Below are 55,489 nucleotides of genomic sequence, written 5' to 3'. Positions count from 1 at the left end.
TTGGCCGGGCCTCCTCTGGGGGGGTGGTGGCGGGGCCCCCCCCCCTAACCCCCCTAGATTTTTTGACCCCCCCCCCCCCCCCCCCCGCCCCCCCCGCGGGGGCGCCCCCCCCCCCCCCGGGGGGGGGGGGGGGCCCGCCACGCCTGTCCGTCGTGGTTCGGGTTGTGAGGAAGTGAGAACGATGGCTGTGCATTCGGAGCGGGTGCAGACGCAGTCCCCGGATTCAGGGAAGGCTGCCGTGGCCGGAATTGAGACGAGTGCCGCCGGTGGTGGCGCCAACGGCACCCCCCGCAAGGGCGCCAGACCCGCGGGCGGGCCGAGCCTCGGCGCACGCCTGGCACCGTACCTGCTGCTGCTGCCCGCCACTGTGGCGACCGTCGCCCTGCTCGGCTGGCCGCTGGTGAAGACGGTCCTGCTGTCGTTCCAGAACCTCAACAAGCGCCAGTTCGTCCAGCACCTGACCGAGTGGAACGGCTTCGACAACTACAAGGATCAGCTGACCGACCCGGACTTCTGGGCGGTCACCGGGCGCACCGTCGTCTTCACCCTGGTCAACGTCGTGCTGATCATGGTCGGCGGCACCCTGATCGGCCTGCTGCTCAACCGCCTCGGCAAGCGGATGCGGCTGCTCCTCTCGGTCGGGCTGCTGATGGCCTGGGCGATGCCCGTGGTCGCCGCGACCACCGTCTACACCTGGCTGTTCGACCAGCAGTGGGGTGTCGTCAACTGGTTCCTGGACAAGCTGGGTTGGCACGCGATGGCCGACTACAACTGGATGAGCGACCAGTACTCGACCTTCTTCGTGGTGATCCTGCTGATCGTCTGGCAGTCGGTCCCCTTCGTGGCGTTCAACATGTACGCCGGACTGACCACCATCCCCAAGGAGCTCTACGAGGCCGCCCGGATGGACGGCGCCGGCGCGTCCAAGATCTTCGGCTCGGTGATCTTCCCCAACCTGAAGCCGTTCTTCCTGGCCACGACGTTCCTGGAGATCATCTGGGTCTTCAAGGCCTTCACCCAGGTGTACGCGATCAACGGCGGCGGCCCCGAGAACCTGACCCGCACCCTGCCCGTGCACGCCTTCCTGGAGGGTTCGTCCGGGCAGCACTACGGCATCGGCTCCGCGATCGCGGTGCTCACCATCCTGATGCTGGGCGCGATGATGGCGTACTACTTCCGCATCATGATCAAGCAGGAGGACGAGCTGTGAGGCGCTCGCTCATCGGACGTACCTGGCCGAACGTGATCGCGGTCGTCCTCTTCGTCTTCTTCATCTTCCCCGTCTACTGGATGATCGCGACTGCCTTCAAGCAGGACAACGACATCATCAGCAAGACGCCGGTCTTCATCCCGTTCAACGGGACCCTCGACCACTTCACCACCGCGATCAACGCGCCCAACTTCTGGACGTACGTCACCAACAGCCTCATCGCCACCATCGGCGCGGTGCTGATCTCGCTGGTGATCGCGACCCTCGCGGCCTTCGCCATCGCCCGGATGAAGTTCCGCGGCCGCAAGACCTTCGTGCTGGTCGTCATGGTCGCGCAGATGGCGCCGTGGGAGGTCATGACCATCGCGGTCTACATGATCTCGCGCGACAACGAGATGCTGAACAGCCTCGTGCCGCTGACCTTCTTCTACATGATGATGGTGCTGCCCTTCACCATCTGGACGCTGCGCAGCTTCATCGCGGCGGTGCCGAAGGAGCTGGAGGAGTCGGCCATGGTGGACGGCTGCACCCGCTCCCAGGCCTTCGTGAAGGTGATCTTCCCGCTGCTGGCCCCCGGTCTGATGTCGACCTCGCTGTTCGGCTTCATCACCGCGTGGAACGAGTTCCCGCTCGTCCTGATCCTCAACAAGGAGGAGGGCAAGACCCTCCCGCTGTGGCTGTCGTCCTTCAAGACCGCCTTCGGCAACGACTGGGGCGCCACCATGGCGGCGTCCACGATGTTCGCCATCCCCGTGCTGATCCTGTTCGTCTTCCTGCAGCGCAAGGCGGTCGGTGGACTGACCGACGGCGCCGTGAAGGGCTGAGAAACGTGAGCATCCTCGTCCCCACCGCCCCGGTCAGCGACCAGCTGCACCGCGACGCCCTGACCGTCCTGCAGCCCGGCTTCGTCGGCACCGAGCCGCCGCAGTGGCTGCGCCGCCACCTCGCCGCCGGGCTCGGCTCGGTCGCGCTGTTCGACCGCAACGTGGTCGACCTCGACCAGCTCGCCAAGCTCACCAAGGCGCTGCGCGAGGAGAACCCCGACCTCCTGATCGCCATCGACGAGGAGAGCGGCGACGTCACCCGGTTGGAGGCGGGCTCCGGCTCGTCCTGGCCCGGCAACCTCGCGCTCGGCGCGATCGACGACCCGGCGCTGACCCGGGACGTCGCCCGCGAGCTGGGCCGGGCGCTGGCCGCGGCCGGCGTCAACTACAACTGGGCGCCCACCGCGGACGTCAACTCCAACCCGCGCAACCCGGTCATCGGCGTCCGCTCCTTCGGCGCCGACCCGGAGCTGTGCGCCCGGCACACCGCCGCCTGGGTGGAGGGCCTCCAGTCGGCCGGCGTGGCCGCCTGCTCCAAGCACTTCCCCGGCCACGGCGACACCGCCGTCGACTCGCACCACGGGCTGCCGGTCATCGACGTCGACCTGGACGTGCTGCGCTCGCGCGACCTGATCCCGTTCCAGGCGGCGATCGCGGCCGGCACCAAGGCCGTGATGACCGCCCACATCATGATCCCGGCGCTCGACCCGAAGCTGCCGGCCACCCTCAGCCCGCTCGTGCTGCGCGACCTGCTGCGCGCGGCCCCGGCCGACGGCGGCCTCGGCTACCAGGGCCTGATCGTCAGCGACGCGATCGAGATGGGCGCCATCGCCGACACCTTCGGGATGGGCGACGGCACCGTGCTGGCCCTGGCGGCCGGCGCGGACGCGATCTGCGTCGGCGGCGGGCTGGCCGACGAGGAGACCGTGCTGATGCTGCGCGACGCCATCGTGGCGGGCGTGCGGGCCGGCGTGCTCTCCGAGGAGCGGCTGGCGGACGCCGCCGCCCGGGTCCGCTCGCTCGGCAGCTGGGGCCGGATCTCGGCCCAGGGCGAGCGGCCGGAGCCGGACCTCGCGGTCGGCCTGCGGGCCGCCCGCCGGGCGCTGAAGGTGGTCCGGGAGCCGGGCCACGAGCTGCAGCCGGTGTCCGAGCGCCCGTTCGTGGCCTCGTTCTCGGACGAGCCGAACATCGCCGTCGGCGACGTCACCCCGTGGGGCGTGGCCGGCATGCTGGCCGACCGCTTCCCCGGCACCCGCACCCGCGCGGTCTCGGCGGCCGAGGCCGCCCCCGAGCTGCTGGACGCCCTGGTCGCCGAGCTGGTGGCCGGTGCCGAGGGCCGCCGCCTGGTGCTGGTGGTCCGGGACGCGCACCGGCACGCCTGGATGTCCGCCGCGCTGGGCCGCCTGGTGGCGGCCCGGCCGGACGCCGCGGTGGTCGAGATGGGGCTGCCGCAGTCCGAGCCGGTCGGCGCGCTCTACATCGCCACCCACGGCGCCGCCCGGGTCTGCGGGCTGGCGGCCGTGGAGGTGCTCACCGGGCAGCCGGGAGCCATCGGCTGAGACCGAGGGGGGCGTCACCGGGAGTGTCCGGGAGGCGTCGGCCGACGGGCCCGTCATGCGCATGTCGCATGGCGGGCCCGTTCCGTTTCCCCGCCGTTGACCTGCGGATTCACCAGGTGACCGTGCTCCCTCAAGTGGGCCTTAAATCCACCTTAAGTCCCACTTAGGGTGACGGTACGGCGACTGATCGCCACGGGGTACAACAGCTCTGCAACGGCCGTGGCGACGAGGCCATTTGGCCGTTGACACCACCTATGGTCTAGGCCAGAGTCCAGTCATCCGGTTCGAAATTCAACCTCACCGGATGTGGTATCGGCCCTCCCCGAAGCTCTTCGCCCCTGCCCGGACCCTCCGTTGCGGGCGCCATCACGCTGCCGGCGGGCAACACGGCTCTAGCACCCTCGGAGGATGGCGTGAAGAAGCGTCAGCTCATGTCGACGTTCGGAATCACTGCGCTGGCGATCGGGCTGACGGCCTGTTCATCGGCCGGTACGGCGTCGAAGGACGGCAAGAGCCCCGGCGCCGACCCGAAGGCCGCGAGCGGCACCGTCACCGTCTGGCTGATGGACGACGCCCAGAAGAACTGGCCCGACCTGGTGCAGCAGGTCAACGACCAGTTCGCGGCGAAGTACCCGAACGTCACCCTCAAGCTCGCCTACCAGGGTTGGGCCGACAAGGTGACCAAGCTCGACAAGGCGATCGCCGACGGCTCCGCGCCCGACGTGGTCGAGCTCGGCAACACCGAGACCATGAAGTACGTGCTCTCCGGCGCGCTGGCCCCGGTCGACCGGACCACCTTCGACAACTCCGACAGCTGGATCAAGGCGCTCGCCAACACCTGTACGTACCAGGACAAGCTCTGGTGCGTGCCCTACTACGCCGGCGCCCGGGTCGCCATCTACAACGCCTCGACCTTCCAGCAGGCCACCGGCAGCGCCGAGTTCCCCAAGACCGAGGCCGACCTGACGGCGGCCCTGGACAAGGTCGCCGACAAGAACAAGGCCGACAAGAGCTACTCCGCGCTCTACCTGCCCGGCCCGTACTGGTACGCCGCGATGAGTTACGTGGCCGCGTACGGCGGCAGCATCGCCAAGTTCGACAGCTCCGGCAACTGGCACGGCACCCTGCACGACGCCAAGTCCCAGCAGGGCATCAGCCACTTCGTCGACCTGGTCCGCAAGTACACCAAGGGCGACCTGACGGTGAACGAGCAGAACCAGTTCGAGTCGATGGCCCGCGGGCGCGCCGGGTCCTTCTACGGCAACGGCTACGAGGCGGCCAGCGTCGTCGCGCCGGGCACCGGCGACCCGAGCCTCAAGGACACCGTCAAGATGGCCACCATGCCCGGCCCGGACGGCAAGCCGCTGCCCACCTTCATCGGCGGCTCCGACCTCGCGGTCACCGCCAAGTCCGCGCAGGTCGAGCTGGCCAGCGACTGGGTGCGGATGTTCACCAGCACCAAGTCCCAGCAGACGCTGGCCGACAAGGACATCCTGCCGAACAACCTCACCCAGCTGAACCCGCTGAAGAACAAGCCGACCACCGCCGCGGCGGCCAACGCGGTGCCGGACGCCTGGTTCACCCCGCTGGCCCCCGGCTGGGGCGCGATCGAGAAGCAGAAGATCCTGCCCGACATGCTGACCGGCATCCTCAAGGGCAAGTCGGTGGACCAGGCCACCAAGGAGGCCGACGCCGCGATCGACCAGCTGATCAACAAGGCGTCCTGACCCCGCGCCGCCGTCGAAGTCCCGTCCCGTCCGGGGCGGGCCTTCGGGTGTGCCCGCCGGGGGCGGCCCCCGTAGGATTGCGGCAGGAAACCACCGCAGCGAGTGTGCGGACTCGCCGCCGTAGAGGTCCCCGCCGGGCAACCTGCCCGGAGGGGTCGAACCATCTCATCGGAGGCACATCCTGATGTCCGACCCGCAGACTGTTTCCGTTCCCGGCCGGATCATGGCGGCGGAGATGGCCGAGCAGCCGGCCGTCCTCCAGCGCATCCTCGACGAGGGTGCCCCGAAGATCCGCCAGATCGCGGCCGAGATCGCCGCCCGCAACCCTCGCTTCGTCCTGCTGACCGCGCGCGGCACGTCCGACAACGCGGCGCTGTACGCCAAGTACCTGATCGAGATCCTGCTCGGCAAGCCGGCCGGCCTGACCTCGATGTCCACCACCACCGCGTACGGCGCCAAGCCGGACCTCACCGACGTCCTGGTCGTCACCGTCAGCCAGTCCGGCGGCTCGCCCGACCTGGTGGCCTCCACCAAGGCCGCCCGCGAGGCCGGCGCGATCACCCTCGCCGTCACCAACAACGCGTCCTCGCCGCTGGCCGAGGTCTCCGAGTTCCACATCGACGTGCTGGCCGGCCCGGAGAAGGCACTGCCCGCCACCAAGACCTACACCGCCGAGCTGCTGGCGCTCTACCTGCTGGTCGAGGGCCTGCGCGGCGGCGACGGCGCGGCGGCCAAGGACCTGCCCGGCCTGGCCGCCGGCGTCCTGGCCCGCCACGCCGAGGTGAGGGCGCTGGCCGAGCGGTACCGCTTCGCCCAGCGCCTGGTCATCACCTCGCGCGGCTACGGCTACCCGACCGCCCGCGAGGCGGCGCTGAAGCTGATGGAGACCACCTACATCCCGGCCTCCCCGTTCTCCGGCGCCGACCTGCTGCACGGCCCGCTGGCCATGGTGGACAACGTCTCGCCGGTCATCGCGATCGTCCCGGACGGCAAGGGCGGCGAGGCCCTGCAGCCGGTGCTGGACCGCCTGCGCGGTCGCGGCGCGGACCTGGTCGTGGTCGGCCAGCAGGCGCAGGTGGACGCCGCCTCGGCCGGCTTCGCGCTGCCGGCCGGCGTGCCGGAGGAGGTCCAGCCGATTCTGGAGATCCTCCCGCTGCAGCTGCTGGCCTACGAGGTCACCATCGCCCGCGGCCAGGACCCGGACGCCCCGCGCGCCCTGGCCAAGGTCACCGAGACGCACTGAGGCGCGGCGCCACGCGATCGGGCCCCCGTCCACAGCCTGTGGACGGGGGCCCGACTCGTTGAGCGGCGGAACACGGCTTCGGCGGGGGAGCGCCCGGAACGCGTCGCGCCCCCGGAACGCGTCGCACCCAGCGCTCGGCGCACCCGGAAAGCACTACGGGCCACGGCGCCGACACGGGACCCTCAACCCATGCGGCACCGCAGCCCGGAGCTGTCGTCGGTCGCCGGAGTCGATCGAGAACTGTGCGGGGTCCTCGTTCGGTGGCGTCCGACCGAGGAAAGGCCTCGCGCGGTCAGGGCAGTTGCGCGGTGGGCCTCTCCTTGGTGCCCTTTCATTGTGGACTAGACCAATCTGGGTTGTCCAGGCCGCTCCGCAAATTGGTCTGGACAACTTCGGGCAGTGGGCTCCGCCGCAGGCCCGGCGCGTGATCCGTTCCCCGGTCCGCCGCGCCCCGCCCCGACCGGCGGCGCTACCCTCGCCATGTGCCCTCGCTGAACGAACTCGTCCGCCGCCACACCACCCTGACCGGGGCCGATGTGGAATGGCTCCACATGCTGGTCTCGGAGTGGCAGCTCCTCTCCGACCTCTCCTTCGCCGACCTGGTCCTGTGGATCCCCACCTGGGACGGCATCCGCTACGTCTCGGTGGCGCAGATGCGGCCCAACACCGGCCCCACCTCGTACCAGGACGACATGGTCGGCCACCTCGTCCCGCGCGGGCGCCGACCGCTGCTGGACGCCGCCTTCGACGAGGGCCGGATCGTGCGCGAGGGCGACCCGGAGTGGCGCGAGGAGGTGCCGGTCCGGGTCGAGTCCATCCCGGTCCGGCGCGAGGGCAAGGTGCTCGGGGTGATCGCCCGCAACACCAACCTGCTGACCGTCCGCACCCCCAGCCGGCTGGAGCTCACCTACCTGCAGAGCGCCTCCGACCTGGCCCAGATGATCGCCGCCGGCAGCTTCCCCTTCCACGGCGTCGAACAGATCGACATGGACGCCGCCCCCCGGGTCGGCGACGGCCTGATCCGGCTCGACGCGGACGGCATCGTCACCTACGCCAGCCCCAACGCCCTGTCCGCCTACCACCGCCTCGGCCTCACCACCGACCTGGTCGGCAGCCACCTGGGCCGGGCCACCGCCGAACTGGTCCCGCCCTCCCGGGCGGCCGTGCACGAGGCGCTGGTGAAGCTGGCGAGCGGCTGGGCGCCGCGGCAGACCGAGGTCGAGGTGCAGGGCGGGGTGGTGACCCTGCGGGCCATCCCGCTCAAGCCCAAGGGCACGCTGACCGGTTCGCTGGTGCTCTGCCGGGACGTCACCGAACTGCGCCGCCGCGACCGCGAGCTGATGACCAAGGACGCCACCATCCGGGAGATCCACCACCGGGTGAAGAACAACCTGCAGACCGTCGCCGCCCTGCTGCGGCTGCAGTCCCGCCGGATGGAGTCGGAGGCCGGCCGGGCCGCGCTGGACGAGGCGGTGCGCCGGGTCGGCTCGATCGCGATCGTGCACGAGACGCTGTCCCAGGCGCTGGACGAGCAGGTGGCCTTCGACGAGATCGCCGACCGGGTGCTGGCGATGGTGATGGAGCTGTCCCAGGACGGCCGGGTGGCGACCCGCCGCAGCGGCAGCTTCGGCATCCTGTCCGCCGAGGTGGCCACCCCGCTGTCGATGGTGCTGACCGAACTGCTGCAGAACGCGCTGGAGCACGCCTTCGGCCCGTCCGCCTCCGGGAACCTGGAGGTCAGCGCGCTGCGCGGGCGGGCCCCGGCGACCGGGGCGGGCTGGTCGGACAGCTGGAACGGCGGTGCCCGGCCGGAGGAGTTCCTGCTGATCACGGTGCAGGACGACGGCCGCGGCATGCCCGAGGGGTTCGACCCGCAGACGGCCGGCAACCTCGGTCTGCAGATCGTCCGCACGCTGGCCACCGGGGAGTTGGGCGGCACCTTCGACATGGTGGCCGGTCCGGACGGCGGCACCAAGGTGGTCCTGGAGATCCCGGTCCGCTGATCCGCCGACCGCCCGGTCCGTGTGCGGTCCGTGGTGCGGTCCGCGGAAAGGTGCATCGAGGCGCGCGGTGGGGGCGCGTGTTCGGAGAAGGCGCCGGGTACCCACCTCGCGAGCCCGGCACGGGCCGGCCCGCGTGAGGGCGTGCCAGGGTGTGTGCGCGCCGGGGCGCGCACACAAACCGGGGCGCGAAAACAGAAACGAGGCCCTGTCGACCGGGGGGGGGTGGGTCGACAGGGCCTCTCAACCCGTTCCGGCCGTCGGGGGGAGTCGGCCGGAACGGGGGCTCTGGGTGGTGCGACACCTCGCCCGTGCGTTGCACACGGTGAGCGCCACAGCTCCACGATATTGCTCTAAGTGAACAGTATCAAGTGGCTGGACGGTCCGGTGTCGCGGGACCTCGCCAGGCAAGGCCCTTTGTGCGGAAGGCTTCACCAGGAGGTGCAGGGAAGCCTTTGATCATGTGTTGATCGGTGTTTCGGTTACTGCTGGTGTTACGGCGTGTGATCAGGCGGTGCGGGCGCGGTTGCGGGCGGCACGGCGCTTCATCGCGCGACGCTCGTCCTCGCTCATACCGCCCCAGACGCCGGCATCCTGGCCGGTCTCAAGAGCCCACTGCAGGCACTGCTCCATGACCGGACAGCGGCGGCACACGGCCTTGGCTTCCTCGATCTGCAGCAGAGCAGGACCGGTGTTCCCGATCGGGAAGAACAGCTCCGGGTCCTCTTCGCGGCAGACAGCGCGGTGGCGCCAGTCCATGGTCGTCCAACTCCTCCTGCCGGCGGGGGTCACCCGGTCGGCATAATCGATGGCTTGTGAATGTGGCTTGTGAATGTGAACGCTTTCACGAATCCCGCAACAGCAAAAGAGACCAAAGGCCCGCCGGGGCCCGGGTGGTCTGTGCTAGGGAGGGATTCGGCGATTCGAGGGACGCCCCGCGGTCGACACCCGCCAGGTTCTGAGGTTGCCGTCGCTGCGATGCGTCCCGATCGCCATGTAGAGGTTCGCAAACCTCGGGCCCGGATACAACCCCCTTCAGGGAGGAATTTTTGATTCTTCGGTGTCGCCTAGCTCACAGCCAGTACTTCTATGGAGTGAAGGGGGCTTGTGCGTTCGAGAAGAAGGGTGAAACCCCCTTCCGGTCACACAATCACACGCAGTGCCCGCCGTACGCCTGTGAAACTGACGCGACTCCTGTCTCCAAGGTGGTCCCCGTCAACCTGGAACGGGGCCGGTTCCTCTGAAACCAAGGTGAAGTGTCTGACGTCGTGATAGGAGACGACGTGCTTGCCGGACGGGCCGGCCGGCGGGGCGCCTTCGCTCGAAGAGGCGTACGACCGCAGGATCTGACGGATCGTTCGGACGGTGCCGAACGCCGTCATCCGGGTGATCCCGAAGACGTCGAGATCGGTGTCGAAGGAGGCGAGCGGTGAGGGGTACACCGGGCGGTTGCCGAGGAACGTCCACGGCGAGGTGTTGCTGACTATGGCCAGGGCCAGGCCCGGCACGCCCTCGCGGCCCGGTAGTTCCAGGGCCACCGGGCCGGAACGACGCTGCTCACGCTGGGTGACGTAGTGCCGCAGTGCCTGCCCCACGTAGAGCGCGTGGGTGGACTTGCGCCCCAACCGGCGCTGTTCCTCGACCCGGCCGACCACCCCGGCGTCGAAGCCCAGGCCGGCGGTGAAGGTGAACCAGCGGTCCGGCAGTCCGTCGGTCATCGCCTTGCCCAGGCCGACCGGCCGCTCGCTCCCGTGCTCCAGCGCGTACAGCAGGGCGCCGGTGGCCTCCACCGGGTCGTTGGGCAGGCCCAGCGCGCGGGCGAACACGTTGGTCGAACCGCCCGGCACCACGGCCAGTCGCGGGACCTTCTCGCCCGGGCCGTGCGTGAGCAGCCCGTTCACCACCTCGTTCACGGTGCCGTCGCCGCCGAGCGCCACCACCAGGTCGACCGTGCCGTCCTCCGAGGCCTCGCGGGCCAGGTCGCGGGCGTGGCCCCGGTACTGCGTCTCGGCCACCTCCAGCTTGAGGTCGCTGCGCAGCGCGTGGATCAGTACGTCCCTGGTGCGGCCACTGGTGGTGGTGGCCTTGTGGTTCACGACCAGGAGAGCGCGCATGGGGAAAGCCTACGGGTCGGTACGGACCAACCGGCGGCTACCCTGCTGGAGTGACCGCAGAATCCTCCGCACCTGTACCCACGGCGGGCCCGGCCCGCCCCCTGCCGCTGACCGTGGGCGCCGCCATCACCGCCCTGGAGGGCGCCGCGCTGGCCGTCGTCGGCGTCTGGGACATGGTGTCCGCGCTGTCCGGCCAGTCCAAGCAGCTCGCCCTGAACGAGTTCGGCGGCCTGGTCATCGTGCTGCTCGGCGTGCTGCCGGTGCTGGCCGCCCGCGCGCTGCTCAAGGAGCGCCGCTGGGGCCGCAGCCCGGCCGTGCTCACCAACTCGATCTGCCTGCCGATCGGGTACTACATGCTGCAGAGCGGCGGCGCGATGATCGGCGTCGGCGTGCTGGTCGGCCTGCTCGGGCTGGTCGGCATCGGCACGCTGCTGAGCCCGAAGTCGACGGAGGCCCTGTACGCGTCGCACGAGGGCTGAGCGCACAGGGCCTCCGGGGGTCGGCCGCCGGCTGAGCGGCCGTCAGTCCTACTCCTCCACCAGGAGCTTCTCCCGCAGCTGGGCCAAGGTCCGGGCCAGCAGGCGGGACACGTGCATCTGGGAGATCCCCACCTCGGCGGCGATCTGCGACTGGGTCATGTTCCGGAAGAACCGCAGCACCAGGATCTTCTGCTCCCGGGGCGGCAGTTGGGCCAGCAGCGGCTTGAGCGACTCGCGGTACTCGACGCCCTCCAGCGCCTCGTCGGTGGCGCCGAGGGTGTCCGCCACGGCCGGCGACTCGTCGTCGCTGTCCGGGACGTCCAGGGACAGCGTGGAGTACGCGTTGGCGGACTCCAGGCCCTCCAGGACGTCCTCCTCGGAGATCCCCAGGTGCTCGGCGAGCTCGTGCACCGTGGGGGAGCGCCCGTGCCGCTGGGAGAGCTCGCTGGTCGCCGTGGTGAGCGACAGCCGCAGCTCCTGGAGGCGGCGCGGCACCCGGACCGCCCAGCCCTTGTCGCGGAAGTGCCGTTTGATCTCGCCGACGATGGTCGGCGTGGCGTAGGTGGAGAACTCGACCCCGCGCTCGTGGTCGAAGCGGTCCACCGACTTGATCAGGCCGATGGTGGCGACCTGGGTCAGGTCGTCCAGCGGTTCGCCCCGGTTGCGGAACCGCCGGGCCAGGTGCTCGACCAGCGGGATGTGCATCCGCACCAGCTGGTTGCGCAGCTCGACGCGCTCCGGGGAGCCGTCGGGCAGCGCGGACAGCCGGACGAACAGCGCGCGGGCCGCCTCCCGGTCCGGCGCGCCCGAGCGGTGCGGGGCCGGGGCCGGCGCCTGGACGGGCACCGCGGTGCGCAGGTCCGCGGCCTCGTCCGCCGGATCGGACGGGGGCGGGGATGCGGGCGACGGTTCAGACGTCGGCTCGGTCGGGTGGCTCATCCGGTGGGCGTCCTTCGGGTGCGCATCGTCGTTGGCGGCGAGGCCAGGAACGCTCGCCTGGGTCGGTACGGCAGGTCCCGCCGTCGCGAGGCCGGTACGGTCCAGATCACTCACGGCCATTCCCCCGTTCCGTTCCGGGAGCACCGGGGCCCTCGGGCCCCGGCATCGTCTCGTTGGTCGTACCGCGTGGGGGGCGGTACCGGGCGCCGCCCGCCCGGCCCCTGATCGGGGACCCGGCGGACGGCCCTTGTGCGGTGCTGGTCGACGCCCCGGCTAGTGGGCGACGGGGCCGCCGCGCTTCTTGTGCAGGCTGATCGACACGGTCTTGTCCTCGCCGACCGAGGAGTCGACCTCGCCGGCCAGGGCGGAGAGCACCGTCCAGGCGAAGGTGTCCCGTTCGGGCGCCTTCCCGTCGGTGGTGGGGGCGGCGACGGTCACCTTCAGCGAGTCGCCGACCAGCCGGAACTCGCAGGTCAGGACGGAGCCGGGCACCGCCTGCTGGAGCAGGATGGCGCAGGCCTCGTCGACCGCGATCCGCAGGTCCTCGATCTCGTCGAGGGTGAAGTCGAGCCGTGCCGCCAGGCCGGCCGTCGCTGTTCGCAGGACCGAGAGGTAGGCACCCGCCGCGGGCAGCCGGACCTCCACGAAGTCCTGCACTCCGGGCTCGCCGTCGATCTGGGACACCCTCACCTCCTGGGTGACGCGCTGTGCTTCCGGGCCGGTGGCCGCGGCACTGTCTGTTGCTTGGCTCAACTGCTTCGCCCCAACTGTCCAGAGGGGTGGTGCGGTACGTACCGGTCATACCCTTCGCGGGGCGACCGGACGCCGCGTATCCGCCTGAGACCTTACCGCCTTCCACACGCCGGCCGGGGCTCGGGAGTCACTCATGGTAAGTCATCGCGACGCAGGGTGGCAGGGGTTCGGGCGGTCCGTTCAGTGACCGCCGCCGGCGGCGGCGAGCACCTCGCCGGTGAGCCGGAAGACGGTCCAGCCGTCCATCGGCACCGCGCCGAGGGACTTGTAGAAGTCGATCGAGGGCGTGTTCCAGTCGAGAACCGACCACTCCACCCGCGCGTAGCCGCGTTCGACGGCGATCCGCGCCAGTTCCAGCAGCAGCGCCTTGCCGTGGCCGCCGCCGCGGGACTGCGGGCGGACGTACAGGTCCTCCAGGTAGATCCCGTGGGTGCCGCGCCAGGTCGAGAAGTTGAGGAACCAGACCGCGAAGCCGACCGGCTCGCCGGTGGCGTCGTCCTCGGCGATCAGGCCGAACAGCGCCGGGTCGGCGCCGAACAGGGCGTCGCGCAGCTGCTCCTCGGTGGCCACGGCCTCCTGCGGGGCCTGCTCGTACTCCGCGAGCTCGCGGATCAGGGCGAGGATGACGGGAACGTCGGTCACGACGGCGGTGCGGATCATGCCGCGAGCCTACTGCGCGCCCCCGGTCCCGGCCCAGGCCCGAGCGGGGCCGGGCCGGGACCGGGCGGGTCGGCGGTCGGGCGGGTCAGCGGGCGGGGACGGTGCGCAGGTAGTCGGCCAGCGCGGTGATCGCGGCCGGGTTGCGCGGGCTCTCCACCAGGTCGACGTAGTCCAGGACGAAGATCCGGTCGTTCCTGACCGCCGAGACGCCGGCCAGGGGCGGGAAGGACTTCAGGAAGGCGCGCTTGGCGTCGGCGCCGGTCTCGCCGTAGTTGTTGATCAGGATCACCTCGGGGTCGCGCTGCACCACGCTCTCCCAGCCGACGGTGACCCAGGTGTCCGCGAGGTCGCCCATCACGTTGGTCCCGCCGGCCTTGGCGATGATCTCGTCGGCCGCGGCGAACTTCCCGGCGGTGTAAGGCTTGTCCTGCCCGCTGTCGTACAGGAACACGGACGGCCGGCGCTCGGGCTGCGGGGCGGCGGCGACCTGCGCCTTGAACCCGGCGACCAGCTTGTCCGCCCGGTCGCGGACGTCGAAGATCTCGCCGAGGTTGGCCAGGTCGGTGTAGAGCGCGTCCAGCGGGGACATCACGCCGCGCTCGGTGCCCTTGCCGCTGCGGCAGGACTCGCTGAGCACGTACGAGGGGATGCCGAGGTCCTTGAGCGCCTGCGGGGTGAAGCCGCGGCCCTCGTCGAAGCCGTAGTGCCAGCCGGCGAAGACCAGGTCGGCCTTGGCGCCCAGCACGGTCTCCTTGGTGATCTCCTTCTTGGAGAGCCACGCGGTCTGCTGGTAGCCGTCCTTCCAGGCGACCTGGTCGACCCGGCCCTTGTCGTCGGGCATCACGTAGCCGGCCATCCGGTCGGCCAGGCCGAGGGCGAGCATCAGCTCGGTGATGCCGACGTCGTTGGTCACCGTCCGGGCGGGCTTCTGCGGGAAGGTGAGTTTGGTGCCGCAGTTCTCCACGGTCACCGGGTAGTGGGCGGAGGCGGCGGTGGCGTCGCCGCTCGGGGCGATCTCGGCGCCGCAGGCGGTGAGCCCGAGGGTGAGCAGGGCGGTGATGGCAACGGCCTTGGTGCGCACGGGGGTTCCTTCGGGGGGTGGGTCAGATCCGGTCGAAGAGCAGTTGGACGGCGCCGGTCGCCGGGTGCCGGACGGGGGTGGCCCGGACGCCGAACACCTCGGCCAGCAGGGCGGGTCGGAGCACCTCGGCGGGCGGCCCCGAGGCGACGATCCGGCCGGCCCGCAGCACGTACAGCAGGTCGCAGTGGCCGGCCGCCAGGTTGAGGTCGTGCAGCGCGGTGAGCACCGTCGGGCCGGCCTCCCGGACCAGCGCCAGCACGTCCAGCTGGTGGCCGATGTCCAGGTGGTTGGTGGGCTCGTCCAGCACCAGCAGCCGGGGCTCCTGGACCAGCGCGCGGGCGATCAGCACCCGCTGCTTCTCGCCGCCGGACAGGCTCAGGAAGCCCCGCCCGGCCAACTGCTCGGCGCCGACCTTGCGCAGCGCCTCGGTGCAGCGCGCGTGGTCGTCCGCGCCCGGGCCGCCCAGGCCGCGCCGGTGCGGCAGCCGGCCCATGGCGACCACCTCGGCCACCGTGAAGTCGAACTCGGCGGAGTGCTCCTGGGGGAGTGCGGCCACCCGCCTGGCGGCCTCGCGCGCGGTCAGCGCGTGCAGGTCCGCGCCGTCCAGCCGGACGGCCCCGGCGGCCGGCCGCAGCGCCCGGTAGACGCAGCGCAGCAGCGTCGACTTGCCGCTGCCGTTGGGCCCGACCAGCCCGACCACCTGCCCGGCGGCGGCGTCCAGGGCGACGTCGTGGACCAGCCGGGCGCCGGCCAGCTCGACCGAGACGGAGTCCAGGGCGAGATCCATCAGCGGCCTCCGAAGGAATAGCCGCGACGGCGCATCAGCAGCAGGAAACAGGGCACCCCGAGCACTGCGGTGACCACCCCGACCGGCAGTTCGGCGGGCGCCAGCAGGGTGCGCGAGACGATGTCCACCCAGACCAGCAGCAGCGCCCCGGCGAGCGGCGCGACCAGCAGCACCCGGCGGTGCCCGGCGCCGACCAGCATCCGGGCCAGGTGCGGCACCATCAGCCCGACGAAGCCGATCGCCCCGCTGACGGCCACCACCGTGCCGGTGACGGCGGCGGTCACCACGAACAGCTCGCGGCGCAGCCGGTCCGGGTCCACGCCCAGCGAGGCGGCCGTCTCGTCGCCCATGGCGAGCGCGTCCAGCCGGCCGGCGGAGCAGGCCAGATACGCCACGCCGGCCAGCACGGTGGCGGCGGCGATCGGCACCGAGCCCCAGGTGGCGCCGCCGAGGCTGCCGAGCAGCCACATCATGGCGTCCCGGGCGGCCTCGCCGCGGGCGGCCGCGAAGACCATCAGCGCGGTGACGGCGGAGAAGCCGTAGGAGAGCGCGGTGCCGGTGAGCACCAGCCGCAGCGGGGTGAGCCCGTAGGCCGTCCGCGCCGCGAGGTAGACCAGCACCATGGCGACCAGCGCCGAGCCGAACGCGGAGGCCGAGATCGCCCACACCCCGAGCGAGGCGAAGGCGCCGAGCAGCAGCACGGCGTTGGCGCCGACGGCCGCGCCGGAGGAGATGCCGAGCACGAACGGGTCGGCCAGCGCGTTGCGCACCAGGGCCTGGACGGCGACGCCGGTGGCGGCCAGCCCGGCGCCGACCACGGCGGCCAGTACGGTGCGCGGCAGCCGGATCTCCCAGACGATCGCGTAGGCGGCGGCCTCGTCCGCCTCCAGCCGTCCGCCCGTCAGCCCGGCGGCCAGCAGCCGCAGGGCGCGGGGCAGGCCGATCCCGGAGGCGCCCAGCGCCACGCCGCAGAGCAGCGAGAGCAGCAGGGCGGCGGCCAGGCCGACGGCGAGCGGGAGGGCGGGTATTCGGCGGGCGGGCGGGCTCGTTGCGCCACTGCCCGCGGCTGCGGTGCTGCTCACGGTGCGCCTTGCCTCGGGCCGCGGGTGCGCGGGGGCGGCACCGGTCGGGTGCGGGCCCGGGCGCCATCCCCTCGCAGTCCACGGCGAGTTGTCGGGAGTTCAGCGGCCGGGGGCGATCGGGCTGGCACGGCCCCAGGGGCCGTGCTCACCGTTGCGGGTCAGCGCCGGATTCACACCGGACTTCCCCCTCGGACGCCCTGGCAGCATAACAGCCACTCAGGCTAGGCAACCCTTACCGGGCCCGGGTGGGGCGTGGACGCACGACCGCCCCCGTCCGGGCTTGCGGACGGGGGCGGTCGGGTGGCGACGCGTCAGGCTCAGGCCTGCTTGGTCTCCCAGAAGATCTTGTCGACCTCGGCGATCAGGTCCAGCAGGGCCTGGCCGGTGGCGGGGTCGGTGGACGCCTTGGCGGCCGAGGCGGCCTTCAGGGTGTCGTTGATCAGCTGGTGCAGCTGCGGGTACTTCTCGAAGTGCGGGGCCTTGAAGTAGTCGCTCCACAGCACCGAGATGTGGTGCTTGACGGCCTCGGCACGCTGCTCCTTGATGATCAGGGCGCGGGTGCGGAAAGCCGGGTCCTCGTTGGCCTGGTACTTCTCCTGGGTGCCCTTGACCGACTCGGCCTCGATCCGGGCCTGCGCCGGGTCGTACACGCCGCAGGGCAGGTCACAGTGGGCGTGGGCGGTGGCGCGCGGTGCAAACAGACGAGAGAACATGGGAGTCCTTCCTTAGATCGTCTTCCCGCGCCCGAGATTACCCTTCCGCACCCGGGGTTTCGCGATCGGGCGGTGGGCCTAGGGCAAAAGGCGGACCCGGAACCGGGGTAATCCGGACACCGAACGGATCGAACGGGGTGACGGTCCGTACGGCAGACTGGGACCGGGCGGTCCGGGAGGAGGAGTCGTGGCGCGGAGCACGGAACCGGCGGGCACGGAACCGGCGGGCACGGAACCCCGGGGGCGGGGCCGGGGCGGCGGCGCGGTGCCGTTCGGGCTGGTCGACGTGGCGGGCCCGTCGATGGTCCCGACCCTGCGCGAGGGCGACCAACTGCTGGTGCGCTACGGCGCGCCGATCCGGCCCGGCGCGGTGGTGCTCTTCCGGCACCCCTTCCAGCAGGACCTGCTGGTGGTGAAGCGGGCCGCCGAGCGGCGTCCGAGGGGCTGGTGGCTGCTGTCCGACAACCGCCCGGTGGACAGCGACAGCCGCAGCTACGGCCCGGTCCCGGACGAGCTGGTGCTCGGCCGGGTGCTGCTGCGGCTGCGCCCGCGCCCGGCCTGGCTGGCGCCGGGGCGGCGGCTGGAGCGGCTGCTGCTGAGCACCCGGCTGGCCCGGGTGCCGGGCCTGGCCCGCCGCCTGGGCGTCTGGGCGGAGCAGCTCTGATCCCCTGAGCCCGGCCCGGACCTAGGCCCAAAGTCACTGGCATTGGGCCTAGCCGGCGGCGCCGAGTGCCGCGGCCTCGGCCTCCTGGCGCTTGCGGGCCCGGTACGCGGCGACGTTGGCGCGGGTCGCGCAGCGGTCCGAGCAGTAGCGGCGGGAGCGGTTGGTCGAGGTGTCCAGGTAGGCGTTGCGGCAGGGTGCGGCCTGGCAGATGCCGAGCCGGTCGGCGCCCAGCTCGGTCAGGTGGACGGCCAGGCCCATGCAGGCGACCGCGCTGAAGTGCGCGGTGGCGGTCGGCGAGTTGTCGGCCAGGTGCAGGTGCCAGCGCGGCCGGCCGGCGTCGTCGAGGTAGTCGTGCCCGGAGACCAGCGGGCTGACCGGGTACTCCATCAGCAGGCTGTTCAGCAGGTCGACGCCCCGGATCTCGTCGCCCTCGGCGGCGGCCTCGAAGACCCCGCGCAGCCTGGTCCGGACCGCCCGCAGCCGGGGCAGGTCGGACTCGTCGGCCTGGGTGGCGGCCCGTGAGGAGTCGGAGAACAGGCCGCGCACCGCGTCCACGGACGTCAGCGTGTCGGTGCCGCGCTCGGGCTCCTCGGTGTTCACCAGCCGAACGGCGAGATCGGCGTACGAGGCGAGCTCCACGGAGGTCCTTCCAGAAGGTCGGTAACGGGCTGATTGCGTCCAGCCTATTACCTGGGTGGGGAAAGCGTCGGCGCCCGACAGGAGCATCCTGCCGGGCGCCGGTCGGTACGGTTCTACAGCACCTTGGAGAGGAAGGCGCGGGTGCGCTCGTGCCGGGGGTCGGTGAGCACCTCGCGCGGGTTGCCGGACTCGACCACCACGCCGCCGTCCATGAACACCAGCGCGTCGCCGACCTCGCGGGCGAAGCCCATCTCGTGGGTGACGACCACCATGGTCATGCCCTCCTCGGCGAGGCCTCGCATGACGTCGAGGACGTCGCCGACCAGTTCGGGGTCGAGCGCCGAGGTGGGCTCGTCGAACAGCATCAGCTTGGGCTTCATGGCCAGCGCCCGGGCGATCGCGACGCGCTGCTGCTGGCCGCCGGAGAGCTGGGAGGGGTAGTTCTTCGCCTTGTCGGCGAGGCCGACCCGCTCCAGCAGGACCATCGCCCGCTCCCGGGCGGCGGCCTTGCTCTCGCCCTTGACCTGGACCGGGGCCTCCATGACGTTCTCGACGGCCGTCATGTGCGGGAACAGGTTGAAGCGCTGGAAGACCATGCCGATGTCGCGCCGCTTGACGGCGACCTCGCAGTCCTTGAGCTCGTAGAGCTTGTCGCCCTTCTGCTGGTAGCCGACCAGTTCGCCGTCCACCCAGAGGCGTCCGCCGTTGATCTTCTCCAGGTGGTTGATGCACCGCAGGAAGGTCGACTTGCCGGAGCCGGAGGGGCCGATCAGGCAGAACACCTCGCCCTGCTTGACCTCCAGGTCGATGCCCTTGAGCACGTGCACGGAGCCGTAGGACTTGTGGACGCCCTCGGCGCGCACCATCGGCTGTCCGGTGGCGGCGGCCGGGGTCCTGCTCAGGTCGGTCATACGTGACCACCTCCCTCAAGCCCCGGGACGACGTCGGCGCCGGTCTTCGGGGCGGGCTTCCCGGCGAACAGGCCCCGCAGCCGCTGCAACGGGGTGGGCGGGAGGGTCCGGTTGGAGCCGCGGGCGTAGTAGCGCTCGATGTAGTACTGGCCGATGGTCAGCAGCGAGGTGAAGAACAGGTACCAGAGGCTGACGACGATCAGCAGCGGGATGTTCTGGTAGTTCCGGGAGTAGATGACCTGACCGGCCCGGAAGATCTCCTCCAGGGAGATCACGCTGACCAGCGAGGTGGTCTTGAGCATCGAGATGGTCTCGTTGCCGGTCGGCGGGATGATCACCCGCATGGCCTGGGGCAGGACGATCCGGCGCATGGTCTGGAACCGGCTCATGCCGAGCGCGTGGGCGGCCTCGGTCTGGCCCTCGTCCACCGACTGGATGCCGCCGCGGACGATCTCCGCCATGTAGGCGGCCTCGTTGAGGCCGAGGCCCAGCAGGGCGGCGACGAAGGTCGGGATCAGGACGTTGGTGTCCGCGGACCAGAACTCCGGCCCCCACGGGACGCCGATCGACAGCTTGGCCCAGATCAGGCCGAGGAAGTTCCAGAACACCAGCTGCACCAGCACCGGGGTGCCGCGGAAGACCCAGATGTACATCCAGGCGGTGCCGGAGAGCAGGGGGTTCGGGGACAGGCGCATCACGGCGAGGACGATGCCGCCGATCACGCCCATCAGCATGGAGAGGACGGTCAGTTCCAGCGTGACGACCATGCCGTGCACGATGCTGTCGTGGAACAGGTACTGCCCGACGATGTCCCACTTGAAAGCGGGGTTGGTGAAGAGGGCGCTCAGCAGCATCGCCGCGAGCAGGGCGATGACGACGGCGCCCACCCAGCGTCCGGGGTGGCGGACCGGGACGGCCTTGATGGTCTCAGGCCGTCCCTCCTCCGCCTTCCCCTTGTCCAGAGAGTTCACGGTGTGGCCTCGGGGGAGAGATGGAGCAGGCGGACGGTCAGTTCACGGCGCCGTTGACGGTCGACTTGTCGAGGGCGCCGGACTCGACGCCCCACTTGGTGAGGATCTGCTTGTAGGTGCCGTCGTCGATCAGCGACTGGACGGCGCCCTGGATCGCGGGGGTGAGCTTGGAGCCCTTGGCGACGGCGACGCCGTAGGGGGCCACGCCGTAGGTGGAGCCGAGCTTCTCCAGCTGGCCGCCGGCCTGCTTGATCGCGTAGTCGACGACCTGGGAGTCGGCCATCATCGCCTGGTCGCGGCCGGAGACGACGGCGTTGGTGACGTCCGTCTGGAGGTCGAACTTGTCGCCGTCGTTCTGGATGCCCGGCTTCCCGGCCTTGGCGCAGTCCGGGTTGCGGGTGTCCTTGATCTCGTCGGCCTGGGTGGTGCCGGTCTGGACGGCGACCTTCTTGCCGCACAGGTCGGCGGGGTCGACCTTGTCGGGGTTGCCCTTCTTGACCGCGATGGCGCTGCCGGAGTTGAAGTAGGTCACCATGTCGACGATCTGCTCGCGCTCCTTGTTGTCCGTGAAGGACGACATGCCGAGCTGGAACTTGTTCGACTGGATGCCGGGGATGATCGCGGTGAAGCCGGAGTCCTGGACGTCGGCCTTCAGGCCGAGCTTGGCCGCGATGGCGTTGGCCAGGTCCACGTCCATGCCGATGACCTTGCCGCTGTCGTCCTTGAACTCGTCCGGCGCGTACGAGGCGTCCGCGCCGACCACGAGCTTGCCGGAGGACTTGACGTCGGCGGGGACGAGGGCGGCGAGCTTGTCGTCGGCCTTGACCGCGTTGACGGTCGTGGAGGCGTTGGGCGCGCCGCTGCCACCGTCGCTCTTGCTGCTGCTGCAGCCGGTCAGGACGAGGGTGACGGAGGCGGCGACCGCGCCGGCCGCGAGAAGCCGGGTGCGCTGGGTACGCGGGGTCATGAGGGGGATCTCCTCCTGAGGGAGAGGGCGGGCGGAGCGCGCCGCGGGGGGCGGCACACCGGGCTGGCAGGGCCGTGCGGCGCTGTACGGGTGTATTTCGCTGTACGTCGTCGTACGTGCAGGGCCGGGTGGTGCGATGCCTGCGCGGCGGGGCCGCCCAGGTTGCTACGGGGTACTGCTTCCGCCACCCTCCGCCGAGGTGGACGTCGAGCGAACCGCCTCGACCAGTGGCCGGCTCGATCCGAGATGGGGGGAATCCTGCCATCTGTGGACGGTCAGATGGCCCTCATCCAGATCAAAATCGGATAACGAGGGCCCGGGCTGTCCGCTATTCGGACTTATTCCGTGTTCCTGTCACCCCGTGCATAAGTATGCAGATCCCCCCGCCCGGTCCCCGGAGGCCCGCCGCCCGGTTCGGACGCCGCCGTCGACCGCGGCGCGGGGACGTCCGGGCGCCACGGTGACGCGCGGGTGTACGCGAAACGGCGGACGCGAGATCCGGCCATCCCGCCCTGCCGGGCCGGGCGGCGGGTGTGTCAGAATTCGGTACCGGGTGACCCCCGAACGCTCGAACCAGACCGCCGAGTCCCGACAGGCTCGGGGTGTCCGGGAACGGAAGTCATCACGTGGCTCCGTATCCGGGACGCCGACTCCCCAGCGCGTCTGCGTTCACTCCTGCGGGTGCGCGTGCCGCCATCACCGTTGCCGCCGCCGGAGCCCGGCGCTTCCGACGCCGGGCCCCAGTGACGCGACAGCTCGGCGATGAACTGCACGTGACGAGGACGAAAAGGCATAGGTGCGATGCCTTGGTCCGTCCTACGCTCGGCCCGGAAGCACTACGCGGACCAACAAGACCCATAAAACCCTCATCCGAGGGCGCCGCCCGACGGCAGCGCCCCGACCCAGCCCCCCGGGTCCGCTTCGGCGTACCCGGTTTCCGGTTTCCGGACGGGTCGTCCTGTCCGTCGGTCGCGCACCCTCGCCAGATCAATGACGAAGAGGTCATCGTGGCAGCGGAGATCATCAGCAGCACCCAGGACACCGTCGATCCGGTCGACGCCGTTTTCGCGCTTCACCGCGGCGGCAAGATGGAGATCCGGGCGACCGTCCCGGTGCGCGACGCGGACGACCTGTCCCTCGCCTACACGCCCGGTGTCGCCCGCGTCTGCACGGCCATCGCCGAGCAGCCGGAGCTGGTCAACGACTACACCTGGAAGTCCAACACCGTCGCCGTGGTCACCGACGGCACCGCCGTGCTGGGCCTCGGCGACATCGGCCCGGAGGCCTCCCTGCCCGTGATGGAGGGCAAGGCCATCCTGTTCAAGCAGTTCGGCGGCGTGGACGCGGTGCCGATCGCGCTCGCCTGCACCGAGGTCGACGAGATCGTCGAGACCGTGGTGCGGCTGGCTCCCTCCTTCGGCGGCGTCAACCTGGAGGACATCTCCGCCCCCCGCTGCTTCGAGATCGAGCGCCGGCTCCAGGAGGCCGTGGACATCCCGGTCTTCCACGACGACCAGCACGGCACCGCGATCGTCACCACCGCCGCCCTGTGGAACGCGGCCGAGGTGACCGGCCGTGAGATCGGCTCGCTGCGGGCCGTCATCTCCGGCGCCGGCGCGGCCGGCATCGCCATCGCCAAGATGCTGGTGGCGGCGGGCATCGGCGACGTCGCGGTCTGCGACCGCAGGGGCGTGGTGTACGACGGCCGCGGCGACCTCACCGACGTCAAGGCCGAGATCGCCGAACTGACCAACCGCACCGGCCTCAAGGGCACCCTGGCCGACGCGCTGGCCGGCGCCGACGTGTTCATCGGCGTCTCCGGCGGCACCGTGCCGGAGGAGGTCGTCGCGACCATGGCCGCGGGCGCGTTCATCTTCGCGATGGCCAACCCCACCCCGGAGATCCACCCCGAGGTCGCGCACAAGTACGCGGCGGTCGTCGCCACCGGGCGCAGCGACTTCCCGAACCAGATCAACAACGTGCTGGCCTTCCCCGGCATCTTCGCCGGCGCCCTCCAGGTGCGGGCCAGCCGGATCACCGAGGGCATGAAGCTGGCCGCCGCCAAGGCGCTGGCCGGTGTCGTCGCCGACGAGCTGACGCCGCAGAAGGTCATCCCCTCGCCGTTCGACGAGCGGGTCGCCCCGGCGGTCACCAAGGCCGTCGCCGAGGCCGCCCGGGCCGAGGGCGTGGCCCGGATCTGACGATCCGGTCGCCGCTGCCGGACGGGACCCGGCGGGAGCGGCGCCGCCGACACGGCCGGGGCCGGGACACGCGTCACACCCGCGCGTGGTTCCCGGCCCCGGCCGGCGCGGCTATCGTCCGCAGCATGTTTGCTGCCTACGCCGCACGTATCGACGCCGACGACCCGCTCAGCGGACTGGAGTTGGGCGAACTCCCCGAGCCCCAGGCCCGCCCCGGATGGAGCGTGGTCACGGTCAGGGCCGCCAGCCTCAACCACCACGACCTGTGGTCGCTGCGCGGGGTCGGCCTGCCCGCCGGACGGCTGCCGATGATCCTCGGCTGCGACGCCGCCGGTGTCGACGAGCACGGCAACGAGGTCGTCCTCCACTCGGTGATCGGCCAGAGCGGCCACGGGGTCGGCCCGGACGAACCCCGGTCCATCCTGACCGAGCGCTACCAGGGCACCTTCGCCCAGCAGGTGGCCGTGCCCACCTGGAACCTGCTGCCCAAGCCCGCCGAACTCAGCTTCGAGGAGGCCGCCTGCCTGCCCACGGCCTGGCTGACGGCCTACCGGATGCTGTTCACCAACGCCGGGGTCAAGCCCGGTGACACCGTCCTGGTGCAGGGCGCGGGCGGCGGCGTGGCGACCGCGCTGATCGTTCTCGGCAAGGCTGCCGGGCTGCGGGTCTGGGTCACCGGCCGGGACGAGGCCAAGCGCCGCCGGGCGGTCGAACTCGGAGCCGACGCCGCCTTCGAGAGCGGTGCCCGGCTGCCGGCCCGGGTGGACGCGGTGATGGAGACGGTCGGCGCCGCGACCTGGGCGCACTCGGTGAAGGCGCTGCGCCCGGGCGGCACCGTCGTCATCTCCGGGGCCACCTCCGGCCCCAACCCGAGTGCCACCGAGCTGAACCGGATCTTCTTCCTGGAGCTCAAGGTGGTCGGCTCGACGATGGGCACCAAGGAGGAACTGGCCGGGCTGCTCTCGCTGTGCGCGACCAGCGGCGTCCGGCCGGTGATCGACTCGGTGCTGCCGCTGGCCGAGGCCCGGGACGGCTTCGCGCGGCTCGCCAAGGGCGACGTCTTCGGCAAGATCGTGCTGACGCCGTGACGCCGTGACGCCGTGACGCCGTGACGCCGTGACGCGGACCGGCCCGGCACGCTCCGCGGAGCGTGCCGGGCCGGTGGTGGTCCGGCGGTCTGCCGGTCTGCCGGTCAGCCGAGCAGGCGCTTCAGCCGCTCGCCGGCCGAGCCCAGCACCGAGCGGGCCTCGGCCAGCTTGTCGCCGCTCACGCCGCCGTCCCGGGCCGCGTCGCGGACCTGGTCGCGGAAGCGGTCGAGCAGCCGCTCCAGTTCGCGGGCCGGGTCGCCGGCCGGGTCGGTCCGCGCCCACGGCGGCAGGTCGGCCGGGGCGGTCGGGGTGGTCGGCTCGTCCTTGTCCAGGTCGATCCGGGTGACGGTGACCTCCTCGGCCGGCCCGTCGGCCGGCTGGCCCCAGCGGGCCGCGTCGGCCAGCCCGGACAGGCCCTTGGTCAGCTCGGCCAGGCCCTCGGCCAGGCCGGTCGGCCAGTCGCCCTTCGCGGCGTGCTCGCGCACCTGCTGCTCGACCCGGCGCTTGATCCGCAGCGCCTCCTGCTGCGCGGCCGTCCGCGAGGCCTTGGCCTGCTCGCGCAGCCGGCGGGCCTCCTCCTCGGCGGCCTTCGCCTTGGCCTTGGCGGCCTTCTCCTGCTCCCGGGCGCGCTTGGCCTGGTCCTTGGCCTGCCGCTTGAACTGGGCGAACTCCTCCTTGGCACGCTGCCAGGACTCGTTGTCGCCCCACGGGCCGGACCACGGGTCCCCGCTCTCGGCGCGGTCCGGCCGGGGGGCCTGCCGGGCGGCCTGCCACAGCTCCTCGCGCAGGTCCTTGGCGCTGTCCCGGACGTCCTCGCGGATCGCCCCGGCCAACTGCGCCACGGAGTCGTGGATCTCCACTTCCAGGTCGTCCAACTCGCCCTGTCGGGCTTCCAGTTCGGTGCGCCCGGCGTCGGTCAGCCGGTAGACCTTGCGGCCGCCCTCGGTGCTGTGGGTGACCAGGCCCTCCTGCTCCAGCTTGGCGAGCCGGGGGTAGACCGTCCCGGCGGAGGGCGCGTACAGGCCCTGGAAGCGCTCCTCCAGCAGGCGGATCACCTCGTAGCCGTGCCGCGGGGCCTCGTCGAGCAGCTTCAGCAGGTAGAGCCGGAGCCGGCCGTGGCCGAACACGGGCGTCATCTCACGCCTCCTTGGTGAGGTCGGGCTTGCCGAGTCCGGCCGGGAGCTCCTTGACGACCACCGGCGCCTCGTCCTCGGGGTCGGGGCGGCGCAGCACGGTGACGCCGCCGGAGACGGTGGTCACGGCGAGGCTGCCCCGGCCGTCGCCGAGCTGGCCGGACAGGCGCTTGGCGCCCCAGCTGCCGCTGAGCTTGAGGCCGTCGAAGGTGCTGGAGATGTCGCCGCTGGTGGAGCCGGCCTCGACCTTGGCGTCGGCCAGCGAGGGGATCCGGATGACGACCGGGCCGCTGACGGTGGTGACCTTGATGTCGGCCGGGTTGGCGACGTCGAGGTCCAGGGTGACGGCGCCGGTGACGGCGTTGGCCTGGATCCGGTCGGCGGTGCCGGCGACGACGGTGAGCTGGCCGGAGACGGTGTTGACCTTGAGCTGGCCGGCCACCGACTGGGCGTCGACGTCGCCGGTGACGGTGTTGGCCTCGGTGCGGCCGGTCAGGCCGACCAGGGTGGCGTCGCCGCTGGCGCTCTGCACCGAGACGTGCCCGGTGATCCCGGAGACGGTGGCGCTGGCCGAGACGGTGCCGACCTTGACCTCGGCGTCGGCCGGGACGGTCAGGGTGACGCCGGCGACGCGCTTGCGCTTGAAGGAGCCGAAGAAGCCCTTGACCGCGTCGACCGACTTGAGCCGGTCGCCGAACTCGCCCCAGCTGTTGATGTCCTTGTAGGTGACCGTCAGGACGCCGTCCACCAGGGTCACGTGCAGCGGCTCGCCCCGGAGCTCGGTGACCTCCAGGCGGGCCGGGCCCTCGGCCGCCACCACGTTCACCGTGCCCTCGATGATCCGCACGTGCAGCGCCCGGACCGGCTCGTCGATGGTGATCCTCTCGGGACCCTCGACCGTCCACTGGCTCATCTCTGCCGCCTCCCGTTGCCGATCGCGATGTATCGCGTTCTCTTTTAAAGACGATATATCGCGTGACGCGCAAGTCAAGCGCGCCGCCCGGGATCCCGCCCCTGAGCCGTCCCGGAGCCGCCCCCGAGGCGCCCCCTACGGGCGGGCGCGGGTACGCGAGGGGCCCGGTAGGCGATCGCCTACCGGGCCCCTCGTCAGCGGTTCAGTGCGACGGCGCCGCACCGGTCACTCGTCGTCCTCGTCGTCGAGCCGGGCCAGCCAGGTGGCCAGCCGCTCGACCGGGATCTCGAAGTCCGGGTTGAGGTCGACGAACTCGCGCAGTCGCTCGGCCAGCCACTCGAAGGTGACCTCCTCGTCGCCGCGCCGGTTCTGCAGCTCCTCGATGCCGCGGTCGGTGAAGTACACGGGTTCACTCCGGTCCGGTGGGGATTGACCTGGTCAGGATAGTCGGGGACGCCCGCGGCCCCCGTCTCCCAGGGGAGGACGGGGGCCGCGGGCGTCGGTGCTCCAGCGCCTCGGGGCGTCAGGGCCTCAGAGCGAGTAGACCTCTTCGATCAGCGCCTGCTGCTCGGCGGCGTGCCGCTTGGCCGAGCCGACCGCCGGGGACGAGGCCGTCGTGCGGGCGACGCGGCGCAGCCGCGAGCCGTTGGCGCTGCGGCCGACGACGACCTGGAGGTGGTCGACCAGGTTCATCGCGATGAACGGCCAGGCGCCCTGGTTGTCCGGCTCCTCCTGCGCCCAGACGAACTGGACGTCGTCGCCGTAGCGGGCGAGCTCCTCCTGGAGCTCGGCCACCGGCAGCGGGTAGAGCCGCTCGACCCGGACGATCGCGGTGTCGGTGACGCCGCGCTCGGTGCGGGCCGCCGCCAGGTCGTAGTAGAACTTGCCGGCGGTGATGACGACCTTGCGCACCTGCGCCGGGTCGACGGTGTTGTCACCGATGACCGGGCGGAAGGAACCGGACAGGAACTCCTCGGTCGCACTCGCCGCGGCCTTGAGACGCAGCATCGACTTCGGGGTGAAGACGACCAGCGGCTTGTGGTGCGGGTTGTGCGCCTGCCAGCGCAGCAGGTGGAAGTAGTTCGACGGCAGGGTCGGCATGGCGACCGTCATGTTGTTCTGCGCGCACAGCTGCAGGAAGCGCTCCGGGCGGGCGGACGAGTGGTCCGGGCCCTGGCCCTCGTAGCCGTGCGGCAGCAGCAGGGTGACGCCCGAGTGCTGGCCCCACTTCTGCTCGGCGGAGGCGATGTACTCGTCCACCACGGTCTGCGCGCCGTTGACGAAGTCGCCGAACTGCGCCTCCCACATGACCAGCGAGTTCGGGCGGGTCAGCGAGTAGCCGTACTCGAAGCCCATCGCCGCGTACTCCGACAGCAGGCTGTCGTAGACGGTGTAGCGGGCCTGGTCCTCGGTGAGGTACTGCAGCGGGGTGTAGTCCTCGCCGGTGTTGCGGTCGATCAGGACGGCGTGCCGCTGGCCGAAGGTGCCGCGGCGGCTGTCCTGGCCGGCCAGGCGGACCGGGTGGCCCTCCATGAGCAGCGAGCCGATGGCGAGGGTCTCGCCCGTCGCCCAGTCGATGGTGTTGTCCTCGACGGAGGCGGCGCGGCGCTGGAGCTGCGGCAGCAGGCGCGGGTGGACGGTCAGCCAGTCCGGCAGGTTGACCTGCGAGGCGGCGATCCGCTTGACCATCTCCTGGGAGATGCCGGTCTGGATGTTGACCGGGAAGTCGGCGACCGGCTTGCCGGCGGTGGCCGGGGCCGGGGTCTGGGCGGCGTCGCGGACCTCGGCGAAGACCTTCTCCAGCTGGCCCTGGAAGTCCTGGAGCGCCTGCTCCGCCTCTTCCATGGTGATGTCGCCGCGACCGATCAGGCCCTCGGTGTACAGCTTGCGCACCGAGCGCTTCTTGTCGATCAGGTCGTACATCAGCGGCTGGGTGAACGACGGGTTGTCGGCCTCGTTGTGACCGCGGCGGCGGTAGCAGATGAGGTCGATCACGACGTCCTTGTGGAACGCCTGGCGGAACTCGAAGGCGAGCCGCGCGACGCGGACCACGGCCTCCGGGTCGTCGCCGTTGACGTGGAAGATCGGGGCCTCGATCATCCGGGCCACGTCGGTGCAGTACATCGAGGAGCGCGAGGACGCCGGCGCGGCGGTGAAGCCGACCTGGTTGTTGACCACCAGGTGGATCGTGCCGCCGGTGCGGTAGCCGCGCAGCTGCGACATGTTCAGGGTCTCCGCGACGACGCCCTGGCCGGCGAAGGCCGCGTCGCCGTGGATCTGGATCGGCAGCACCGGGAAGGTGGTGCCGCCCTGGTCCAGGATGTCCTGCTTGGCGCGGGCGATGCCCTCGACGACCGGGTCGACCGTCTCCAGGTGGGAGGGGTTCGCGGCGAGCGAGACCTTGATGGTCTCGCCGTCGAGGCCGGTGAAGGTGCCCTCGGAGCCGAGGTGGTACTTCACGTCGCCGGAGCCGTGCATCGACTTCGGGTCGAGGTTGCCCTCGAACTCGCCGAAGATCTTGCCGTACGGCTTGCCGACGATGTTGGCCAGCACGTTCAGGCGGCCGCGGTGGGCCATGCCGATGACGGCCTCGTCGAGGCGGTGCTCGGCGGCGGCGTCGATGGTCGCGTCCAGCAGCGGGATGAGCGACTCGCCGCCCTCCAGCGAGAAGCGCTTCTGCCCGACGTACTTGGTCTGCAGGAAGGTCTCGAAGGCCTCGGCCGAGTTCAGCCGGCGCAGGATGCGCAGCTGCTCCTCGCGCTCGGGCTTGGAGTACGGCTTCTCCAGGCGCTCCTGCAGCCACCTGCGCTGCTTCGGGTCCTGGATGTGCATGTACTCGACGCCGACGGTGCGGCAGTACGTGTTGCGCAGCAGGCCGAGGATGTCGCGGAGCTTCATCATCTTCTGGCCGCCGAAACCACCGACCGCGAACTCGCGCTCCAGGTCCCACAGGGTGAGGCCGTGGGTGGTGACGTCCAGGTCGGGGTGCTTGCGCTGCTTGTACTCCAGCGGGTCCGTGTCGGCCATCAGGTGGCCGCGCACGCGGTACGCGTGGATCAGCTCCATGACGCGGGCGGTCTTGTTGACCTCGTCGTCGTGGGTGGTGGCGACGTCGGTGGCCCAGCGGACCGGCTCGTACGGGATCCGCAGCGACTCGAAGATCTCGTCGTAGAACCCCTTCTCGCCGAGGAGGAGGCGGTGGATCTCGCGCAGGAACTCGCCGGACGCCGCGCCCTGGATGACGCGGTGGTCGTAGGTCGAGGTCAGCGTCATGATCTTGGAGACGCCCAGGCGGGACAGGGTCTCCGGGGCGGAGCCCTGGAACTCGGCCGGGTACTCCATGGCGCCGACGCCGACGATGGTGCCCTGGTTCTGCATCAGGCGCGGCACGGAGTGCACGGTGCCGATGCCGCCGGGGTTGGTCAGCGAGACCGTGACGCCGGTGAAGTCGTCCATGGTCAGCTTGTTGGCGCGGGCCCGGCGGACGATGTCCTCGTAGGCCTGCCAGAAGCCGAAGAAGTCGAGGGTCTCGGCCTTCTTGATGGCCGCGACGACGAGCTGGCGGTCGCCGTTCGGCTTGACCAGGTCGATGGCCAGGCCGAGGTTGACGTGCTCGGGCTTGACCAGGAAGGCCTTGCCGTTCTCCACCTTGTAGCTGTAGTTCATGCCCGGGGCGGCCTTGATGGCCTGGACCAGGGCGTAGCCGATCAGGTGGGTGAAGGAGACCTTGCCGCCGCGGGCGCGCTGCAGGTGGTTGTTGATGACGATGCGGTTGTCGATCAACAGCTTCGCGGGCACCGCGCGGACCGAGGTCGCGGTCGGCACCTCCAGCGAGGCGTCCATGTTGGTGGCGACGGCCTTGGCCGGGCCGCGCAGCTGGATCAGCTCGGGGCCGGCGGGCGCGTCCGCCGCGGCGGCGGCCGGAGCGGCCGGGGCGGCGGCCTTGGGGGCCGGGGCCGGGGGCGCGACGGGGGCTGCGGCGAGCGGCGCGGGGGCCGGCGCCGGAGCGGCCGGGGCGGCCGGTGCGGCGGGGGCGGTCGCGGCCGGAGCAGCAGCAGCGGGCGCGGGGGCAGCGGCAGGGGTCGGCGTGGGGCCGGCCTGGGTCGCGGCCTGGGTCACTGGGGTCACCTCGGTACCGGGCTTGTAGTCGGCGAAAAAGTCCCACCAGGCTCGGTCGACCGAGTTCGGGTCCTGGAGGTACTGCTGGTAGATCTCATCGACGAGCCACTCATTGGGACCGAAGCCAGTGGAGCTAGCCGAGCTATTGGGGGTTTCAGGGGACTGTGGCGACACGGCGGCAACCGCCCTCTTCCGCTTCCTTTTGGGATGTTTGGACAGCGGGGATTAAGGCTACGCCCCTGACCAGTGATCGCGCAGTCCCCGGGCCCCAGGCGTCGCCCAGATCACAGTCCTGACCTGCAGTTTGGCTGAAAATGTGCGTTAGAAAGCCGTATCTGAGGGGAACCGATCGCCTCCACCCATAGGGCATATCCGGACAAAAACGGACAAAGCCCCATGCGGATCATCCAATGATCTTCGCGTACGTCTGTGTCGCTTCTGTGACGCATCCGACCCTCAGCGCTGCCCCGGCAGCCGGACCTCGATCCGGCAGCCGCGCGGCGACTCGGCGACCGCGATCCGACCGCCGTGCAGGTCCACCGCCCAGCGGGCGATGGCCAGGCCGAGGCCGGTGCCGCCGTCCGAGCCGGGCCCCTGGGCGGTCGCGGTGCCGCTGCGGCTGAACCGCTCGAACACCCGGCCGCGGTCGGCCGGCGGGATGCCCGGACCCTCGTCCTCGACCTCCAGCAGCAGGCCGCCGGGCCCGCCGTCGGGCCGCGCGCGCACCGTCACGGTGCCGCCGGGCGGGGAGTGCTTGCAGGCGTTGTCGACCAGGTTGGCGACCACCTGGTGGAGCCGTTCCGGGTCCGCCACGCCGGTCAGGCCGGTCGGGCTGACCTCCAGCGCCAGTCGGACGTCGCCGCGCCGGGAGAACGCCCCGCCGGCCGTCGCGCCGTCCACGGTGACCCCGCGCAGCACGCCGTCCAGGAACTCGCGCACCTCGAAGGGGCGGGCGTCCAGGTCGACCACGCCGTCGTCGATCTTGGAGAGGTCCAGCAGGTGGGTGACCAGGCGGCCGAGCCGCTCGGTCTGCTCCAGGGCGGCCCCCAGGGTCGCCGGATTGGGCTGGACGACGCCGTCCACCACGTTCTCCAGCACGGCGCGCAGCGCGGCGATGGGCGTGCGCAGCTCGTGCGAGACGTTGGCGACCAGCTCGCGGCGGTGCCGGTCGGCGGCCCCCAGGTCGGCGGCCATCTGGTTGAAGGTGGTCGCCAGCTCGCCGATCTCGTCGCGCGAGTTCACCTCGACCCGGCGGCTGTAGTCGCCGGAGGCCATCGCGCGGGCGGCGGCCGTCATCTCGCGCAGGGGGGCGGTCAGCCCGTGCGCGAGGAACTGCATGAAGAGCAGCGAGGCGATCATGGAGAAGACCATGATGATCCGGATCTGGGTCTCGGACCGGATCGCCACGACCACCATGCCGGTGGCCAGGAAGACGGAGACGATCACCAGCAGGGCGAGCTTGCCCTTGATCGAGCGGACCGGGTCGAGCGGCCTGATGTCGGCCCAGACCCGGCGGGCGGCGCGGGCGGCCAGTGTCTGCGACCGCGTGCCGCCGGTGTCCCCGTTGCGTTGCTGTGGAAAGGTCATTGGTCCCCTGTGATCCCCGCGTACATCCCCCGCGTGGTGCGCGGCAGTTCGGGACACGGGCCCCCCGGAGGCCCGTCGCCCGAGGCTCGCCGCTAGGAGAGCGGGGCCTCCAGCGCGTACCCGACACCGTGGACGGTGCGGATCCAGCTCGCGCCGATCTTGCGGCGCAGCGCCTTGACGTGGCTGTCCACGGTGCGGGTGCCGGACGCGTCGGTCCAGTCCCAGACCTCGGCCAGCAACTGCTCGCGGGTCAGCACGGCGCGCGGCTGCGCGGCCAGGCAGGCGAGCAGGTCGAACTCGGTGGGCGTCAGGTGGACGTCGCCCGAGGCGAGCCGGACCCGGCGCTGCACGTGGTCGATCTCCAGCTCGCCGAAGCGCAGCGAGCCGAGCGCGGGCGTGCGGGCCGCCTGCTGGGCACGCTCGACGCGGCGCAGCAGCACGTTGACCCGGGCGGCCAGTTCGCGCATCGAGAACGGTTTGGTCATGTAGTCGTCGGCGCCCACGCCGAGGCCGACCAGCAGGTCCGTCTCGTCGTCGCGCGCGGTCAGCATCAGCACCGGCACCGGGCGCTGAGCCTGGATCCGGCGGCACACCTCCAGGCCGTCGAAGCCGGGCAGCATGATGTCGAGGACCACCAGGTCCGGCTGCCAGGTGTGGAAGCCGTCGACCGCGCCCGGCCCGTCGTGGGCCACGGCGACCTTGAAGCCCTCCGCGCCCAGCCGGGCCGCGATCGACTCCGCGATCGTCGGCTCGTCCTCCACCACCAGTACTCTGCGTTGGCTGCTCACCGTGCCGCCGCTGTGGTTGTTGTCCTGCTGAAGTTCTGTCACGGTCACGCCACCGCCCCCAGGGCTGCGGGCCGGCCACCTGTGGGGATGGCGGGGCTCCGCTCGTAGTCTTGTTCCGTCGTGGACTGTGCCGGGTCCGCCGTCCCGTCGTGCGTGCGGGTCGGCGGGCGGATTGCCGCCCGCCCACTTCTCCCGCGCACTTCGCAGCGTACGGACAGCGGATGCCTCCCGGCAGGTGGACCGGACGTTTCCGGCCCGTGGGCCGGCTGTCGGGCCGCCCTCGGAGCCCACTGCACGAGTGGGCACGGGCCGATACCTTACCCGGCGATTTTTCTCTGCGTAACGGTACGTATGCAGTCGAGTTGACGCCAAGTCGCCGGTCAGAGCCCCTGCCGGTGCGCTCGCCGGAAGTAGGTCTGGACCAATATCAGGAATCCGGCCGACCGGTTTCCCGGCGGTCTTCACCGCCTTTTCTCAGATGCCTCTCAGAACCTCGACGTAACGTGGCCACGACAACGCCCGCGGGGCGGGATCCGCGGCGCGCGCCGGTACGTTGGGCACCTGGGTGAGGGGCCGGTGGCTGCCGGCGTGGAGCGGAGGGCGGCATGGCTGGACTGCGGCGAGGTGCCGGACGGGTCGGGGCGTCGCCCGCCGGCCCGCCGTACGGGATGCTCCGGCACGGTCTGCGCACCGGCGTCGTCGAGTGGCTGCTGGCGCGGGTGCCGACACCCCGGCGAAACCCCTTCACCCTCGGCTATCTCGCCGTGGTGGGCGCCACCACGACCTTCGCCAAACTCGCCGACCCGGAACTCGTGCAACGGCTGCAGGAGGCCTCCAGCTCCGACGGCCACAACCTCCTGCAGCACCCCCTGCGCGCGCTGGTGCTCAGCGGCTTCTGGGTGGCCGGCGAGGTGTGGATGCCGTACCTGTGGGGATTCGCCGTCACCCTCGCGCCGCTGGAGCGCCGGATCGGCCCCGCCCGGGCGGCGGCGGTCTTCGCGATCGGGCACGTCACGGCCACGCTGCTGTCCCAGGGTGTGGTGATCACCGCGGTGGAGACCGGGCGGATGGAGACCGCGGCGCTGGACTACCTGGACATCGGCGTCAGCTACGGCGTGCTCACCTGCCTGGGCGCGGTGGCCGGGCTGCTGCCGTGGCGCGGGCGGCTGGTCGCGCTCGGCGGCGCCGGGCTGCTGATCGCCGAGCAGATCCTCACCGAGCGGGACCTGGTCACCGCCGTGGGGCACCCGGCCGCGGTGCTCACCGGGGTGGCGCTGTGGCGCTGGCTGCGCCGGGCCCAGGCCCGCCGGCCGCGGCCGAAGCCGCGGACGCGCCGGGTCGAGGCGCCGGCCGCGGGCTCCTCGCCCGCGCCGGGCGGCGCTCCGGTCCTGGACGTGCGCTGACCCTTCCGGGTGCCGCCCCGCGCGCTTTTGACGGCACGTCCCGCGCCCTCCCCCCGCTCGCTCCACACCCTCCTCCTGTTCGCTCATGGCGAACACCGCCCCGGGAACATCCGGCGCACGCCAGGCCTTAGTCAGGTCGACTCAACTTCACTGACTGGGGAGAGATCATGGCATCGACGTCCACACCGCTCACCCTGCCCGTGCTGCCGCTCGACGACGAGGTCGTCCTGCCGGGCATGGTCGTCCCGCTGGACCTCAAGGACACCGAGGTGCGCGCCGCGGTCGAGGCCGCCCGCGCGGCGGCCACCGGCACCGGCAAGCCGCAGGTCCTGCTGGTCCCGCGGGTGGACGGCTCGTACGCGGCGGTCGGCACCCTGGCCACCGTCGAGCAGGTCGGCCGGCTGGCCGACGGGGAGCCGGCCGCGCTGGTGCGCGCCGTGCGCCGGGTCCGCATCGGGGCCGGCACCACCGGCCCCGGCGCCGCCCTCTGGGTGGAGACCACGCCCTTCCGGGAGTCCTCGGTGGAGACCCCGGTGGCCGGCCGGGCCGCCGAGCTGGTCAAGGAGTACAAGGCGCTCTCCACCCAGTGGCTGCGCAGGCGCGGCGCCTGGCAGATCGTCGACCGGGTGGCCCAGATCGAGGGCGTCGGCGAGCTCGCCGACAACATCGGCTACGCGCCCTTCGCCACCGCCGAGCAGAAGCTCAAGGTGCTGCTGGAGGCCGACCAGGTCGCCCGCCTGGAGTACGCGCTGACCCTGCTGCGCGACCACCTCGCCGAGGAGGAGGTCAACGACACCATCCGCAAGGACGTCGAGGAGGGCGTGGCCAAGCAGCAGAAGGAGTTCCTGCTCCGCCGCCAGCTGGAGGCCGTCCGCAAGGAACTGGCCGAGCTCAACGGCGACCCGGCCGACGAGGAGGGCGACTACCGCGCCCGGGTCGAGGCCGCCGACCTGCCCGAGAAGGTCCGCGACGCGGCCCTCAAGGAGGTCGACAAGCTGGAGCGGGCCTCCGAGCAGTCCCCCGAGGGGCCCTGGATCCGCACCTGGCTGGACACCGTCCTGGAGCTGCCCTGGAACGAGCGCACCGAGGACGCGTACGACATCGCCGGCGCCCGCGCGGTGCTGGACGCCGACCACGCCGGCCTGGCCGACGTGAAGGACCGCATCGTCGAGTACCTCGCGGTGCGCAAGCGCCGGGCCGACCAGGGGCTCGGGCTGGTCGGCGGCCGGCGCGGCGGCGCGGTGCTGGCGCTGGTCGGTCCGCCCGGCGTCGGCAAGACCTCGCTCGGCGAGAGCGTGGCCCGCGCCATGGGCCGCACCTTCGTCCGGGTCGCGCTCGGCGGCGTCCGGGACGAGGCCGAGATCCGCGGCCACCGGCGCACCTACGTCGGCGCGCAGCCCGGCCGGCTCGTGCGGGCGATCAAGGAGGCCGGCTCGATGAACCCGGTCGTCCTGCTCGACGAGATCGACAAGGTCGGCTCCGACTACCGGGGCGACCCGGCCGCCGCCCTGCTGGAGGTGCTGGACCCGGCGCAGAACCACACCTTCCGGGACCACTACCTGGAGGTCGAACTCGACCTCTCGGACGTCGTCTTCCTCGCCACCGCCAACGTGCTGGAGGCCATCCCCGAGCCGCTGCTCGACCGGATGGAGCTCGTCCGCCTCGACGGCTACACCGAGGACGAGAAGGTCGTCATCGCCCGCGACCACCTGCTCCCGCGCCAGCGCGAGAAGGCCGGACTGGGCGGCGACCAGGTCAGCGTCGACGACGCGGCACTGCGCCGACTGGCCGGGGAGTACACCCGGGAGGCCGGCGTGCGGAACCTGGAGCGCTCGATCGCCCGGGTGCTGCGCAGGATCGCCGCCCAGGCCGAACTCGGCGAGCGCGAACTGCCCGCCGCGATCGGCCCGGACGAGCTGCGCGCCCTGATCGGCCGGCCCCACCACGTGCCGGAGGCCGCCCAGGCGCCGGCCGAGCGGCGCACCGCGGTCCCCGGCGTGGCCACCGGCCTCGCCGTGACCGGCGCCGGCGGCGACGTCCTCTACATCGAGGCCTCGCTCGCCGACGCCGAGACCGGCGGCACCGGACTCACCCTCACCGGGCAGCTGGGCGACGTGATGAAGGAGTCCGCGCACATCGCGCTCTCCTACCTGCGCTCGCGCGGCGCCGAACTGGAGCTGCCGGTCACCTCGCTGCGCGACCGCGGCGTGCACCTGCACGTCCCCGCCGGGGCCGTCCCCAAGGACGGGCCGAGCGCCGGCATCACCATGACCACGGCGCTCGCCTCGCTGCTGTCCGGCCGCAAGGTGCGCACCGACCTGGCGATGACCGGCGAGGTGTCGCTGACCGGGCGGGTGCTGCCGATCGGCGGGGTGAAGCAGAAGCTGCTCGCCGCCGACCGGGCCGGCGTCACCACGGTGATCATCCCCAAGCGCAACGAGGCCGACCTGGACGACGTCCCGGCCGAGGTGCTGGAGCGGCTCACCGTCCACCCGGTGGCGGACGTGCGGGAGGTGCTGGAGCTGGCCCTGGAGCCGGCCAAGGTCCTGGCCGCGGCGGCCTGACCCGGCCGCGCCGGGTCGGCGGGAGGACTGGCGGGAGGAGCGACGGAGGACTGGCGGGAGGAGCGACGGGAGGACGGCGTCCGCGCGTGCCACACTGCGGAGATGCCGTCCCCCACGCAGCGCGCCCTGGCCCGGGTGCCGGCCCGGCTGCGTCCGTTCCTGGTGCGGCACCGCAGGCTGGTGAAGTTCCTGCTGGTCGGCGGTGCCTGCTTCACCCTCACCCTGGTGATCGACTTCGAGCTGAAGTTCACCGTGCTGGGGCACAAGCCGGTGGTCGCGCTGACGATCGCGACCGTGCTCTCGACCGTCGTCTCCTACGTGCTCAACCGCCGCTGGGCCTTCCGGACGGCCGGGCACCCGCGCGAGGCACTGCTGTTCTTCCTGGTCAGCGCCATGGCGATCGCCGTCAACGACCTGCCGCTGGCACTCTCCCGCTACGCCCTGGACCTGCGCGAGCCGTACGTCGGCCCGTTCGTCCAGGAGACCGCGGACTTCCTCAGCGGGATGGTCGTCGGCACCTTCGCCGCGATGCTGTTCCGCTTCTGGGCGATGCAGCGGTGGGTCTTCACCCGGCCCGCCGAACGGGCGCACCCGGGGTACGAACCCGGTTACGCTGCACCCGAGATGCCACGGGATGCGCCATGAGGCCGTGAGGTGAGGGTGATGCGCGGGGAACCGGACGCGGTTCGGAGCGGGCCCGCCAGCCAGCAGGGGATGCGCCGGGCCAACCTGGCCCTGGTGCTCGGGGTGATCGCGCGCGCCCCGCGCTCCCGGGCCGAGGTGGCCGCCGAGACCGGGCTGACCAGGGCCGCCGTCTCCTCGCTCGCCGAGCAGCTGATCGCCGGCGGCCTGGTCGTCGAGGAGGGCCCGGCCGCGCCCAGCGGCAAGGTGGGCCGCCCCGGCACCGCGCTCGGGCTCAACCCGCTCGGGCCCGGCGGCCTCGGCGCCGAGATCGGCGTGGAGCACCTCGGCGCCTGCGTGGTCGACCTGAGCGGCGAGGTCCGGACCTGGCGCCGCCGCGAGGTCCGCAACCGGGGCCGCCGGCCCGCCGCGGTCATGGCCGACCTCGCCGAACTGCTGCACGCGGCCGTCGCCGAGTCGGGCCTGCGCCCGGCCGGGCTGACCCTGGCCGTCCCCGGGCTGGTCGGCACCTCCGGCGGGGTGCTCCAGCGGGCCGCCAACCTGGGCTGGCGGGACGTCCCGCTGGCGGCCGAACTGCGCCCGGCGCTGCGCGCGGCCGGCGCGGCCGAACTGGCCGAGCTGCCGGTCGAGGCGGACAACGAGGCCAACCTGGGCGGGCTGGCCGAACGGTGGCTGGGCGGCGGGCCGGAGGACTTCCTGTACGTCTCGGCCGAGGCCGGCGTCGGCGCGGCGATCGTGGTCGGCGGGCGGCTGCTGCGCGGGGCGCGCGGCTACGCGGGCGAGTTCGGCCACGTACCCGTCCACCCGGACGGCCACCGCTGCGCCTGCGGCGCGCACGGCTGCCTGGAGCAGTACGCGGGGGAGGCGGCCGTGCTGCGGGCGGCCGGGCCGGCGGGCGCGCGGGGCGACTGGGTGACGCTGCTCGCCGGGCGGGCCGGGGCCGGGGACGAGCCGGCCCTCGCGGTGCTGGCCGGGGCCGGTTCGGCGCTGGGCATCGCGGCCGCCGGGGCGGTCAACCTGCTGGACCCGGCCGAGGTGGTGCTGGGCGGCGGCTACGCCCGGCTGGCGCCCTGGCTGCTGCCGGCGATGCGGGCCGAGCTGGCCGCCCGGGTGACGGTGCGGCCGTGGTCGGACGAGCGGCTGACGGTGTCCCGGCTGGGCCGGCGCGGGCCGCTGTTGGGCGCCGCGGTGGGCGTGGTGCGGGCGGTCGTCGCGGACCCGGGCCGGCTCGCCTGCGGCTGACCTCCCGGCCCCGGACGCACCCGAGCCCCCGGCCGGGCGGCCGGGGGCTCGGGGTGGGGAACGCGGGGGATCAGGCCTCGGCGGACGCCTCGGCGGCGACGATCTCGCGGCCGCCGGAGCGCGGGCCGCGCAGCACGGCCAGGTAGGCGACGCCGATGCCGATCAGCGCCCAGACCACCAGGACCACGATCGGCATGCCCAGGTTGGTGGAGCCGAAGTAGGCGATCGACTTGGTGGCACTGGTCCCGGCGCCGTTCGGGATCAGCGAGCCGATGGCCCGCCAGAACGGCGGCATCATCGGTGCCGGGTAGACGCCGCCGGCGCTCGGGTTGCCCAGCACCACGAAGATCAGCACCGCGACGCCGATGCCGATGACGTCGAACAGGCACTGCAGTGCCATGGTGAACGCGCCGACCGTGAACACCACCAGGGCGCCGATGCCGGTCAGGGCCAGGATCGAGCCGGGCAGCGCGTCCAGCACCGGCCCGGCGATGATCGTGCCGCCGAGGCCGGCGCCGACCGAGTACAGCGCCAGCACGCCGAGGCGGATCAGCAGGCGGTGGACGTTGGCGGGCTTGGAGCCGGCGCTGATGCCGAGGATCGAGGCGACCAGGTAGCCGCCGACGCACCAGCCGATGACCAGGTAGAACGCGGAGAGGCCGTTGGTGTCGCCCTTGGCGAGCGGCACGACGTCCTCGACCTTGACGGTGCGGCCCTGGGACTTGTCCAGCGCGGTGGTGATGGACTCGGCGGCCTTGGCGGCGGAGGTGCCGCGGGCGCCGCCGACCAGCAGGGTGTCCTCGGTGCCGGTCGGGTTCACGACCAGCGCCGCGTAGATCTTCTGGTCCTTGATCTGCTGGGTGGCCGTCTCGGCGTCCGGGGCGGTGACGGCCTTGACGGCGTCGTCCGGTACGGATTCCAGCCCCTGGACCAGCTTGGGGGCGACCTGCGGCGGGGCGACCACCGCGATCGACAGCTCGTGCGGGGCCGGGTGGTGCAGTGCCCCGACGTACGAGGTGATGAAGCCGAGCTGCAGCAGCAGCACGCCGATCACGAGCAGTGCCGCACGCGGTGTGACCGCGCCCTTCAGTTCAGCGACGAAACCCTGCCCCGGGGCGGCCATCCGCATCTCCTTGTGTATGGGGGGAAAACGGATACTTCATACCATGAACTAGTTGGCTTGTCGCACCCCGCGCGCCGGGTTCCGGCCAGTGCGGCTGCGGGATACTGGCGCGGTGAGTGACGAGGAATCCCTGCTGGCGGTGGAGCGCGAGGTCGCGCTGATGTTCCGGCGGGGCCGGGCCCGAGTGGCGGAGCTCTCACGCCGGGTGCATCCCGAGCTGGAGGGGATGGCCTACAGCATGCTCGGCTACATCGAGCAGGCCGGACGGGTGCGGGTGACGGACGTCGGCGTGCACTTCGCGGTCGGCAAGGCCACGGTGAGCCGGCAGATCCGGGCACTGGAGGAGCTGGGCCTGGTGGCCCGGGAGGCGGATCCGCTGGACCGCCGGGCCGCGCTGGTCTCGCTGACCGAGGACGGGCGGCGCCGCTACCTGGCGGCCCGGGACGTCCGGATGCGGCGGGTGCGGGAGCTGCTGGGCAACTGGTCGCCGGAGGACGTGGACCGCTTCGCGGTGCTGCTGCACCGCTTCAACGACGTGATCGGGGAGCCGCCGGCGGAGTGACCGGTGGCCGGATCCCGGGGCCGGGGCCGGTTCGTGGCGGTCGGAGCCGGGTCCGGGGCGGTGGCCGGGGCGGTGGCCGGGGCGAGGACTTTACTTGGGCTTGAAGAAAGTTGCCTTAGTCAACCATCGGGCCTATGGTTGCGTAAGGCAACGATTTTCCCTGCCCGCGCACCCCCGCCCCCCGCTCACTCCTCCCGCCGAAGGACCCAGATGACCGTCACAGCCGAGGCGACCGTCGGAGCCGCCGTCGACGATCAACCGATGACCCACCGGCAGGTGATGGAGGCGCTGTCCGGCCTGCTGCTCGGCCTCTTCGTGGCCGTGCTCTCGTCGACCGTCGTCTCCAACGCCCTGCCGCACATCCTCACCGACCTGCACGGCGGCCAGTCCGCCTACACCTGGGTGATCACCGCGGCCCTGCTGACCCTGACCGCCTCCACCCCGATCTGGGGCAAGCTCTCCGACCTCGTCAGCAAGAAGCTGCTGCTCCAGATAGCCCTGCTGATCTACATCGCCACCTCCGCCCTGGCCGGCCTCTCCCAGAACACCGCCGAGCTGATCGCCTGCCGCGCCCTCCAGGGCATCGGCGCCGGCGGTGTGGTCGCGCTGGGCCAGATCTGCCTGGCCGCGATGGTCCCGCCGCGCGAGCGCGGCCGTTACAGCGGCTACTTCGGCGCGGTCTTCGCGCTGGCCACCATCGGCGGCCCGCTGATCGGCGGCGTCATCGTGGACACCTCGTGGCTGGGCTGGCGCTGGTGCTTCTACGTCGGCATCCCGTTCGCGCTGGCCGCGATCCTGGTGGTGCAGCGCACCCTCAAGCTGCCGGTGGTCAAGCGCAAGGCGAAGATCGACTACCTGGGCGCGCTGGTCATCACCGGCGCCGTCAGCCTGCTGATGATCTGGATCACGCTGGCCGGCACGAACTACGACTGGCTGTCCTGGCAGACCGCCGCGATGGTCGGCGGCGGCCTGCTGCTGGGCGCCCTCGCCGTGGTGGTCGAGCGCCGCGCCGCCGAGCCGATCATCCCGCCGGACCTCTTCAAGTACCGCACCGTCACCCTGGCCGCGGTGGCCAGCGTGCTGGTCGGCGTCGGGATGTACGGCGCGACCACCTTCCTCAGCCAGTACTTCCAGCTGGCCCGCGCCAAGTCCCCGACCATGGCCGGCCTGATGACCCTGCCGATGATCCTCGGCCTGGCGCTCGCCTCCACCGTCGCCGGCCGACTGATCACCAAGTACGGCAAGTGGAAGGCCTACCTGGTCGCCGGCACGGCGCTGCTCGCGATCGGCTTCGGCCTGCTCGCCACCGCCCGCGTCGACACCGACTACAAGCTGCTCTGCGTCTACATGGCGATCACCGGCATCGGCCTCGGCCTGACCAGCCAGAACCTGGTGCTCGCGGTGCAGAACACGGTGCCGCGCCACGAGCTCGGCGCGGCCAGCTCCGTGGTGACCTTCTTCCGCACCGTGGGCGGCGCGATGGGCGTCTCCGCGCTCGGCGCGCTGATGAACAGCAAGGTGACCCACTACCTCGCGGAGAACCTGGCCGCCGCGCACATCCCGGCCGCGAGCGCGGCCGGCGGCGGGGGCATCCCGGACCTGCACAAGCTGCCCGCCCCGATCGTCCCGCTGGTGACGGACGCGTTCGGGCACGGCGTCGGCACCGTCTTCCTGTGGGCCGCGCCGTTCGCGGCGCTGGCCTTCGTCACGGTGCTGTTCATCCGGGAGACCGCGCTGAGGACCAGCCAGCAGGGCTGACCCCGGGCGGGGACGCGCGAACGGGCCGGGGAGTGTGGATCACACTCCCCGGCCCGTCGGGTTCGTCCCGCGCGCGGACGGCGGGAACCGTCGGCCGCGCCCTACGGCGCGGCGATCAGGACCAGACCGTAGACGACGGCCGCGGCGCAGAGGCCGAAGCAGGCGTAGGCGCCGGCCAGGGCCAGCCGGCCGCCGCCCGGCTCCTGGGCGGCCTCGCCCTCGCGGGCGCTCAGCGCGGCCTCGCGCCGGGACAGGGCCAGGATGCCGAGTGCGAAGACGGAGACCACGGCGACGGTGATGCCGAAGCTGGCACCGGCGGTCTGGGCCAGGGCGTTCCACTTGATGTGCATGGCGGGTGCTCCTCAGCCTGCGGCGCTCAGGCCGCGACCGTGGTCGAGGCGGGGGTGGGGGCGTTCGCGGGGGCGGCGGTGGCGGGGACCTCCACCGGGGTGACGTCGTTGACGTCGTTGACGTTGTCCGCGCCGACCGGCTGGCGGCGGGAGATCAGCCACATCGCGCCGGAGCCGGCCACCAGCACGGCGCCCACCAGGACGATGCCCCAGGTGCCCTGGCGGACCAGCAGCGCGGCGCCGCCCGAGACCAGCGCGGCGGCCGGCAGGGTCAGCGCCCAGGTGTAGACCATGCGGCGCACCAGGCTCCAACGCAGCTCGGCCTTCGGGCCGCCGAGGCCGGCGCCCATGATGCCGCCCGAGCAGACCTGGGTGGTGGAGAGGCCGAAGCCCATGTGCGAGGAGGTCAGGATGACGGTCGCGGCGGCCGACTCGGAGGCGAAGCCCTGCGGCGCCTTGATGTCGGCGAGGCCCTTGCCCATCGAGCGGATGATCCGCCAGCCGCCCATGTAGGTGCCGAGCGCGATCGCGGCGCCCGCGGAGATGATCACCCAGGTGGGCGGCAGCGCGCCGTGCGGCAGGGCGCCGACCGACACCAGGGTCAGGGTGATGATGCCCATCGTCTTCTGGGCGTCGTTGGTGCCGTGCGCGAGCGAGATCAGCGAGGACGAGAAGATCTGGCCGGTCTTGAAGCCCTTGGTGGCGGTGGCCTCGTTGCCCTTGCGGGTGATCGCGTAGGCCAGCTTGGTGGCGCCCCAGGAGGCCAGGCCGGCGACCAGCGGGGAGGCGATCGCCGGGATCAGGATCTTGGAGAGGACGGTGTCGAAGTTGACGCCGTTCATGCCGACGCCCACGACGGTGGCGCCGATCAGACCGCCGTACAGCGCGTGCGAGGAACTGGACGGCAGGCCGCGCAGCCAGGTCAGCAGGTTCCAGAGGATCGCGCCCGCCAGTGCGGCGAAGATGATCTCGGGGTGGATGCCGCTCTTCTCGTTGACGATGCCGCCGGAGATGGTGGTGGCGACCTTCACGGACAGGAACGCGCCCGCGAAGTTGAGGACGGCCGCGATGGTGACCGCGACCTTCGGCCGGAGGGCTCCCGTCGCGATGGAGGTGGCCATCGCGTTGGCGGTGTCGTGGAACCCGTTGGTGAAGTCGAAGGCGAGCGCCGTGATGATCACAACGGCTACCAGGAACGAGATGTGTTCCATACCCAAACAATCGTCGTAGTTGTCGCACGGACGTTGGTGTCGTCGCGACCGTAGGTCTGTTTGGTAAACGGAAGGTGAACTGAGCCGGGAATCGTGGTTCCGCTGGTGTCCCGGTGGTGTCCGGAGGCTTTCGAAAGGGTGTCGGCGGTCGCGCTGAGCTGGACATTAGCGAAGTTCGCCCCGGTTCGCTCCGGTTTGCTGAGAGCTGTCTCACAGATCAACCGAGAATTAACCTCCCAGTCCGGATGCGCCCTGTTTCCGGTGAGTAACCCGTGGGAGGATCTGCGGGATCCGGGGACGCCGGTGACAGGCTGGGGCGGGGAGGACCAACCCATGGGCGGGGCTGCACAGCGCACTGAAACGGCAGTCGTACGGCCCTGGCTGCGGGCGGCACTGCGCTGCGGAGCCGCCCTCGCGGCCGCCGCGCTCGCCCTCCCGCTCGCCGCGCAGGCCGCGTACGCCGCCCCCGACCCGGGCGCGTCGATCACCGCGGCCAGCCCGGGCGACGACCCGCTCGCCGCCGCCAAGGCCACCCTCGGCCCGCTGCTCGACCAGCTGCACACGCTCTACCAGAGCGCCGAGACCGCCACCGAGCAGTACAACGGCGCCGTCGCCAAGGTCGCCGAGCAGCAGGCCGCGCTCACCGACCTCCAGGGCCGGCTGGACCGCCAGCAGAAGCAGGTCGACGCCGGCACCGACATCGCCTCCCAGCTCGCCGCCGCCCAGTACCGCAACGGCGCCGCCTCCGCCTACGCCGAACTGCTGCTCTCCAAGGACCCGTACGAGGCCGTCACCATCGCGGAACTGCTCACCGCCGCCAGCCGCTCGCAGTCCGAGTTCCTGGACCGGCTGAAGACCGACCGCGAGGCCCTCGCCGGCCTGACGAAGCAGACCGAGGACGCGCTCAAGACCTCGCAGGCTCTGGTCACCGAGCAGGACGCCGCCAAGGCCAAGGTCGCCACCGACCTCGCCTCCGTCGAGCAGCTGGTCTCCTCGCTCACCGGCGCCCAGCGCACCGAACTGGAGAAGCTGGAGAAGGCCAAGGCCGACGAGGCCCAGCTCGCCTTCCTCGCCTCCGGCGCCCTCGGCAAGGGCGAGCGCACCCCGTCGGCGGCCGGCCGCACCGCCGTCGCCTTCGCGCTCGCCCAGCTCAACAAGCCGTACCTGTGGGGCGGCGCGGGGCCGGACTCCTTCGACTGCTCGGGCCTCACCTCGCAGGCCTGGCTGCACGCCGGGCTGCCGATCCCGCGCACCAGCCAGGAGCAGTGGGCCCAGCTCCCGCACATCGCGCTGAACCAGCTCCGCCCCGGCGACCTGGTCATCTACTTCGAGGGCGCCACGCACGTCGCGATGTACATCGGCGGCGGGCTGGTCGTCCAGGCGCCCCGGCCGGGCGCCGTCATCAAGGTGTCGCCGATCGGCTCGATGCCGATCCTCGGGGCGGTGCGGCCCGACCCGTCCGGCGCGGCGGACGAGGCCGGCGGCAGCTGGAAGGTGCCAGACCTGCCCGCCGGCTGGGACACCGTCACCCCGATCGCGCCCAGCCCGGCCAACCAGGTCCCGACCGCCCCGGCCCCCGGCACGCCCGCCAACCCGCCGGCCACCCCGGGCGCGCCGTCCACCACCCCGGGCACGCCCGCGGACACCGGCACCGGCACGCCGTCCGGCACCGGAACGCCCGCCGACCCGGGGACGCCGTCCGGCACCGGCACCACCGCCCCCGGCACGCCCACGCCGACCCCGACCCCGACCCCGACCCCGACCCCGACCGGGACCGGCACCGGGACGGGCACCCCGGCGACGCCCACCCCGACCGGCACGGGCCCGGCGACGCCCACCCCGACCGGCACCGGAACCCCGGGTTCCACCGGCACCGCCGCCTCCACCACCACCGGTTCGGCGAGCGCCGGGGCCCCGGGCAGCGCCACCGCGACACTGCCGCTCGGCACCAACTGAGTCACGGCGAAGGCCGCCCGGCGTCCACGGACACCGGGCGGCCTTCGCGCGCGTCACGCCGGGGCGCCGGTGTCCGGCTCGAAGCGGACGACCACGGCCTTGGAGGTCGGCGTGTTGCTGATGTCGGCGGTGGAGTCCAGCGGGACGAGCACATTGGTCTCCGGGTAGTAGGCCGCCGCGCCGCCGCGGGCCACCGGGTAGTGGACCACCCGGAAGTGCGGGGCGCGCCGCTCGACGCCGTCCCGCCACTCGCTCACCAGGTCGACGAAGTCGCCCTCGGCCAGGCCGAGTTCGGCGGCGTCGGCCGGGTTGACCAGGACCACCCGGCGGCCGCCCTTGATGCCCCGGTAGCGGTCGTCCAGGCCGTAGACGGTGGTGTTGTACTGGTCGTGCGAGCGCAGCGTCTGCAGCAGCAGGCGGCCCGGCGGGACCTCGGGGGCGGTGAGCGGGTTGACGGTGAAGTTGGCCTTGCCGGTCGCGGTGGGGAAGGTCCGGGAGTCGCGCGGGCCGTGCGGCAGGGTGAAGCCGCCGGGGCGGCGGACCTTCTCGTTGTAGTCCTCGAAGCCGGGGACGACCCGGGCGATCCGGTCCCGCAGGGTGTCGTAGTCGGTGGCGAAGTCCTCCCACGGCACGGTGTCCCCGGGGCCGAGGGCGGCGCGGGCCAGCCGGCAGACGATCGCGGTCTCGGAGAGCAGGCCCGGGGCGGGCGGGCGCAGGCCGCCGCGCGAGGAGTGCACCTGGCCCATCGAGTCCTCGACGCTGACGAACTGGGCGCCGGCGCCGGTGACGTCCCGGTCGGTGCGGCCCAGGGTGGGCAGGATCAGTGCGCGGGCGCCGGTGACCACGTGCGAGCGGTTGAGCTTGGTGGAGACGTGCACGGTCAGCCGGCAGCGGCGCATCGCCGCCTCGGTGACGTCGGTGTCCGGGGTGGCCGCGACGAAGTTGCCGCCCATCGCGAAGAACACCCCGACCCGGCCGTCGCGCATCGCCCGGATGGTGTCCACCGAGTCGAGGCCGTGCGCGCGCGGCGGCTCGAAGCCGAACTCCTCGCCGAGCGCGTCCAGGAAGGCCGTCGAGGGCCGCTCGAAGATGCCCATCGTCCGGTCGCCCTGGACGTTGCTGTGCCCGCGCACCGGGCAGACCCCGGCACCCGGACGGCCGACGTTGCCGCGCAGCAGCAGGAAGTTGACCACCTCGCGGATGGTCGGGACGGCGTGCTTGTGCTGGGTGAGGCCCATCGCCCAGCAGACGATGATCTTCCGGGAGCCCAGCACCAGCCGGCCGAGCTCCTCGATCTGCTCCCACGGCAGGCCGGTCGCGGCGAGCACCTCGGCGCGGTCGGTCGTGCCCGCCTGCGCCTCGAACTCCTCGAAGCCGTGGCAGTGTTCGGTGACGAAGGCGTGGTCGACGCCGTCCTGCTCCAGGATCATCCGGTTGAGCGCGCGGAACAGCGCCAGGTCCCCGCCGAGGCGGATCTGCAGGAACAGGTCGGTCAGCTTGGTGCCGTGGCCGACCAGGCCGCGCGCGTGCTGCGGGTTCTTGAAGCGCTCCAGGCCGGCCTCCGGCAGCGGGTTCACGCTGACGATGGTGGCGCCGGCCCGCTTGGCGCGCTCCAGCGCGGAGAGCATCCGGGGGTGGTTGGTGCCCGGGTTCTGACCGGCCACGATGATCAGGTCGGCCTGGTAGAGGTCCTTGAGGCTGACGCTGCCCTTGCCGACGCCGAGCGTCTCGGTGAGCGCCGAGCCGGACGACTCGTGGCACATGTTGGAGCAGTCCGGCAGGTTGTTGGTGCCCAGCCGGCGGGCGAACAGCTGGTACGCGAAGGCGGCCTCGTTGCTGGTCCGCCCGGAGGTGTAGAAGGCGGCGCCGTCCGGGGTGTCCAGGGCGCGCAGCTCCTCGGCGATCAGCGCGAAGGCGTCGTCCCAGGAGACCGGCGTGTAGTGGGTGGCGCCCTCGTCGAGCAGCATCGGCTGGGTGAGCCGGCCCTGCTGGCCCAGCCAGTAGCCGGAGCGCTCGGCCAGCTCGGCGACCGGGTGGGCGGCGAAGAACTCGGCGCGGATCCGGCGCTCGGTGGCCTCCTCGGCGACGGCCTTGGCGCCGTTCTCGCAGAACTCCGCGGTGTGCGTCCTGCCCGGCTCCGGCCAGGCGCAGCCGGGGCAGTCGAAGCCGTCCGGCTGGTTGACCTTGCGCAGCGTGGCGAGGGTGCGGAGGGTGCCCATCTGCTCGGCGGCCATCCGCAGGCTGTGGCCGACCGCGGGCAGCCCGGCCGCCGCGTGCTGGGGCGCGGACACCTCGGGGGCGTCCTGCGCCGGGTCGCTCTGCGGGGCCTGCTTGGCCATGACCGCTTCTCCTCGGCTCTGCTCGTCCGGCGGCCGCGACACCGGGGCCGCCGGGCCCGCCGCTTCGGCACGGGGGCTCGGGGCCCATCCTTCCACCCGGGTGCGGACGGGGGGAGGGGGGTCGAACGGGTCTTCGGGCCCTGAACCCGCGGCCGGGCCGCCCCGGGGCCCGCCTTCAGGCCCCCCTCGTCCGGCCGGAGGGCGGGCGCGGCGGTGGCGGGGTGCGCTGACCGCACGGCGGAGCGGGCGCGGCGACCGCCGACAGCGCGGCGAGGCGGGTGCCCTGGCGGCGGCGGGCGGGCGGCGGATCGGCGACGGGCCCCGGGGCGGCGGTCGGGAGCGCGGCCAGCGCCCGCAGCAGCGCGCGGGCGGCGGCGTCGTTCTGCCGGAATCCCGGGGAGTCGGTGCGGGGCCGGGCGAAGGCGGCGGCCGCGCGCAGGCTGGTGTGCGGGCCGAGTGCGGTGCGCCGCGGGTGCGGGGCGCCGCCCAGGGCCGGGTCGAGCAGTCGGCTGTCGCCGGGGGCGATGGTGACCAGGCCGGAGCGGTGGGTGTACTCCTCGTCGGCGACCACCTCCTCCACGAGCCGCCCGGCGCGGTGCAGTTCGCGCAGCACCGGGTCGAGGGTGCGGGTCAGCTGGTGCTTGGGCAGGTACGCCTCGACCAGGGCGGTGGCGGCGACGGTGCGGCCCGGCACGGTGTCGCCGCCGGCCCGCCAGGTGCCGGTGGCCTCGTCCCGTTCGACCCGGACGCCCGCGCCCAGGAAGTGCACGATCCCGGCCTCGGAGAGGGCGAGCAACTGGCGCAGCCGGAAGCCGGGCGGGCCGGAGGCCAGGTAGCTGAAGTAGCCGAAGAACCACCCGTCCACCTCCTCGGCGACCGAGCGGGCGGTGAGCCGGCCGGTCGCGAGGATGCGCGGAAGCTGGCCGAACAGCGAGAGCAGGGCGAGGAAGGCGCCGAGGTCGGCGCTGTGCGCGGGGTCGGCACGGCGGTCGGCGTCGGCGGTGACGTAGGCGCGCAGGTGCCGCTGGAGCTCCTCGGCGGAGCCCAGTTCGAGGCCGGCCAGCGGGTGGTCGAGCCGTTCGAAGTCGATCCGGTCGGCCGGGTCGGGTACGGCCTCGGCGACCAGGGCGGCCAGGTCGGGGGAGTACCAGTCGTGCCGGTCGAACCGGGCCAGGAACTCCGGCCAGGGCAGCGCGGTGCGCTCGGGGTGGGCGTGGAACAGCTCGTGGTAGTGCCCGAAGGCGGTCTCCTTGGCCATCAACGGCCAGAAGTCGCGCCGGAGTTCGAGCGGCCCGTCGGTGGCGAGGACGGCGTCCACGGCGGCCGCGTCGAAGTACCGGGGGAGCGGGGCGGGCGGCCCCTGGAGGCGGTAGCCGGTCTTGGAGTGGTAGGGGACGCCGCGCCGGGAGCCGAGGTGCAGCACCGGTTCGCGGCCGGACGGGCGGTAGCGCAGCCCGCCCCCGGTGGGCTCGAAGCGGCCGCCGCGCCCTTCGGTGAGCAGGGCGACCAGGTCGACGGAGGCCAGACCGAGGCCGCGCAGCACGACGTGCTCGCCGGGGGCGATGCCGTCCAGGTCGGCGTCGGCGGAGTAGGCGGGCGGGAGGTGGAAGCGGCCGTGCCGGGCGGCGAAGTCGGCGTCGGCGGCGTACCGGGGGTGCGGGGTGGAGTCGAGGTGGCCGAGGGTGAGGGCGACGTGGTCGGCGGTGAGCGTCCGGCCGGTGAGGTGGACGGTCTGCGGGCCGTCGGGCGGGCCGTCGATCCGCCGGACGGTGTCCCGGTGCACGGTGACCGTGACGTGCGGGGGCAGGTCGGCGACGGCGCGGCGGAACACCCAGTCCAGGTAGGCGCTCTGGGCCCGGCGGGTGGGGAAGTCGGTGGGCGCGAGGGTGTCCAGTTCGGCCCGGACGGCCGGGTCGGCGACCTCCCGGTAGGGCGCGAACTCCCGCCGCCGGAGCGCCCATTGGGCCAGCGAGGGGCCCGGGCGGACCGGCCCGTCGATGGTCGAGCGCTCGTCGGTGAACATGGTGACGTCCTCGGCCATCGAGTTCATCCGCAGCAGCGGGGACTGTTCGTGGCGCCAGATCCGGCCCGCGCCGGGCGGGTGCGGGTCGACCAGGTGGACGTGCAACGGCCGTTCGGCGGGCAGGAGTTCGGCCGCGTTGGCGGCGATCCGCTCCAGCAGCCCGGTGCCCCGCGGGCCCGCGCCGACGATCACCAGAAGACTCATGCCGCCACCTCGCGCAGCCGCCGCAGGGCGGCCCGGGCCCGCTGGAGCGGGGTGGGCGGCAGGCCGTCCCGGGTGGCGCCCTTGGCGTAGTGGCGCTCGACGTAGTACTGGCCGACGGACAGCAGGGTGGTGACCACCAGGTACCAGATGGTGGCGACCACCAGCATCGGGATGACCCGGTACGACTGCAGGTAGACCAGCTGCACCGAGTAGAGCAGGTCGGAGACGGCCAGCACGCTGACGATGCTGGTGCCCTTGAGCGCGCTGATCAGCATGTTCCCGGCGGTCGGCACGATCGAGCGCATCGCCTGCGGGACGACGATCCGGCGCAGCACCCGCCACCGGCCGAGGCCGAGCGCCGAGGCGGCCTCCAGCTGGCCCCGGTCGACGGACAGGATGCCGCCGCGGATCACCTCGGCGGCGTACGCGGTCTCCAGCAACGTGAGGCCGATGACGGCGGTGAGGGTGGGGCCGATCAGGTTGACGGTCCTGACGGTGACGAACTCGGGGCCGAACGGGATGCCCAGGCCGAGGGTCGGGTAGAGCGCGCCGATGTTGAAGAAGAACAGCAGCTGCACCAGCGGCGGGGTGGAGCGGAAGATCCAGATGTAGCCCCAACCCAGGGTGCGCAGCACCGGGTTGCCGGACATCCGCATGACGGCGAGGCCGGTGCCGAGGACGAAGCCGAGGGCGAGGGTGACGGCGGTGAGCCAGAGGGTCAGGGTGAGGCCGTTGAGCACCGACCCGGCGGTGAACCAGTCGGCGACCACGTCCCACTGGAAGGCCCTGTTGCGCACCACGGAGTTGACGGCCATCGCGGCCAGCAGCAGCGCGATCCCGGCGCAGACCCACTGCCCGGGCTGGCGGCGGGCGACGATCCGGGCGCCGGGATCGGGCGGCGGGGCGGGGCGGTCGGGGGCGGGGGCGCCCGCGGGGGCTGCAGTGGAGCGGGCGGGGAGGAGGTCCTGCGGGGTGGCCATGGCGGCGGCTCCTGGCGGAGGTGCGGGCGGGCGGGAGGTACGGGTGTGGTCACGTACGGCCGTCGCACCGGCCCGCGTCCCTCAACGCGGCCGGCACTGTGCACTGCACTCCGCCGTGATCGTACGCATGCGCGATCGACGGCTGTCAAGGGTGGTCCGGGCCCCGACCGGGGCCCGGCGCGGACCGGTCGCAGGGCGACAGGAGATCGCAACAGAGCGGCAATGATGGGTGGTTGACGGACCACTTGGCAGGCTGTTCAACTTGAGGCCATGTACGCCGAGCAGCCCCTGGTCACCCGCGACCACATCGACTTCGGTCGGGTGTGGTCCGCGGCGTGTCGCGGCTGACCCGGCAGCGGGCCGCCCGTCCGGCCCTGATCTCCCGCGGGGAGCCCTCCCTCGGTCTGCCCCGCCGCGGGCCGGGACCAGCCGTCCACAGCTGACGGCGTCCCAGGCGCACGCTGCCGTCCGACGACCTCGCACTGAACTCCGGCAGTACTCCCTCGTCCACGCCTGCCTCCCACTCCTCCCGCCGCGCGCGCCGACCCCACCGTCGGCGCGGCCGCCGCGCACCCGTGTCCACGGCCGCCCCGCCCCGGCCGGCTCCGGCCTGCCCACCCGCAGTCCACCGGACTCCGCTCACCCCGAAAGGTTCCGCCATGCCCGTCGAATTCCTCGGTATCGCCGCCACCGGCGACGGCTCGGAGACCACCCCCCGCTCCACCGCGGCCTTCGACCGCGACTACACCCTGCGGCTGGCCCGGGCCCACGAGGACCACGGCTGGGACCGGGTGCTCTTCGCGTACGGCGCCGGCTCCCCGGAACCCGCGGCCGCGGCGGCCTTCCTCGCCTCGCACCTGGACCGGCTGCAGATCCTGCTGGCGCACCGGCCGAACGTCTCCTACCCGACCTTCGCCGCCAAGACCTTCGCGACCCTGGACCAGATCAGCGACGGGCGGTTGACCGTCCACTTCATCACCGGCGGCAGCGACCACGAGCAGCAGCGCGAGGGCGACTTCCTGTCCAAGGACGAGCGCTACGAGCGCACCCGCGAGTACATCGGCATCGTCAAGAAGGCGTGGACCAGCCGGGAGCCCTTCGACCACGAGGGCGCCCACTACCGCTTCAACGACTTCGTCTCCGACGTCTTCCCCGTCCAGCAGCCGCGCCCCGGGGTCTCCTTCGGCGGCTCCTCGGACGCCGCCTACGCGGCCGGCGGCGCCGAGGCGGACGTCTACTGCCTGTGGGGCGAGCCGCTGGCCCGCACCGCCGAGCAGATCGAGCGGGTGAAGGAGGCGGCCCGGGCCGCCGGGCGCACCGACGTGCCGCGGATCCAGGTGGCGTTCCGGCCGATCATCGCGCCGACCGAGGAACTGGCCTGGGAGAAGGCGCACCGGACGGTGGCCGCGATCAAGGCCCGCCGGGAGTCCGGGGAGCTCGTCCGCCGGGGCCGCCCGCTCGGCGCCGCAGCGCCCGAGAACACCGGCTCCCAGCGGCTGATCGAGATCGCCGAGGCCGGCGAGCGCTACGACCGCGCGCTGTGGACCCCGACCGCCGCGGCCACCGGCGGGGCCGGCAACTCCAACGCCCTGGTCGGCACCCCGGAGACGGTCGCCGAGGCGCTGCTCGACTACTACGACCTCGGCGTGGACATCCTCTCCGCCCGCGGCTACCACCTGCTCGACGACGCGATCGACTTCGGCCGCCACGTCATCCCGATCGTCCGCGAGGAGGTCGCCAAGCGGGACGCCGCCAAGGCCGCGGCGGAGGCCGAGCACGCCGAGCGGACCGAGCGGGACCGGCACCAGCTGATCGCGGTGCAGGCGTGAGCGCTCCGGACCGGTGGGCCGGCTCGGCGGCGGCCGAGTTCCGGCGGGTCACCATCGACGACCCGCTGGTCGAACCGCTGCTGCGCGAGCTCACCCACGAGTACGTCAGCCGCTACGGCCCCGAGGCGCACCAGGAGATGACCCGCTACCCCCGGGACGCCTTCGCCGAGCCGCACGGCGTCCTGCTGCTCCTGCTGGAGGACGGCGAGCCGGTCGCCGGCGGCGGGTACAAGCGGTACGACGAGCGCACCGCCGAGCTGAAGCGGATGTGGACGCACTCCGCGCACCGCCGCCGCGGCCTGGCCCGCCGGGTGCTGGCCGAGCTGGAGCGGACGGCGGCCGCCGCCGGCTACGCCCGGATCTACCTCACCACCGGTCCGCGCCAGCCCGAGGCCAAGGGCCTCTACCTGGCGTCCGGCTACACCCCGCTGTTCGACGTCGCCGCCGATCCTCCCTCCTTGCCCGCCGACGGGCAGGAGGGGCCCACGCCGATCGGCCCGCTCCCCTTCGAGAAGCACCTGCCGGTGCTGGCTCCGACCCCCTGAAAGGCCCCCCGTGAGAAGCACCACCGTCCGCCGCCGCCTGCTCGCGGCCACCGCCCTGCTGCCGGTGCTGGCGCTGGCCGCGTGCGGCTCGGACCCGAAGATCGCGGGCCCGGCGGGGGCGAGCGGGCCCGCCGCCACCGCCGTCTCCCAGGACGTCGTCTCCGGCCTCGCGAAGTCGGACGCCGCCGCCGCGCTGCTGCCCGAGGAGGTCCGCAAGGCCGGCACGCTGACCTTCGGCGCGTCCTTCGGCTCGCCGCCCACCGCCTTCTACGCCGACCAGGCCAGCAAGAAGCCGGCCGGGATCGACGTGGACTTCACCGATGCGGTGGCCAGGCTGCTCGGCCTGACCGTGCAGCGCCAGGAGGCCGCCTTCGAGACCATCCTGCCCGCCCTGGACAGCGGCAAGTTCGACGTCGGCACCGGCAACTTCGGGGTCACCACGGCCCGGTTGAAGACCATCGACTTCGTCACCTACATCGACGACGGCCAGGGCTTCGCGGTCCGCAAGGACAACCAGGCCGTCCAGCCGGTCACCGACCTGCTCCAGCTCTGCGGGCTGACCATCGGCACCGGTGCCGGCACCACCTTCGAGACCACGCTGAACGCGAAGCGCACCGCCTGCACCGACGCCGGGAAGAAGCCGTACGAGGTCAGGGCGTTCAGCGACCCCGGGGCCGTGCTCACCGGCCTCCAGCAGGGCCGGGTCGACGTCCTGATGTCCACCATCAACGGCCTGCGCTACCAGGCCGCGCAGGAGGCCTCCGGGACGCGCTTCCTCGGCGAGTTCCACCGGCTGGACGTCGGCTTCGCGTTCAAGAAGGGCTCGAAGCTCACCCCGGCCTTCCAGGCGGCGGTCAACCAGCTGATCAAGGACGGGACGTACGAGCGGATCCTCAGGAAGTGGGGGGTCGCCGAATCGGCGATCAAGGAGTCCCTGATCAGCCCGCCCGAACACCAGTGATCCCCGGGTCTGCCGAAGGAGCCCCCCGATGACCGCCAGCACCACCGCGACGTCCCAGGCCCAAGCCCAGGCCCAGGCCCAGGCCCAGGCCGAGCGGGCACCGGCGTCCGGACCCGATCCCGGTCCGGGCACCGGCCCCCGCCTGGACCTCGACGAACTGGCCGGTCTGCGGGCCGTCCCCGCCCGGCACCCCTGGCGCTGGGGGATCGGGGTCGCCGCCCTCGTCGTGCTCGCCCAGTTCGCCCACGGCCTGGCCACCAACCCCGGCTGGGACTGGGCCACCTTCCGGGTCTACTTCACCGCCGACACGATCGTCCAGGCGGTCGGCCGCACCCTCGAACTCACCGCCTACGGCACCGGGCTGGGCTTCCTGCTGGGCGCCGTGGTGGCCGCGATGCGGCTGTCCCGCAGCGCGATCCTCCAGTCCATCGCCTGGGCGTACGTGTGGGTGTTCCGCTCGATCCCGCTGATCGTCCAGCTGGTGTTCTGGTTCAACCTGTCGTACCTCTACAAGCGGTTCGGGATCGGCATCCCGTTCGGCCCGACCTTCGGGGACTTCGAGACGGTCGGCGTGCTGAGCGCGCTCGGCGCCGCCGTGCTCGGCCTCGGGCTGCACCAGGCCGCGTTCGCCGCCGAGATCATCCG

The 55,489-nt window shown here is 72.4% G+C and carries 46 protein-coding genes and 1 riboswitch (1 of these 47 only partly in view); of the genes, 21 read left to right on the top strand and 25 right to left on the bottom strand.

Annotated elements, in window-relative coordinates:
• Positions 1 to 181 precede the first annotated feature (181 nt).
• From ACIQVZ_RS17175 to ACIQVZ_RS17150, 6 genes are all read left to right on the top strand, one after another.
• Positions 182 to 1,210 (top strand): sugar ABC transporter permease, encoded by a 1,029-nt coding sequence (locus ACIQVZ_RS17175; RefSeq protein ID WP_350879661.1) that lies wholly within the window; start codon positions 182 to 184, stop codon positions 1,208 to 1,210.
• A complete protein-coding gene (locus tag ACIQVZ_RS17170; RefSeq protein ID WP_402450719.1) occupies positions 1,207 to 2,034 on the top strand; it encodes a carbohydrate ABC transporter permease in 828 nt (275 codons plus the stop codon). Before ACIQVZ_RS17175 ends, ACIQVZ_RS17170 begins: the two co-directional genes overlap by 4 nt.
• 5 nt (positions 2,035 to 2,039) lie before the next feature.
• Positions 2,040 to 3,593 carry a glycoside hydrolase family 3 protein gene (locus ACIQVZ_RS17165; RefSeq protein WP_402450717.1) on the top strand — a complete coding sequence of 518 codons (1,554 nt, stop codon included), beginning with the start codon at positions 2,040 to 2,042 and terminating at the stop codon, positions 3,591 to 3,593.
• Positions 3,594 to 4,024: 431 nt separating this feature from the next.
• On the top strand, positions 4,025 to 5,320 hold the full coding sequence (locus tag ACIQVZ_RS17160; RefSeq protein WP_350879658.1) for an extracellular solute-binding protein: 1,296 nt from the start codon (positions 4,025 to 4,027) through the stop codon (positions 5,318 to 5,320).
• A gap of 184 nt (positions 5,321 to 5,504) precedes the next feature.
• A complete protein-coding gene (locus tag ACIQVZ_RS17155) occupies positions 5,505 to 6,563 on the top strand; it encodes an SIS domain-containing protein (protein ID WP_402450713.1) in 1,059 nt (352 codons plus the stop codon).
• Positions 6,564 to 7,045: 482 nt separating this feature from the next.
• Positions 7,046 to 8,566 carry a PAS domain-containing sensor histidine kinase gene (locus ACIQVZ_RS17150; RefSeq protein WP_350879656.1) on the top strand — a complete coding sequence of 507 codons (1,521 nt, stop codon included), beginning with the start codon at positions 7,046 to 7,048 and terminating at the stop codon, positions 8,564 to 8,566.
• A 504-nt stretch (positions 8,567 to 9,070) separates the two neighbouring features.
• Here the strand turns inward: ACIQVZ_RS17150 and ACIQVZ_RS17145 are convergent.
• Positions 9,071 to 9,322, bottom strand: coding sequence for a WhiB family transcriptional regulator (locus ACIQVZ_RS17145; protein ID WP_014138019.1), 252 nt, complete (start codon positions 9,320 to 9,322; stop codon positions 9,071 to 9,073).
• 383 nt (positions 9,323 to 9,705) lie between these two features.
• On the bottom strand, positions 9,706 to 10,677 hold the full coding sequence (locus ACIQVZ_RS17140) for a diacylglycerol kinase family protein (protein WP_063347858.1): 972 nt from the start codon (positions 10,675 to 10,677) through the stop codon (positions 9,706 to 9,708).
• A 50-nt stretch (positions 10,678 to 10,727) separates the two neighbouring features.
• On the opposite strand from ACIQVZ_RS17140, the gene ACIQVZ_RS17135 reads away from it, so the two are divergent.
• Positions 10,728 to 11,156, top strand: coding sequence for a hypothetical protein (locus ACIQVZ_RS17135; protein WP_402450710.1), 429 nt, complete (start codon positions 10,728 to 10,730; stop codon positions 11,154 to 11,156).
• A 48-nt stretch (positions 11,157 to 11,204) separates the two neighbouring features.
• Here the strand turns inward: ACIQVZ_RS17135 and ACIQVZ_RS17130 are convergent, their stop codons facing one another.
• The 7 genes from ACIQVZ_RS17130 to sodN all read right to left on the bottom strand — a co-directional run bounded on the left by ACIQVZ_RS17130 (position 11,205) and on the right by sodN (position 17,171).
• Positions 11,205 to 12,209: an RNA polymerase sigma factor SigF gene (locus tag ACIQVZ_RS17130; RefSeq protein ID WP_350879654.1), complete on the bottom strand. Its 1,005-nt coding sequence runs from the start codon at positions 12,207 to 12,209 to the stop codon at positions 11,205 to 11,207.
• Between the two features lie 159 nt (positions 12,210 to 12,368).
• Positions 12,369 to 12,779 carry an anti-sigma regulatory factor gene (locus tag ACIQVZ_RS17125; protein WP_350879653.1) on the bottom strand — a complete coding sequence of 137 codons (411 nt, stop codon included), beginning with the start codon at positions 12,777 to 12,779 and terminating at the stop codon, positions 12,369 to 12,371.
• A gap of 249 nt (positions 12,780 to 13,028) precedes the next feature.
• Entirely contained in the window at positions 13,029 to 13,508 is a 480-nt protein-coding gene (locus tag ACIQVZ_RS17120; protein WP_402450706.1) for a GNAT family N-acetyltransferase, read from the bottom strand.
• A gap of 85 nt (positions 13,509 to 13,593) precedes the next feature.
• Positions 13,594 to 14,589, bottom strand: a complete 996-nt coding sequence (locus ACIQVZ_RS17115; RefSeq protein WP_402450703.1) for an ABC transporter substrate-binding protein — start codon at positions 14,587 to 14,589, stop codon at positions 13,594 to 13,596.
• A gap of 22 nt (positions 14,590 to 14,611) precedes the next feature.
• Positions 14,612 to 15,376, bottom strand: coding sequence for an ABC transporter ATP-binding protein (locus tag ACIQVZ_RS17110; RefSeq protein ID WP_350879650.1), 765 nt, complete (start codon positions 15,374 to 15,376; stop codon positions 14,612 to 14,614).
• Positions 15,376 to 16,458 (bottom strand): FecCD family ABC transporter permease, encoded by a 1,083-nt coding sequence (locus tag ACIQVZ_RS17105; protein ID WP_402450700.1) that lies wholly within the window; start codon positions 16,456 to 16,458, stop codon positions 15,376 to 15,378. The genes ACIQVZ_RS17110 and ACIQVZ_RS17105 overlap by 1 nt, the downstream gene beginning before the upstream one ends.
• Positions 16,459 to 16,547: 89 nt before the next feature.
• A riboswitch (cobalamin riboswitch) is annotated at positions 16,548 to 16,687 on the bottom strand.
• A gap of 88 nt (positions 16,688 to 16,775) precedes the next feature.
• A complete protein-coding gene (gene sodN / locus ACIQVZ_RS17100; protein WP_063347853.1) occupies positions 16,776 to 17,171 on the bottom strand; it encodes a superoxide dismutase, Ni in 396 nt (131 codons plus the stop codon).
• Between the two features lie 301 nt (positions 17,172 to 17,472).
• Here sodN and sodX point away from each other — a divergent pair, with 301 nt between their 5' ends.
• A complete protein-coding gene (sodX, locus tag ACIQVZ_RS17095; RefSeq protein ID WP_079136256.1) occupies positions 17,473 to 17,835 on the top strand; it encodes a nickel-type superoxide dismutase maturation protease in 363 nt (120 codons plus the stop codon).
• 48 nt (positions 17,836 to 17,883) lie between these two features.
• Here the strand turns inward: sodX and ACIQVZ_RS17090 are convergent, their stop codons facing one another.
• The 4 genes from ACIQVZ_RS17090 to ACIQVZ_RS17075 form a co-directional block, all read right to left on the bottom strand.
• Complete coding sequence (locus ACIQVZ_RS17090) at positions 17,884 to 18,474, bottom strand: CGNR zinc finger domain-containing protein (protein ID WP_350879648.1); 591 nt, start codon at positions 18,472 to 18,474, stop codon at positions 17,884 to 17,886.
• Positions 18,475 to 18,587: 113 nt separating this feature from the next.
• The gene (locus ACIQVZ_RS17085) at positions 18,588 to 19,340 is read right to left on the bottom strand and encodes an amino acid ABC transporter ATP-binding protein (RefSeq protein WP_402450735.1); all 753 of its coding nucleotides are present in this window, start codon (positions 19,338 to 19,340) and stop codon (positions 18,588 to 18,590) included.
• 41 nt (positions 19,341 to 19,381) lie between these two features.
• A complete protein-coding gene (locus tag ACIQVZ_RS17080) occupies positions 19,382 to 20,356 on the bottom strand; it encodes an amino acid ABC transporter permease (RefSeq protein WP_350879646.1) in 975 nt (324 codons plus the stop codon).
• A 37-nt stretch (positions 20,357 to 20,393) separates the two neighbouring features.
• Positions 20,394 to 21,323 carry an ABC transporter substrate-binding protein gene (locus tag ACIQVZ_RS17075; protein WP_387817531.1) on the bottom strand — a complete coding sequence of 310 codons (930 nt, stop codon included), beginning with the start codon at positions 21,321 to 21,323 and terminating at the stop codon, positions 20,394 to 20,396.
• Positions 21,324 to 22,330: 1,007 nt separating this feature from the next.
• Between ACIQVZ_RS17075 and ACIQVZ_RS17070 the strand changes: the two genes are divergently transcribed.
• Positions 22,331 to 23,524: an NADP-dependent malic enzyme gene (locus ACIQVZ_RS17070; protein WP_350879644.1), complete on the top strand. Its 1,194-nt coding sequence runs from the start codon at positions 22,331 to 22,333 to the stop codon at positions 23,522 to 23,524.
• 125 nt (positions 23,525 to 23,649) lie between these two features.
• Positions 23,650 to 24,612, top strand: a complete 963-nt coding sequence (locus tag ACIQVZ_RS17065; protein ID WP_363588857.1) for a zinc-binding dehydrogenase — start codon at positions 23,650 to 23,652, stop codon at positions 24,610 to 24,612.
• Between the two features lie 104 nt (positions 24,613 to 24,716).
• On the opposite strand, the gene ACIQVZ_RS17060 is transcribed toward ACIQVZ_RS17065, so the two are convergent.
• The 6 genes from ACIQVZ_RS17060 to ACIQVZ_RS17035 all read right to left on the bottom strand — a co-directional run bounded on the left by ACIQVZ_RS17060 (position 24,717) and on the right by ACIQVZ_RS17035 (position 33,194).
• Positions 24,717 to 25,748 (bottom strand): PadR family transcriptional regulator, encoded by a 1,032-nt coding sequence (locus ACIQVZ_RS17060; protein WP_402450696.1) that lies wholly within the window; start codon positions 25,746 to 25,748, stop codon positions 24,717 to 24,719.
• Between the two features lies 1 nt (position 25,749).
• Positions 25,750 to 26,658, bottom strand: coding sequence for a DUF4097 family beta strand repeat-containing protein (locus ACIQVZ_RS17055; RefSeq protein WP_402450694.1), 909 nt, complete (start codon positions 26,656 to 26,658; stop codon positions 25,750 to 25,752).
• Between the two features lie 225 nt (positions 26,659 to 26,883).
• Positions 26,884 to 27,063, bottom strand: coding sequence for a DUF6104 family protein (locus ACIQVZ_RS17050; RefSeq protein ID WP_063347844.1), 180 nt, complete (start codon positions 27,061 to 27,063; stop codon positions 26,884 to 26,886).
• A gap of 126 nt (positions 27,064 to 27,189) precedes the next feature.
• Entirely contained in the window at positions 27,190 to 30,951 is a 3,762-nt protein-coding gene (locus tag ACIQVZ_RS17045; protein ID WP_402450691.1) for a multifunctional oxoglutarate decarboxylase/oxoglutarate dehydrogenase thiamine pyrophosphate-binding subunit/dihydrolipoyllysine-residue succinyltransferase subunit, read from the bottom strand.
• Between the two features lie 282 nt (positions 30,952 to 31,233).
• Entirely contained in the window at positions 31,234 to 32,364 is a 1,131-nt protein-coding gene (locus ACIQVZ_RS17040) for a cell wall metabolism sensor histidine kinase WalK (RefSeq protein WP_063347842.1), read from the bottom strand.
• A gap of 92 nt (positions 32,365 to 32,456) precedes the next feature.
• The gene (locus ACIQVZ_RS17035) at positions 32,457 to 33,194 is read right to left on the bottom strand and encodes a response regulator transcription factor (RefSeq protein ID WP_063351140.1); all 738 of its coding nucleotides are present in this window, start codon (positions 33,192 to 33,194) and stop codon (positions 32,457 to 32,459) included.
• Positions 33,195 to 33,757: 563 nt separating this feature from the next.
• Here ACIQVZ_RS17035 and ACIQVZ_RS17030 point away from each other — a divergent pair.
• From ACIQVZ_RS17030 to ACIQVZ_RS17015, 4 genes are all read left to right on the top strand, one after another.
• Entirely contained in the window at positions 33,758 to 34,555 is a 798-nt protein-coding gene (locus ACIQVZ_RS17030; protein WP_350879639.1) for a rhomboid-like protein, read from the top strand.
• A gap of 167 nt (positions 34,556 to 34,722) precedes the next feature.
• Positions 34,723 to 37,119, top strand: a complete 2,397-nt coding sequence (gene lon / locus ACIQVZ_RS17025) for an endopeptidase La (protein WP_350879638.1) — start codon at positions 34,723 to 34,725, stop codon at positions 37,117 to 37,119.
• 102 nt (positions 37,120 to 37,221) lie between these two features.
• Positions 37,222 to 37,764 (top strand): GtrA family protein, encoded by a 543-nt coding sequence (locus ACIQVZ_RS17020; RefSeq protein ID WP_402450687.1) that lies wholly within the window; start codon positions 37,222 to 37,224, stop codon positions 37,762 to 37,764.
• Positions 37,765 to 37,782: 18 nt separating this feature from the next.
• Positions 37,783 to 39,003, top strand: coding sequence for an ROK family transcriptional regulator (locus ACIQVZ_RS17015; RefSeq protein ID WP_350879636.1), 1,221 nt, complete (start codon positions 37,783 to 37,785; stop codon positions 39,001 to 39,003).
• A gap of 70 nt (positions 39,004 to 39,073) precedes the next feature.
• Here ACIQVZ_RS17015 and ACIQVZ_RS17010 read toward each other — a convergent pair whose 3' ends face one another.
• Positions 39,074 to 40,126 (bottom strand): ABC transporter permease, encoded by a 1,053-nt coding sequence (locus ACIQVZ_RS17010; RefSeq protein WP_350879635.1) that lies wholly within the window; start codon positions 40,124 to 40,126, stop codon positions 39,074 to 39,076.
• A 112-nt stretch (positions 40,127 to 40,238) separates the two neighbouring features.
• Here ACIQVZ_RS17010 and ACIQVZ_RS17005 point away from each other — a divergent pair, with 112 nt between their 5' ends.
• Entirely contained in the window at positions 40,239 to 40,688 is a 450-nt protein-coding gene (locus ACIQVZ_RS17005; RefSeq protein WP_402450685.1) for a MarR family winged helix-turn-helix transcriptional regulator, read from the top strand.
• Positions 40,689 to 40,898: 210 nt separating this feature from the next.
• On the top strand, positions 40,899 to 42,446 hold the full coding sequence (locus ACIQVZ_RS17000) for an MDR family MFS transporter (RefSeq protein WP_402450682.1): 1,548 nt from the start codon (positions 40,899 to 40,901) through the stop codon (positions 42,444 to 42,446).
• A gap of 101 nt (positions 42,447 to 42,547) precedes the next feature.
• Here the strand turns inward: ACIQVZ_RS17000 and ACIQVZ_RS16995 are convergent, their stop codons facing one another.
• A complete protein-coding gene (locus tag ACIQVZ_RS16995; protein WP_063347835.1) occupies positions 42,548 to 42,796 on the bottom strand; it encodes a hypothetical protein in 249 nt (82 codons plus the stop codon).
• A 26-nt stretch (positions 42,797 to 42,822) separates the two neighbouring features.
• Complete coding sequence (locus ACIQVZ_RS16990) at positions 42,823 to 44,007, bottom strand: anion permease (RefSeq protein WP_402450679.1); 1,185 nt, start codon at positions 44,005 to 44,007, stop codon at positions 42,823 to 42,825.
• 333 nt (positions 44,008 to 44,340) lie between these two features.
• On the opposite strand from ACIQVZ_RS16990, the gene ACIQVZ_RS16985 reads away from it, so the two are divergent.
• Positions 44,341 to 45,963 (top strand): C40 family peptidase, encoded by a 1,623-nt coding sequence (locus ACIQVZ_RS16985; protein WP_402450676.1) that lies wholly within the window; start codon positions 44,341 to 44,343, stop codon positions 45,961 to 45,963.
• A gap of 53 nt (positions 45,964 to 46,016) precedes the next feature.
• On the opposite strand, the gene ACIQVZ_RS16980 is transcribed toward ACIQVZ_RS16985, so the two are convergent.
• From ACIQVZ_RS16980 to ACIQVZ_RS16970, 3 genes are all read right to left on the bottom strand, one after another.
• On the bottom strand, positions 46,017 to 48,302 hold the full coding sequence (locus ACIQVZ_RS16980; RefSeq protein ID WP_350879630.1) for an FdhF/YdeP family oxidoreductase: 2,286 nt from the start codon (positions 48,300 to 48,302) through the stop codon (positions 46,017 to 46,019).
• Between the two features lie 175 nt (positions 48,303 to 48,477).
• Positions 48,478 to 50,529, bottom strand: a complete 2,052-nt coding sequence (locus tag ACIQVZ_RS16975) for an FAD/NAD(P)-binding protein (protein WP_402450675.1) — start codon at positions 50,527 to 50,529, stop codon at positions 48,478 to 48,480.
• Entirely contained in the window at positions 50,526 to 51,509 is a 984-nt protein-coding gene (locus ACIQVZ_RS16970) for an amino acid ABC transporter permease (protein WP_402450673.1), read from the bottom strand. Before ACIQVZ_RS16970 ends, ACIQVZ_RS16975 begins: the two co-directional genes overlap by 4 nt.
• 659 nt (positions 51,510 to 52,168) lie before the next feature.
• Between ACIQVZ_RS16970 and ACIQVZ_RS16965 the strand changes: the two genes are divergently transcribed.
• The 4 genes in view from ACIQVZ_RS16965 to ACIQVZ_RS16950 are tightly spaced (at most 28 nt apart) and all read left to right on the top strand, a layout consistent with a single transcriptional unit that may run on beyond the window.
• Positions 52,169 to 53,338 carry an LLM class flavin-dependent oxidoreductase gene (locus tag ACIQVZ_RS16965; RefSeq protein WP_402450671.1) on the top strand — a complete coding sequence of 390 codons (1,170 nt, stop codon included), beginning with the start codon at positions 52,169 to 52,171 and terminating at the stop codon, positions 53,336 to 53,338.
• Positions 53,335 to 53,883: a GNAT family N-acetyltransferase gene (locus ACIQVZ_RS16960; RefSeq protein ID WP_402450668.1), complete on the top strand. Its 549-nt coding sequence runs from the start codon at positions 53,335 to 53,337 to the stop codon at positions 53,881 to 53,883. Before ACIQVZ_RS16965 ends, ACIQVZ_RS16960 begins: the two co-directional genes overlap by 4 nt.
• Positions 53,884 to 53,893: 10 nt before the next feature.
• Complete coding sequence (locus ACIQVZ_RS16955) at positions 53,894 to 54,844, top strand: ABC transporter substrate-binding protein (RefSeq protein ID WP_402450666.1); 951 nt, start codon at positions 53,894 to 53,896, stop codon at positions 54,842 to 54,844.
• A gap of 28 nt (positions 54,845 to 54,872) precedes the next feature.
• Positions 54,873 to 55,489: the 5' portion of an amino acid ABC transporter permease gene (locus ACIQVZ_RS16950; RefSeq protein WP_402450664.1), read on the top strand. Its footprint extends 463 nt past the window's final position; the window shows 617 of its 1,080 coding nt (coding positions 1–617); the start codon lies at positions 54,873 to 54,875; its stop codon lies beyond the right edge, outside the window.

It is taken from the genome of Kitasatospora sp. NPDC098663 (genome assembly GCF_044760075.1).
Taxonomy (GTDB): domain Bacteria; phylum Actinomycetota; class Actinomycetes; order Streptomycetales; family Streptomycetaceae; genus Kitasatospora.
Note: the sequence above shows the minus strand (reverse complement) of the source record. Positions and strands in the feature narration are given on the sequence as shown.

Bases quoted from the DNA above. Each gene is read 5' to 3' on its own strand.
- ACIQVZ_RS17155 (WP_402450713.1), top strand. From the start codon at position 5,505: ATGTCCGACCCGCAGACTGTTTCCGTTCCCGGCCGGATCATGGCGGCG.
- ACIQVZ_RS16990 (WP_402450679.1), bottom strand. From the start codon at position 44,007: ATGGAACACATCTCGTTCCTGGTAGCCGTTGTGATCATCACGGCGCTC.
- ACIQVZ_RS16975 (WP_402450675.1), bottom strand. From the start codon at position 50,529: ATGAGTCTTCTGGTGATCGTCGGCGCGGGCCCGCGGGGCACCGGGCTG.
- ACIQVZ_RS17075 (WP_387817531.1), bottom strand. From the start codon at position 21,323: ATGACCCCGCGTACCCAGCGCACCCGGCTTCTCGCGGCCGGCGCGGTC.
- sodN (WP_063347853.1), bottom strand. From the start codon at position 17,171: ATGTTCTCTCGTCTGTTTGCACCGCGCGCCACCGCCCACGCCCACTGT.
- ACIQVZ_RS17160 (WP_350879658.1), top strand. From the start codon at position 4,025: ATGTCGACGTTCGGAATCACTGCGCTGGCGATCGGGCTGACGGCCTGT.
- ACIQVZ_RS17065 (WP_363588857.1), top strand. From the start codon at position 23,650: ATGTTTGCTGCCTACGCCGCACGTATCGACGCCGACGACCCGCTCAGC.
- ACIQVZ_RS16970 (WP_402450673.1), bottom strand. From the start codon at position 51,509: ATGGCCACCCCGCAGGACCTCCTCCCCGCCCGCTCCACTGCAGCCCCC.
- ACIQVZ_RS16965 (WP_402450671.1), top strand. From the start codon at position 52,169: ATGCCCGTCGAATTCCTCGGTATCGCCGCCACCGGCGACGGCTCGGAG.
- ACIQVZ_RS17085 (WP_402450735.1), bottom strand. From the start codon at position 19,340: ATGGTGCGCGCCGAGGGCGTCCACAAGTCCTACGGCTCCGTGCACGTG.
- ACIQVZ_RS17040 (WP_063347842.1), bottom strand. From the start codon at position 32,364: ATGACCTTTCCACAGCAACGCAACGGGGACACCGGCGGCACGCGGTCG.
- ACIQVZ_RS16980 (WP_350879630.1), bottom strand. From the start codon at position 48,302: ATGGCCAAGCAGGCCCCGCAGAGCGACCCGGCGCAGGACGCCCCCGAG.
- ACIQVZ_RS17060 (WP_402450696.1), bottom strand. From the start codon at position 25,748: ATGACGCCCGTGTTCGGCCACGGCCGGCTCCGGCTCTACCTGCTGAAG.
- sodX (WP_079136256.1), top strand. From the start codon at position 17,473: ATGGTCCCGACCCTGCGCGAGGGCGACCAACTGCTGGTGCGCTACGGC.
- ACIQVZ_RS17010 (WP_350879635.1), bottom strand. From the start codon at position 40,126: ATGGCCGCCCCGGGGCAGGGTTTCGTCGCTGAACTGAAGGGCGCGGTC.
- ACIQVZ_RS17175 (WP_350879661.1), top strand. From the start codon at position 182: ATGGCTGTGCATTCGGAGCGGGTGCAGACGCAGTCCCCGGATTCAGGG.
- ACIQVZ_RS17140 (WP_063347858.1), bottom strand. From the start codon at position 10,677: ATGCGCGCTCTCCTGGTCGTGAACCACAAGGCCACCACCACCAGTGGC.
- ACIQVZ_RS17030 (WP_350879639.1), top strand. From the start codon at position 33,758: ATGGCTGGACTGCGGCGAGGTGCCGGACGGGTCGGGGCGTCGCCCGCC.
- lon (WP_350879638.1), top strand. From the start codon at position 34,723: ATGGCATCGACGTCCACACCGCTCACCCTGCCCGTGCTGCCGCTCGAC.
- ACIQVZ_RS17020 (WP_402450687.1), top strand. From the start codon at position 37,222: ATGCCGTCCCCCACGCAGCGCGCCCTGGCCCGGGTGCCGGCCCGGCTG.
- ACIQVZ_RS17145 (WP_014138019.1), bottom strand. From the start codon at position 9,322: ATGGACTGGCGCCACCGCGCTGTCTGCCGCGAAGAGGACCCGGAGCTG.
- ACIQVZ_RS17120 (WP_402450706.1), bottom strand. From the start codon at position 13,508: ATGATCCGCACCGCCGTCGTGACCGACGTTCCCGTCATCCTCGCCCTG.
- ACIQVZ_RS17015 (WP_350879636.1), top strand. From the start codon at position 37,783: ATGCGCGGGGAACCGGACGCGGTTCGGAGCGGGCCCGCCAGCCAGCAG.
- ACIQVZ_RS17110 (WP_350879650.1), bottom strand. From the start codon at position 15,376: ATGGATCTCGCCCTGGACTCCGTCTCGGTCGAGCTGGCCGGCGCCCGG.
- ACIQVZ_RS17000 (WP_402450682.1), top strand. From the start codon at position 40,899: ATGACCGTCACAGCCGAGGCGACCGTCGGAGCCGCCGTCGACGATCAA.
- ACIQVZ_RS16985 (WP_402450676.1), top strand. From the start codon at position 44,341: ATGGGCGGGGCTGCACAGCGCACTGAAACGGCAGTCGTACGGCCCTGG.
- ACIQVZ_RS17055 (WP_402450694.1), bottom strand. From the start codon at position 26,658: ATGAGCCAGTGGACGGTCGAGGGTCCCGAGAGGATCACCATCGACGAG.
- ACIQVZ_RS16995 (WP_063347835.1), bottom strand. From the start codon at position 42,796: ATGCACATCAAGTGGAACGCCCTGGCCCAGACCGCCGGTGCCAGCTTC.